52 protein-coding genes (2 of these 52 cut by a window edge) are annotated in these 57,671 nt (G+C 48.0%); 25 read left to right on the top strand and 27 right to left on the bottom strand.

Annotation, left to right across the window (positions count from 1 at the left end; genetic code table 11):
- Window positions 1-1,462, bottom strand: partial view of a serine hydrolase gene (locus tag BM359_RS07630; RefSeq protein ID WP_054488862.1) — the 5' portion only. Its footprint begins 101 nt before the window's first position; the window shows 1,462 of its 1,563 coding nt (coding positions 1-1,462); it begins with the start codon at window positions 1,460-1,462; the stop codon falls past the left edge of the window.
- Between the two features lie 156 nt (window positions 1,463-1,618).
- Between BM359_RS07630 and BM359_RS07625 the strand changes: the two genes are divergently transcribed.
- From BM359_RS07625 to BM359_RS07615, 3 genes are read left to right on the top strand one after another with little or no spacing between them, the layout of a single operon-like run.
- Window positions 1,619-3,709, top strand: coding sequence for a TonB-dependent receptor (locus tag BM359_RS07625; RefSeq protein ID WP_054488863.1), 2,091 nt, complete (start codon window positions 1,619-1,621; stop codon window positions 3,707-3,709).
- Between the two features lie 3 nt (window positions 3,710-3,712).
- A complete protein-coding gene (locus BM359_RS07620; protein ID WP_054488865.1) occupies window positions 3,713-4,756 on the top strand; it encodes a PepSY-associated TM helix domain-containing protein in 1,044 nt (347 codons plus the stop codon).
- Between the two features lie 15 nt (window positions 4,757-4,771).
- Window positions 4,772-6,307 carry a leucyl aminopeptidase family protein gene (locus BM359_RS07615; protein ID WP_054488867.1) on the top strand — a complete coding sequence of 512 codons (1,536 nt, stop codon included), beginning with the start codon at window positions 4,772-4,774 and terminating at the stop codon, window positions 6,305-6,307.
- A 54-nt stretch (window positions 6,308-6,361) separates the two neighbouring features.
- Here BM359_RS07615 and BM359_RS07610 read toward each other — a convergent pair whose 3' ends face one another.
- The 4 genes from BM359_RS07610 to alr form a co-directional block, all read right to left on the bottom strand.
- On the bottom strand, window positions 6,362-7,720 hold the full coding sequence (locus BM359_RS07610) for an amidohydrolase family protein (protein ID WP_054488870.1): 1,359 nt from the start codon (window positions 7,718-7,720) through the stop codon (window positions 6,362-6,364).
- Between the two features lie 149 nt (window positions 7,721-7,869).
- Entirely contained in the window at window positions 7,870-8,871 is a 1,002-nt protein-coding gene (gene cydB / locus BM359_RS07605) for a cytochrome d ubiquinol oxidase subunit II (RefSeq protein ID WP_054488871.1), read from the bottom strand.
- Between the two features lie 3 nt (window positions 8,872-8,874).
- The gene (locus BM359_RS07600) at window positions 8,875-10,263 is read right to left on the bottom strand and encodes a cytochrome ubiquinol oxidase subunit I (protein WP_054488873.1); all 1,389 of its coding nucleotides are present in this window, start codon (window positions 10,261-10,263) and stop codon (window positions 8,875-8,877) included.
- A gap of 139 nt (window positions 10,264-10,402) precedes the next feature.
- Entirely contained in the window at window positions 10,403-11,494 is a 1,092-nt protein-coding gene (gene alr / locus BM359_RS07595) for an alanine racemase (protein ID WP_054488875.1), read from the bottom strand.
- Window positions 11,495-11,632: 138 nt separating this feature from the next.
- On the opposite strand from alr, the gene BM359_RS07590 reads away from it, so the two are divergent.
- From BM359_RS07590 to BM359_RS07580, 3 genes are read left to right on the top strand one after another with little or no spacing between them, the layout of a single operon-like run.
- The gene (locus tag BM359_RS07590; protein WP_054488877.1) at window positions 11,633-13,672 is read left to right on the top strand and encodes a S9 family peptidase; all 2,040 of its coding nucleotides are present in this window, start codon (window positions 11,633-11,635) and stop codon (window positions 13,670-13,672) included.
- The gene (locus BM359_RS07585; protein ID WP_054488880.1) at window positions 13,669-14,490 is read left to right on the top strand and encodes a prephenate dehydratase; all 822 of its coding nucleotides are present in this window, start codon (window positions 13,669-13,671) and stop codon (window positions 14,488-14,490) included. Before BM359_RS07590 ends, BM359_RS07585 begins: the two co-directional genes overlap by 4 nt.
- Window positions 14,490-15,140 carry an alpha/beta hydrolase gene (locus BM359_RS07580; RefSeq protein WP_054488882.1) on the top strand — a complete coding sequence of 217 codons (651 nt, stop codon included), beginning with the start codon at window positions 14,490-14,492 and terminating at the stop codon, window positions 15,138-15,140. The genes BM359_RS07585 and BM359_RS07580 overlap by 1 nt, the downstream gene beginning before the upstream one ends.
- A 19-nt stretch (window positions 15,141-15,159) precedes the next feature.
- Here BM359_RS07580 and BM359_RS07575 read toward each other — a convergent pair whose 3' ends face one another.
- Together BM359_RS07575 and purE are read right to left on the bottom strand one after the other, a co-directional pair.
- Window positions 15,160-16,248: an ATP-grasp domain-containing protein gene (locus tag BM359_RS07575; protein ID WP_054488885.1), complete on the bottom strand. Its 1,089-nt coding sequence runs from the start codon at window positions 16,246-16,248 to the stop codon at window positions 15,160-15,162.
- Window positions 16,245-16,736: a 5-(carboxyamino)imidazole ribonucleotide mutase gene (gene purE, locus BM359_RS07570; protein WP_053954128.1), complete on the bottom strand. Its 492-nt coding sequence runs from the start codon at window positions 16,734-16,736 to the stop codon at window positions 16,245-16,247. Before purE ends, BM359_RS07575 begins: the two co-directional genes overlap by 4 nt.
- Before the next feature lie 187 nt (window positions 16,737-16,923).
- On the opposite strand from purE, the gene BM359_RS07565 reads away from it, so the two are divergent.
- The 3 genes from BM359_RS07565 (at window position 16,924) to BM359_RS07550 (ending at window position 19,597) form a co-directional block, all read left to right on the top strand.
- The gene (locus BM359_RS07565) at window positions 16,924-17,469 is read left to right on the top strand and encodes a hydrolase (RefSeq protein ID WP_054488887.1); all 546 of its coding nucleotides are present in this window, start codon (window positions 16,924-16,926) and stop codon (window positions 17,467-17,469) included.
- A gap of 183 nt (window positions 17,470-17,652) precedes the next feature.
- Window positions 17,653-17,859, top strand: coding sequence for a cold-shock protein (locus BM359_RS07555; RefSeq protein ID WP_011233297.1), 207 nt, complete (start codon window positions 17,653-17,655; stop codon window positions 17,857-17,859).
- A gap of 166 nt (window positions 17,860-18,025) precedes the next feature.
- A complete protein-coding gene (locus BM359_RS07550; RefSeq protein WP_054488889.1) occupies window positions 18,026-19,597 on the top strand; it encodes a methyl-accepting chemotaxis protein in 1,572 nt (523 codons plus the stop codon).
- Here the strand turns inward: BM359_RS07550 and cysE are convergent.
- From cysE to BM359_RS07530, 4 genes are all read right to left on the bottom strand, one after another.
- Complete coding sequence (cysE, locus tag BM359_RS07545; protein WP_054488891.1) at window positions 19,594-20,421, bottom strand: serine O-acetyltransferase; 828 nt, start codon at window positions 20,419-20,421, stop codon at window positions 19,594-19,596. The genes BM359_RS07550 and cysE overlap by 4 nt on opposite strands.
- Window positions 20,422-20,430: 9 nt before the next feature.
- Window positions 20,431-20,889 (bottom strand): DUF2489 domain-containing protein, encoded by a 459-nt coding sequence (locus BM359_RS07540; protein WP_054488893.1) that lies wholly within the window; start codon window positions 20,887-20,889, stop codon window positions 20,431-20,433.
- Window positions 20,889-21,302: a GTPase-activating protein gene (locus BM359_RS07535; RefSeq protein ID WP_054488895.1), complete on the bottom strand. Its 414-nt coding sequence runs from the start codon at window positions 21,300-21,302 to the stop codon at window positions 20,889-20,891. The genes BM359_RS07540 and BM359_RS07535 overlap by 1 nt, the downstream gene beginning before the upstream one ends.
- Before the next feature lie 618 nt (window positions 21,303-21,920).
- Entirely contained in the window at window positions 21,921-22,547 is a 627-nt protein-coding gene (locus BM359_RS07530) for a c-type cytochrome (protein WP_054488897.1), read from the bottom strand.
- A gap of 195 nt (window positions 22,548-22,742) precedes the next feature.
- Between BM359_RS07530 and yihA the strand changes: the two genes are divergently transcribed.
- Window positions 22,743-23,363, top strand: a complete 621-nt coding sequence (gene yihA, locus BM359_RS07525; RefSeq protein ID WP_054488899.1) for a ribosome biogenesis GTP-binding protein YihA/YsxC — start codon at window positions 22,743-22,745, stop codon at window positions 23,361-23,363.
- Complete coding sequence (locus BM359_RS07520; protein ID WP_054488901.1) at window positions 23,350-24,267, top strand: DMT family transporter; 918 nt, start codon at window positions 23,350-23,352, stop codon at window positions 24,265-24,267. The genes yihA and BM359_RS07520 overlap by 14 nt, the downstream gene beginning before the upstream one ends.
- A gap of 121 nt (window positions 24,268-24,388) precedes the next feature.
- Here the strand turns inward: BM359_RS07520 and polA are convergent, their stop codons facing one another.
- The 7 genes from polA to dprA all read right to left on the bottom strand — a co-directional run bounded on the left by polA (window position 24,389) and on the right by dprA (window position 31,911).
- Window positions 24,389-27,154: a DNA polymerase I gene (gene polA / locus BM359_RS07515; protein WP_054488903.1), complete on the bottom strand. Its 2,766-nt coding sequence runs from the start codon at window positions 27,152-27,154 to the stop codon at window positions 24,389-24,391.
- A gap of 399 nt (window positions 27,155-27,553) precedes the next feature.
- Window positions 27,554-28,393, bottom strand: a complete 840-nt coding sequence (aroE, locus tag BM359_RS07510) for a shikimate dehydrogenase (RefSeq protein ID WP_054488905.1) — start codon at window positions 28,391-28,393, stop codon at window positions 27,554-27,556.
- Window positions 28,390-29,304: an oxygen-dependent coproporphyrinogen oxidase gene (gene hemF, locus BM359_RS07505; protein WP_054488906.1), complete on the bottom strand. Its 915-nt coding sequence runs from the start codon at window positions 29,302-29,304 to the stop codon at window positions 28,390-28,392. The genes aroE and hemF overlap by 4 nt, the downstream gene beginning before the upstream one ends.
- Window positions 29,297-29,857, bottom strand: a complete 561-nt coding sequence (locus BM359_RS07500) for an L-threonylcarbamoyladenylate synthase type 1 TsaC (RefSeq protein ID WP_054488908.1) — start codon at window positions 29,855-29,857, stop codon at window positions 29,297-29,299. Before BM359_RS07500 ends, hemF begins: the two co-directional genes overlap by 8 nt.
- A gap of 27 nt (window positions 29,858-29,884) precedes the next feature.
- Window positions 29,885-30,397 (bottom strand): DNA topoisomerase family protein, encoded by a 513-nt coding sequence (locus BM359_RS07495; RefSeq protein WP_054488910.1) that lies wholly within the window; start codon window positions 30,395-30,397, stop codon window positions 29,885-29,887.
- Complete coding sequence (locus tag BM359_RS07490; protein WP_054488912.1) at window positions 30,397-30,870, bottom strand: DUF494 family protein; 474 nt, start codon at window positions 30,868-30,870, stop codon at window positions 30,397-30,399. The genes BM359_RS07495 and BM359_RS07490 overlap by 1 nt, the downstream gene beginning before the upstream one ends.
- A gap of 3 nt (window positions 30,871-30,873) precedes the next feature.
- Entirely contained in the window at window positions 30,874-31,911 is a 1,038-nt protein-coding gene (dprA, locus tag BM359_RS07485) for a DNA-processing protein DprA (protein WP_234972473.1), read from the bottom strand.
- A gap of 62 nt (window positions 31,912-31,973) precedes the next feature.
- Here dprA and def point away from each other — a divergent pair, with 62 nt between their 5' ends.
- The 4 genes from def to trkA are packed head-to-tail and all read left to right on the top strand — an operon-like array spanning window position 31,974 to window position 36,146.
- Window positions 31,974-32,498 (top strand): peptide deformylase, encoded by a 525-nt coding sequence (gene def / locus BM359_RS07480; protein ID WP_054488917.1) that lies wholly within the window; start codon window positions 31,974-31,976, stop codon window positions 32,496-32,498.
- On the top strand, window positions 32,498-33,448 hold the full coding sequence (gene fmt / locus BM359_RS07475; protein WP_054488919.1) for a methionyl-tRNA formyltransferase: 951 nt from the start codon (window positions 32,498-32,500) through the stop codon (window positions 33,446-33,448). Before def ends, fmt begins: the two co-directional genes overlap by 1 nt.
- On the top strand, window positions 33,445-34,773 hold the full coding sequence (gene rsmB / locus BM359_RS07470) for a 16S rRNA (cytosine(967)-C(5))-methyltransferase RsmB (RefSeq protein ID WP_054488921.1): 1,329 nt from the start codon (window positions 33,445-33,447) through the stop codon (window positions 34,771-34,773). The genes fmt and rsmB overlap by 4 nt, the downstream gene beginning before the upstream one ends.
- Window positions 34,770-36,146, top strand: coding sequence for a Trk system potassium transporter TrkA (trkA, locus tag BM359_RS07465; protein WP_054488924.1), 1,377 nt, complete (start codon window positions 34,770-34,772; stop codon window positions 36,144-36,146). The genes rsmB and trkA overlap by 4 nt, the downstream gene beginning before the upstream one ends.
- Here trkA and BM359_RS07460 read toward each other — a convergent pair.
- From BM359_RS07460 to BM359_RS07450, 3 genes are read right to left on the bottom strand one after another with little or no spacing between them, the layout of a single operon-like run.
- Complete coding sequence (locus BM359_RS07460; protein WP_054488926.1) at window positions 36,143-36,760, bottom strand: YigZ family protein; 618 nt, start codon at window positions 36,758-36,760, stop codon at window positions 36,143-36,145. The two genes, trkA and BM359_RS07460, sit on opposite strands and share 4 nt — an antisense overlap.
- Window positions 36,753-38,111, bottom strand: coding sequence for a Xaa-Pro dipeptidase (gene pepQ / locus BM359_RS07455; protein ID WP_054488928.1), 1,359 nt, complete (start codon window positions 38,109-38,111; stop codon window positions 36,753-36,755). Before pepQ ends, BM359_RS07460 begins: the two co-directional genes overlap by 8 nt.
- A gap of 11 nt (window positions 38,112-38,122) precedes the next feature.
- Window positions 38,123-40,072 (bottom strand): transglycosylase SLT domain-containing protein, encoded by a 1,950-nt coding sequence (locus tag BM359_RS07450; RefSeq protein ID WP_054488930.1) that lies wholly within the window; start codon window positions 40,070-40,072, stop codon window positions 38,123-38,125.
- A gap of 135 nt (window positions 40,073-40,207) precedes the next feature.
- On the opposite strand from BM359_RS07450, the gene fadB reads away from it, so the two are divergent.
- The 3 genes from fadB to tusA all read left to right on the top strand — a co-directional run bounded on the left by fadB (window position 40,208) and on the right by tusA (window position 43,924).
- Window positions 40,208-42,364, top strand: a complete 2,157-nt coding sequence (gene fadB, locus BM359_RS07445) for a fatty acid oxidation complex subunit alpha FadB (RefSeq protein ID WP_054488932.1) — start codon at window positions 40,208-40,210, stop codon at window positions 42,362-42,364.
- A gap of 20 nt (window positions 42,365-42,384) precedes the next feature.
- The gene (fadA, locus tag BM359_RS07440) at window positions 42,385-43,548 is read left to right on the top strand and encodes an acetyl-CoA C-acyltransferase FadA (protein ID WP_053954106.1); all 1,164 of its coding nucleotides are present in this window, start codon (window positions 42,385-42,387) and stop codon (window positions 43,546-43,548) included.
- 136 nt (window positions 43,549-43,684) lie between these two features.
- Window positions 43,685-43,924, top strand: a complete 240-nt coding sequence (gene tusA / locus BM359_RS07435) for a sulfurtransferase TusA (protein WP_054488934.1) — start codon at window positions 43,685-43,687, stop codon at window positions 43,922-43,924.
- Between the two features lie 18 nt (window positions 43,925-43,942).
- On the opposite strand, the gene BM359_RS07430 is transcribed toward tusA, so the two are convergent.
- On the bottom strand, window positions 43,943-44,434 hold the full coding sequence (locus tag BM359_RS07430) for a GNAT family N-acetyltransferase (RefSeq protein WP_054489074.1): 492 nt from the start codon (window positions 44,432-44,434) through the stop codon (window positions 43,943-43,945).
- 16 nt (window positions 44,435-44,450) lie between these two features.
- A complete protein-coding gene (locus BM359_RS07425; RefSeq protein ID WP_054488936.1) occupies window positions 44,451-45,050 on the bottom strand; it encodes a DNA-3-methyladenine glycosylase I in 600 nt (199 codons plus the stop codon).
- A 93-nt stretch (window positions 45,051-45,143) separates the two neighbouring features.
- On the opposite strand from BM359_RS07425, the gene glyQ reads away from it, so the two are divergent.
- On the top strand, window positions 45,144-46,064 hold the full coding sequence (gene glyQ, locus BM359_RS07420; protein WP_054489076.1) for a glycine--tRNA ligase subunit alpha: 921 nt from the start codon (window positions 45,144-45,146) through the stop codon (window positions 46,062-46,064).
- A 13-nt stretch (window positions 46,065-46,077) separates the two neighbouring features.
- On the top strand, window positions 46,078-48,144 hold the full coding sequence (glyS, locus tag BM359_RS07415; RefSeq protein ID WP_054488938.1) for a glycine--tRNA ligase subunit beta: 2,067 nt from the start codon (window positions 46,078-46,080) through the stop codon (window positions 48,142-48,144).
- A gap of 79 nt (window positions 48,145-48,223) precedes the next feature.
- Here the strand turns inward: glyS and gyrB are convergent, their stop codons facing one another.
- From gyrB to dnaA, 4 genes are read right to left on the bottom strand one after another with little or no spacing between them, the layout of a single operon-like run.
- Window positions 48,224-50,641, bottom strand: a complete 2,418-nt coding sequence (gene gyrB, locus BM359_RS07410) for a DNA topoisomerase (ATP-hydrolyzing) subunit B (RefSeq protein ID WP_054488940.1) — start codon at window positions 50,639-50,641, stop codon at window positions 48,224-48,226.
- A gap of 15 nt (window positions 50,642-50,656) precedes the next feature.
- On the bottom strand, window positions 50,657-51,721 hold the full coding sequence (recF, locus tag BM359_RS07405) for a DNA replication/repair protein RecF (protein ID WP_054488942.1): 1,065 nt from the start codon (window positions 51,719-51,721) through the stop codon (window positions 50,657-50,659).
- Window positions 51,722-51,734: 13 nt separating this feature from the next.
- Entirely contained in the window at window positions 51,735-52,838 is a 1,104-nt protein-coding gene (gene dnaN / locus BM359_RS07400) for a DNA polymerase III subunit beta (RefSeq protein WP_054488944.1), read from the bottom strand.
- Window positions 52,839-52,868: 30 nt separating this feature from the next.
- Window positions 52,869-54,233 carry a chromosomal replication initiator protein DnaA gene (gene dnaA, locus BM359_RS07395; protein WP_054488946.1) on the bottom strand — a complete coding sequence of 455 codons (1,365 nt, stop codon included), beginning with the start codon at window positions 54,231-54,233 and terminating at the stop codon, window positions 52,869-52,871.
- A gap of 404 nt (window positions 54,234-54,637) precedes the next feature.
- Between dnaA and rpmH the strand changes: the two genes are divergently transcribed.
- The 5 genes in view from rpmH to mnmE are tightly spaced (at most 56 nt apart) and all read left to right on the top strand, a layout consistent with a single transcriptional unit that may run on beyond the window.
- On the top strand, window positions 54,638-54,772 hold the full coding sequence (gene rpmH, locus BM359_RS07390; protein WP_054488948.1) for a 50S ribosomal protein L34: 135 nt from the start codon (window positions 54,638-54,640) through the stop codon (window positions 54,770-54,772).
- Window positions 54,765-55,142, top strand: coding sequence for a ribonuclease P protein component (rnpA, locus tag BM359_RS07385; protein ID WP_011235862.1), 378 nt, complete (start codon window positions 54,765-54,767; stop codon window positions 55,140-55,142). The genes rpmH and rnpA overlap by 8 nt, the downstream gene beginning before the upstream one ends.
- Complete coding sequence (gene yidD / locus BM359_RS07380; RefSeq protein WP_074930817.1) at window positions 55,094-55,405, top strand: membrane protein insertion efficiency factor YidD; 312 nt, start codon at window positions 55,094-55,096, stop codon at window positions 55,403-55,405. Before rnpA ends, yidD begins: the two co-directional genes overlap by 49 nt.
- Entirely contained in the window at window positions 55,402-57,066 is a 1,665-nt protein-coding gene (gene yidC, locus BM359_RS07375) for a membrane protein insertase YidC (RefSeq protein ID WP_074930815.1), read from the top strand. Before yidD ends, yidC begins: the two co-directional genes overlap by 4 nt.
- A gap of 56 nt (window positions 57,067-57,122) precedes the next feature.
- Window positions 57,123-57,671: the start of a tRNA uridine-5-carboxymethylaminomethyl(34) synthesis GTPase MnmE gene (gene mnmE / locus BM359_RS07370; RefSeq protein WP_054488952.1), read on the top strand. It continues 828 nt past the right edge of the window; only the first 549 of its 1,377 coding nucleotides appear in the window; its start codon is at window positions 57,123-57,125; its stop codon lies off the right edge, out of view.

Here is a 57,671-nt window from a genome sequence, read left to right as displayed (position 1 = left end):
CATCGAATTCGACAAAAGCATCGGCTTCTAACAAGGGTTCATCCCAGCGCACAATAAAGGTATTGCCGTTGTAGTGCTCCAGCGAACCTTTCAGCATATCGGTGTGGGTGAAGTCTATGTGCAGAGCGTCGCCCTTCTCAAAAATAACGACGTCGCCGTACCAGGCGTCTGTATAAGTTCCCGCATATTTCGATAACGCCAGCGACGGCTGCGGATCATCAACGGCTTCTACTTTAAAATCCGCTTTTTTCTGAATGAAATCGTGATATTTCTTACTTTCCTTCGCCACCCAGTCCTGGTCCGGCACATCCAGAACTACTTCCAGAGACTCTTGCACTATTGCGGTCAACGCGCCAAACGCCTGCTGATTACTCATAACAGTAATGGCGAATTCTTCCTCAGGAATAACGGTCGTAAAGGACAACATTCCCAGAATACCGCCACTGTGCGACACATGCTTAACGCCGTAGTAGTCCTCAACAAACCAGCCAAGACCATAGCCACGAAAGTATGTGCCCTGCTCTGCCGCATCAGCCGACACCGGCAGTGGCGTGGTCAGTTGCCACATATCGTGCAGCGACTCTTCCTTAAATAAACGTTTGTCGGTTGGTGTTTCGCCTTCATTCAAAAGAGTCAGCAACCAGCGGCTCATATCATCAACACTGGCTGCTGTTGCGCCAGCTGCGGAAAAGTCTTCTAAAAAGTCGAGCGGGAAACGATGCAGTTCACCGTCCATTTCAATGTTGCCTACCGCCACATTGTCGTAACTAGCGTCAATACGAGAAAAGCCAATGGTGCTTTCGTCCATTTGCATGGGTTCAAACAGTGTTTGCTCAACGTACTGGTGATACGGCATACCCGATACTTCGCTAATCACCTCACCTGCTGTCACAAACATTAAGTTGTTGTAGTCAAAGCGCTCCCGAAAGCCATGCTCAATGGGCACATTCGCCAACCCGGCAATGACTTCGTTGGTGGTTTTGTCGGTGTTCGGCCAAATCATCAAGTCACCGGCACCTAGCCCAAGACCAGAGCGGTGACTCAGTAAGTCTCGAATGGTCAGTTCGCGAGTAATGTACGGGTCCGCCAGTTTAAAGCTGGGTAAGTGCTCAATGACTTTATCATTCCAGTCCACTTTCCCCTGCTCAACCAGAGTTGCCATAGCCGCAGCAGTGAAAGCTTTGGTATGAGAAGCTATGCCGAACAAGGTTGTTGGAGTAACTGGCTCTTGTAACTCAATATCGCGTACGCCAAAACCTTCCGCTAAAACCACTTCTCCGTCTTTTACGGCAACAACCGCCAGGCCCGGAATGTTAAAAGCATCAAGAGACTGCTCGGCGGTTTGACGAATTTTTTGCTCCAGTGAAACGCCCTCTTTCTGCTCAACCTTTGCACTGTCAGAGCAAGCCAATAACGCACCAGCAGCTGCGCTAACACACAAAGTTTTAGATAGTGTTTTCATGATGGTATGACCTTTTTCTTGTTTTCTCTCAGACTACCACAACCTGTTTCGTTTTTACCGATATCAACTATAGCGGAAACTGAGTTAAGTTTTTATTGACACCAAAATGCGAATCGTTATCATTGGCACAAAATTATTTAAATGATAAGGATTCTCATGTTTAAGAAGTCTCTTGCCCTTGCAATCCTCGCCGCAATTTCTGGTTCTGCGCTTGCACAACAAGCAAAAGTTGATGAAACCATCGAAATTAAAGCAACCCGTACCAGTATTCCACAAAGCGCTATTCCCGCTACCGTTTCGGTTATTGAGGGTGAAGAGTTGCGCCAGCAATTAAGTGTGGCCGAGTCCTTGTCAGATATTCTTGGAAACCTGATTCCCGCCTATTCCCCGTCTCGCCAAAAGCTGACAAGCTCTGGCGAAACCTTAAGAGGCCGTCAGCCGCTTTACCTAATTGATGGCGTACCTCAATCCAACCCGCTGCGTAACGGTTCACGTGCCGCCTACACCATCGATCCTTTCATGATTGAGCGTGTAGAGGTGATTCACGGCGCCAGCGCTATCCAGGGTATGGGCGCTAGCGGTGGTATCATCAACATCGTCACAAAAAAAGCCGAAGACGGAACCAGCCACGAGGTTAACGCTGGCTTTAGCGCGCCGAATTCTGAAGTTTCAGAAGGCTTAAGCTACCAAGCCGGATACCTTCTGCGCCATGGCAGCGGCAAATGGGACGTCGTTTTTGGCGCTCAGTACCGTGACACCGGCATGTACGTTGATGGCAAAGGTCAGCTCATTGGTGTTGACGTTGCACAAGGCGACACCATGGACTCAAAAAGCTACGACTTATTCACAAAAGTCGGCTACGACATTGATAGCGAACAACGCCTTGAGTTTATGCTCAACCGCTTTGATATGGCTGGTAACGGCGACTATTACTCAGTAAACGGCGATCGCTCGGCGAATGTACCGACCTTATCACTCAAAGGTCAGTATCCTGGCGATGCCCCTGAAAACGAAGTCACCACTTCAAGTCTAACTTACAGCAACAGCGACTTTTTAATGGCCGACGTAAACTGGCAGCTGTTCTTCCAGGACTTTTCCGCACTTTACGGTGGCGGTACCTATGCAACGTTTCAGGATCCTGCATACGGCGACGAAATTTTTGACCAGTCACGCAACGACTCACGTAAATATGGTTCGCGCTTAACGCTAAACTGGAACAATGTTCAGCAGTCGCCTGTATCCGTTAGCGCAGGACTGGACTTTTTAGCTGACGAAACTTTCCAGGAACTGGCTCAAACGGGTCGCAAATGGGTACCTGAGACTGAATTTGTAAACTGGGCTCCGTATGCGCAACTGCGCTATCAGGCAAACGGCCTGACTTTAAGCGGCGGTTTACGCTATGAATACGGAAAATTAAAAGCCGATGACTTCACTACTTTGGCATCTTACGGGTCTGTCTTCGTTGAAGGCGGTGAACCAAGCTTTAACGAGTTACTGGGTAATTTGGGCGCTGTTTATGCTCTGAACGACGAATGGCGTGTCTTCGCAAGTTATTCTGAAGGCTTCAGCATGCCCGACGTTGGCCGTGTGTTGCGCGGGATTTCAACACCTGACTTAAGCGTTAGCAGCTTCCTGGATCTACAACCGGTTATCGCTGACAACGAGGAAGTGGGTGTTGAGTATCAGGGCAATGCATGGAATGCCTCACTGAGCTATTTCCGTTCAAGTTCTGATCTGGGCGCCCGCCTACAAGCCGATGCTGACGGTTTTTACAGTGTTCAGCGTGAAAAGACTGAAATTGACGGTATTGAGTTTAGTGCCGAGTATGCGCTATCCAATGACACCGCTCTAGGACTGAACTACGCTGACACCAATGGCGAGTATGACAGCAATGATGACGGCTCAGTCGACACTAAGCTAGGCGGCCGTAACATTGCACCGAAGCGCGCCAACCTGTTCTGGTCACAGCAGTGGACAGGCATGATAAGCAGCCGGGTACAGTGGAATAAGCTGTTCGATCGCGAAATTTACAGCGGCGAAGACGCCATCAACAACTTCGACGGCTACAACACCGTTGATGCCACCTTATTGGTTGAGACTCGCGATATGGGTCAGTTCTCGCTGGGTATTGAGAACTTATTCGATAAATACTACTTCACCTATTACGCGCAAACGGTCGGCGGAGATAACCGCAACTTCACGGGTCGCGGACGCACCATTAGCTTTACCTGGAATTACCAGTGGTAAGCTATGTCGCTTAAGCGCAAGCTGCCGACATTAACGCAATGGCACCGATGGCTGGGCTTAACGCTCAGCCTTTGGCTTTTATTGATGGCAATAAGCGGCTCGCTGCTGCTTTACAAAAATGACCTCCTGCAGCTTTTTTATCCACAGCTCAATTTAGCACAGCCCGTTGAAACGACAGACGCTGCCGCCGCTTTAGACCAGTTCGACAACGGCTACGCCCTCATGCCCACCGCTGACCGCCCCTGGCTTGAAGTGGTTAATGCGGACAAAACACACTTTTACTATGACGCCAGCGGCAACCTGCTGCTTGAGCGAGAATATCTAGTGGATCTCACCAGCTGGCTTGTTGAGCTGCACCATCATTTAGCACTCAACGAACTGGGTAAGGACATCATGGGAATTCTCGGCCTCTTAAGCTTAGTTCTTATCGGCACAGGCTTAATCCGCTGGTGGCCACGTAGAGGCAGTTTCCGGCGCGCTTTGTCAGTACGGTTTTTTAATCCGTTCACTAAGCGCGGTAGCCAAACCTTATGGCAGTTGCACCGGTTCATCGGTGCTGTACTTTTCCTTCCTGTCGCTATCGTACTAATCACCGGTACCGCCATCATGTACGCCGCTCCGGTAAAATCAGTACTAATTTTCTTACTCCCGTTCACTCAGTCAATTGAAACGCCTGTACAGCCTTCTATAACTGCTGATAACTGGCAACAACGGCTAGAGCTGGCAAAACAAGCTCTCCCAACGGCGGAGGCTCGTTTGCTATATCTGGAAGATCCACGAATTAGAGCTAAGCACGCAAACGAATGGCACCCGAACGGCCGCAACTATATTGAGTTCTCTGAAACCGGAGCGGTGAGTCAGGTTATTGATGAGCGAGAAACCGCTCTCGGTAATCAAGTTTCGAATATGATTTACCCGACTCACGTGGCCTCGGTTGGCGGAGCTTTTTATTTGTTCATCGTGCTTTTATCGGGTTTGGCCTTAATCGCTTTGCCTGTCAGTGGGTTATGGTTTTATATTAAACGCAGACAACTCAAGAAAACCTAATTCAAGGAAAACACTATGTCGTTAAAACAAGTCATGAGTGCTTTGGCTGTTTCTTCGGTTTTGTCGCTGCCTGCGTTGGCAAGTGACTACCTGGACACGTCCACGAGCTTTTCTGATGAAAACAAACACACCAAAACTCGCGTTATTTTTGTGCCAGAAGGTACTGAAGTTGAGCTACCAGAATGGTCAGGCTCTGACGTTAACGCCGTTAGCCGCGCTGCAGAAATTGAAGAATTTAAAGGCGAGGCGTCACAGTTAACCACGGTTATTGCCCCGGAAGGCACCAAAGCCAATCATCTGCTTCTGGCGGGCGTCGGTAACCCGGCTGAACTTTCCCGTTTTGAAGCGGAGAAGTTAGGCGCGTCTATTGCGGCTGCTTTAAAGCCTGAGCTAGAAAGCGTTGTTTTCGACACACGCCTAATCAGCAACCCGGGCATTGCCGCCGAACTGAGTTCGCACATGGCTCATGGCATCGACTTGCGCAACTATCGTTTTGACCGTTATCAGTCCGAGCCCAAAGAGCGTCCACAAACGGCTTACCATTGGTTAGTGAAAAGCCCTGACATGGCAGAGAAAAAATATCTGGCCTCGCGCGCCATTGCTGAAGGCGTGTTTGTTGCCCGCGACATTACCGCCCTGCCCGGCAGCGACGGATACCCTGAAGCCATTGTGAAGTTAGCTCAGGAAGCCATGAAAGACTTAAACATTGAGCTGACTATCGTCACGCCTGAGCAAGTTAAAGAAATGGGCATGGGCCTGCTTCACAGCGTTAGCCAGGGCAGCCAACACGGCTCTTACCTGCTGGCTGCACACTATAAAGGCAGTAACGCTGATCCAATCGCATTGGTTGGTAAAGGCAATACCTTTGACACCGGTGGCTATAACTTAAAAACCAGCTCTTCTTCTATTCTGCGTATGCAGACCGACAAAGCTGGCGCTGGAGCCGTTATTGGCGCGGTTATGGCGCTGGCAGCACAAGAAGCACCGGTCAATGTGGTTGCTGTAGCACCGCTGTCGCACAACCTTATTTCTGGTTCAGCAACGTTGCCCGGGGACGTGGTTAAAGCGGGTGACGGTACTTTGGTAGAAATTGCTAACACCGACGCAGAAGGCCGTCTGATCCTTGGCGGCGGTAACTGGTATGCCAACGACAAGTTCAAACCTCGTGCCATTGCCAATATTGCGACCTTAACCGGTTCGAAAGTTGGTGCATTGGGTACCGGCTACGCAGCTTTATTTGCATCCGAGGACGACTTACGCTCAGCCATTATCGAGGCTGGCAATGTCACTGGTGAGAAAGTCTGGGAACTGCCATTAGAAGGCTATGACGGTATTATCGACAGTCCGCTGGCCGATATTCGTAACATTGGCTCTCCGGGCACACAGGCCGGTGCAGCGTTTCTTAAGCACTTTGCCGGTGACACGCCCTGGATCCATATCGATATGGCCGCTGACGCGATGGTCAGTTCAGATACCGGTATTCATCCGGCAGGGCCAACCGGCTTTGGTGTGCGCTTGTTAACTGAGTGGGTTCATCAGTTAGAACAATAAGCAACGCCAGGTTTCTCATTAAAAGGCACCCGCCAATGGGTGCCTTTTTTCTGGCTACTGCGCATAAGCAGCGCGAATTTCCTCAACTTTCTTATCAATAGCTCCACGGCTAAGCCATTGCCCACGCACCATGACCCCCTGGTTCTCACGCAAGGTGTCTGGATTCTCCAAAGGGTTATCCTTTAACAGAATAAAGTCAGCACGATGCCCGGCAGCAACTCGCCCAAAGGTGTCCTGCTCAGAAAAGTAGTCTCCTGCCACTACCGTGGCGGAACGCAGAATATCAGCCATAGGTATACCCGCTTCTGACATCAGACGTATTTCGTGGTGTACCGAATAACCCGGAACACTGAACAACTGTGGCGCGTCGGTTCCAAAAATAATTTCCGCGCCGCCTTCGTGCAGAGCGTGTAATAGCTTTTGACGATTTTCCTGCTGCACTTGTGCTTGTTCCTGATTGAAGTAGCTGCTGGGGTTATTGTAGTAGTTTAGCCAGCCTTCCCGAACAGCCGTTGGTACCAACTGAATTTCCGGGTAGTCTTTCAGTTTGTTGGGATTAGCCGCACCGATCAGGGTTTTCCATAAGGCCTGGGTGGGGACTACCGCAACGTCGTGCTCCAGTGTCATAGCCACCAGCAAATCAAGTTCGTCCTGCGTTATTTCTCTGTTCATGGCATCAACGTAAGCCAGGTAACCATCCAGGTGATCAATGGTTCTCTGGCCTGCTTCCATGGCTCGTTTTAATCCGACCTCTGCCGGCACATGTCCGGCAAAGTCCATGTCCGCCTGTCGAGCCGTGCTTGCCATGGCCTCATATTCTTCAAGGGTTAACCCCGGATGCACTTTGAGTAAATCCCACCCTTCATCGCGTTGTGCAATAACCCGCTCCGTAACCTGTTCAACCGACTCTATGGTATTGCCACTGAAGCTGGGCCCGGCCAAATATAACGTTGGACCCAGGCGCTTACCCGATTCAATGTCTGATTTCAGCTGCAGCTGGTGCGGATAACCCAACATGCCACGCACTGTTGTTACGCCATTGGCAATGTACAAAAACAACATGTCGTCAGCGTAGCGTTTAGGGAAGTCACCAAAGTCTGTTGCCGGCGGCACATGGCCGTGCATTTCTGCCATGCCCGGTAAAACGTATTGCCCCTCAGCATCAATGATTTGCGTGTTGTCATCAAAAGCCGGAGCTTCAGCATTGGAGAACACACCGCTAATATAGCCGTTATTCACCACCAGTGTTTGTTGGTCGATGACATTGGGCTCGCCTTTAAGCCAGTCAACAAGGGTGACGTTCTTAATGACGTAGTCTGCGCTGCGAGTCTCATTACTCTGAGGTTCGGCGTTGTTACAAGCCGATAAAAATAAGGCCGCAACCGCTGCGGCCAGAAGGTGAGTCAATTTCATGTTGGTTGCCTCCGGCGTAAAATCTGCCTTTAGCCTAGCGCAAGCTTACAATAAAGCCCAGCGGATAAGGCCGCCAACTAAAGTGACAGCCAGCACACCCAGACACCACAGTCCGACAAACCACAACCATTTTTTAAATACAGGCTTCATCAGTCGTGATATCCACTGTCTGAATCCACCTTGCCGCGAAACACCCAGTAGGTATAACCTGTGTAAGCGAAGATAATAGGCAGAAGTACCACAGCGCCAATAAGTAAAAACTTCAGGCTATTATCCGGCGCGGCTGCCTGCCACAAGGTAATGCTGCGCGGAACCAGGTAAGGGAAAATACTGACTGCAAACCCGGCAAAAGACAAAAGAAACAGTCCCAGGCCCCACAAATAGGGTCTGCCTTCCTGCTTTTTATGCAGCGAGCGCAGTAATCCAAGCGTAATGCCTACCAGCAGAATTGGTAGCACCCATAAGCCAACCGAGGCCGGATAAGTAAACCAACGTTCCGCAATAAATGGGTCTACATAGGGCAAATAAAGACTCACAAAAGCAATGCAAGCGACCAATAAAAGAGCACTGTACCAGCCCGCCCTATAGCTTTGGCGTTGCAGGTCACCTTTCGTCTTCATTACCAGCCAGGTCGATCCCAGCATCATATAACCAATAACCACAGCTACACCGCAGAAAAAGCTAAACGGGGTTAACCAGTCAAACCAGCCGCCGGAATAGGCTCGGTCTGTTACCTGGATACCCTGTAGCATTGCGCCCAGCATAATGCCCTGACTCAAAGCCGCTATCAGCGAACCAATAATAAAGGATAAGTCCCAGATACCTTTTGCGCGTTTGGTTTTAAAGCGATACTCAAAAGCCACACCGCGGAAAATCAGCCCCAGAAGCATGGCAATAACCGGCATATAAAGAGCCGGCATTAACACCGAATAAGCCAGCGGAAACACCGCCAGTAAGCCACCACCGCCCAGTACCAGCCAGGTCTCATTTCCGTCCCAGACTGGCGCAACGGTGTTCATCATTACGTCGCGGTCTTCTTCCTTTTTAAACCAGGGGAAAAGCAGTGCAATTCCCAGGTCAAAGCCGTCCAGCGCAACATAAGCAAATACGGCGACCGAAATTAATATTGCCCAAATCAGTGCGTAATCCATAGCTTAGGCCTCCTCATCGTAAATGCGCTCAGCCGCCATTGTCGGCTTATGTTTGGCATAGTCGGGAATCGTCACTTTTGCAGGATCCGCTGCCATTTTACGCAGAATATAGAACGTACCGGCACCAAAAACGAGGAAGTAAACCACAATAAAGGCTATCAGACTGCCCGCGACACCGGCTTTATCAATAGGAGACGCCGCATCGGCGGTTCGTAGCAAGCCCTGAATAACCCAGGGCTGACGCCCCACTTCGGTGACTATCCAGCCGGCAATTACAGCGACAAAACCCATGGGGCCCATAAACAAACTAAAGCGCAGTAGCAGGCTGTTGTCATAAAGCTTGCCTCGTAACCGTTGTAAACCTGACCATAACCCCGCCAGTACCATCAATAGCCCTATTCCGACCATGACTCTGAATGACCAAAATACGGTTGCCACTGGAGGCCAGTCTTCGCGCGGAAACTGATCCAGCCCGGTCACTTCGGCATTAATGTCATGCTTCAGAATAAGACTGGCAAGCCCCGGCACCTTCAAAGCGTAGTCCACTTCCGCCGTTTCTTCGTTGGGTAATCCGAATAAATACAGTGGCGCCCGGGCTTCGGTGTCAAAGTGCCCTTCCATTGCAGCTACTTTTGCAGGTTGATATTCCTGAGTATTCAGCCCATGGAAGTCGCCGACCAGAACCTGCAATGGCGCAACAATTAACGCCATCCACATGGCCATGGAGAACATTTTGCGTGCGGCGGCGTTGGTTTTGTCCTTTAGCAAATGCCAGGCACCGACTGCACCCACCACAAAGGCCACTGTCAGGTAAGCCGCTAACAACATATGCGCCAGCCGATATGGAAAAGAAGGGTTAAATACCACTTCAAACCAATCGGTCACCACAAACTGACCAACGTCATTCATGGCGTAGCCTGCCGGGGTCTGCATCCAGCTGTTTACCGATAGTATCCAGAAAGCGGAAATGGCTGTACCCACTGCAACCATCAAGGTAGCAAAGAAATGCAGCTTTTCACCCACTTTGTTCATACCAAACAGCATGACACCAAGGAACCCGGCCTCAAGGAAGAAGGCAGTCAGTACTTCGTAACCCATTAACGGTCCGATAACCGGCCCTGCTTTGTCCGAGAATACCGACCAGTTAGTACCAAATTGGTAACTCATAACAATGCCTGAGACCACGCCCATACCAAAGGCAACGGCGAAGATTTTGACCCAGTAACGGAATAATTTCTGATAAACCGGATTTCTTGTTTTTAAGTAAAGGCCTTCCAGTACCGCCAGATAGCTGGCCACACCGATGGTGAACGCAGGAAAAATAATGTGGAACGCTATCGTAAAAGCGAACTGAAAGCGCGCCAGAAACAATGCATCGAAACTTTCGAACATAGCAAACACCCTTAACTGAGGTTTGTCTTAAGTATACGCCTTTGTTGACAAAGATCAGGGTCAAAGATGTAAAGCTTGTAGGATAAATACTAATAATTGCCATACTTTTTGTATGGCTAATACTCAGAAGTTGAGTCTGTTAAACAACGACCCGCGGAACACGTCCGCTCACACCTGTCAGTAAATGCCAGGAAATAGTATCTGCGCAGGCCGCAACCTGTCGTACATCAACGTTCGGCCCCCACAGCTCAACATCATCACCCAACTGCACACCCTCAATGCCAGTGACATCTATCGTCAACATGTCCATAGAGACTCGCCCGGCTAAAGTGACACGTTTGCCTCGGATCATTGCTGGTGTGCCATTTTTCGCCTGTCGCGGATAACCGTCCGCATAACCCATAGCCACCGTTGCAATGACCGTTGGTCGTTCAGCACTCCAGGCGCTGCCATAGCCGACCGACTCGCCCTTTTCCAGCTGATGCAATGCAATGACCGGGGCGACCAGCCGCATCGAGGGTTGAAGCTCCTGCTGTACTTCGGTCACACTCGAGGGGTTTACACCGTAAAGCAATAAACCTGCACGGGCCCAGTCATTTTCCTGAAGTGGCCATCGGGTATCAGGGTTCAGTAAGCCGGCCGAATTGTGGAGACTACGGGCTTGAAAGCCTTTAAGTGTATCCGATAACTGACAGAACTGTTGTTTTTGCTCTGCATTCAGTCGATGGTTCGCATCGGCGTTAGCCAAGTGTGACATTAGCGTTACCCCAGACACATTACTACTGGCGTTTAATCGCTTCAATGCTTGTTGAGCTTGTTCTTCCGACCAGCCCAAGCGGTGCATGCCGGTATCGACCTTTAACCACACCCACAATGGTTTACTTAAAGCTTCCGCCTCTATGTCTTGTAATTGCTGCTCGCAATGCACCACCGGGCTTAAGTTGTTTTCTGCACAAACCCTGAGCTCAGACGAGGAGAAGCAGCCTTCTAAAATAACTAGCGGACCTGTGTATCCGCATTCCCGAACGGCCAGCGCTTCTTCCATGAAGCCAGCGGCCATGCCGTCCACATGCGGTTCTAACGCCTGCACTGCTGGCTCAACACCATTCCCGTAACCATCGGCTTTAACAACTCCCAGCAATTTCCCCCCAGCCATCGTCTTACGCACCCACTTAGCGTTATGCGCTATTGCAGCGGGCGATATTTCTGCGCGAGTTTGGCGGTAGTGCATGGGCTTTCCTTCTAAATTTTTTGACAACATTCGGAAAAGGTTTTCAGTTTACCGTATTTTCTGCCAACTTGAACGGAACTCTTTGCATCACCTCGTCAGCTTCAGTAACGTAAAGTTATACTTAAAAGGAGAACAACAATGTGGTTAAAACAATCCGTCATTGCCGGTAGCTTAATGCTACTTTTTACTTCCGCTCCAGCGTTATCAGACGATACATTTAAGGCTGAAGACATTTTCCAGCTCGAGTACGCCAACCAAGTCAGTATCTCTCCTGACGGTAAATACATTGCGTACATACGCAACAGCTTCGATGATATGAAAGACAATACTCGTCGCTCATTATGGCTGATTGATACCGAAACCGGTCAACATTTACCGATTTTTGATGATAAATACAACTACGGCAGTCTGGCCTGGTCAAACGACGGCACTCGTCTTGCCTTTGCGTCTAATCGCTCGGAAAAGAACCAAATTCATGTGCACTGGATTAAAGAACAGCGCACCGCTAAAGTCACTCATGTAAGCGAAAGCCCGGGCAGCATTAGTTGGTCTAACGACGATACTCAACTGGCATTTACCATGTCGGTTAAATCTGAACCTACGCCCTTTGCTAAAAGCGTAAAAAAGCCAGCTAAACCCAAAGGCGCGAAGTGGTCCAAATCGCCGATTATTGTGGAAGAAGCTTATTACCAGCGCGACGGGAAAGGCGTTCTGGAACCGGCGCACACACAACTCTTCGTGGTTCCGGCTGAGGGTGGCAGTGCACGCCAGCTGACCGATGGTCCTTATCGACATGGCGGCCCACTGGCCTGGACCGAGGACGACAGCCATATCGTATTTTCCGGCAACCGCTCGGAAGACTGGGCGTATCAGGTGAATGAAAGCGACCTTTACAGCGTCAGCCTGAGCTCAAAGGAAGTGACGCAGGTCACTGACAAGCCAGGCCGCGAGTCGTCGCCGCAGTTCTCTCCTGACGGCGAGCGTCTGGCTTACTTACACAGTTCGAACGAGCCAGTGCCTTACCATAAGTCACAGTTGTGGATCATGGACTGGAGCGAACGCTCAGAGACAGAACTTCAAGCTGACTTTGACCGTTCTTTCAGCTCGCCACAGTGGACGGGCAATGAATCACTGGCGGTTTCATACGCCGACCGGGGCAAAACCGTTGTTGCAGATGTCACATTGAGCAATGAACTGACAAACCGAGTGGATGACGTTTCCGGTGTTTATGTCAGCCGTCCTTATACCATGGGCTCGTTTACGGCCTCAAAAACTGGCGCCATTGCCTACCCCAAGGGGTCCGAATATCGCCCCGCCGATGTCGGTTATCAGCCACAAGATGGCGAAGCGGTTCAGTTTACTCAGCTTAATGAAGACCTGCTTGGTCACCGTGAGTTGGGTGAAGTTCACGAAATTCGCTATGAGTCGCGCTATGACGGCGAAGAGATTCATGGCTGGTACATTACTCCGCCAAACTACGATGAAAACAAAGAGTACCCGTTACTGTTAGAAATACATGGCGGTCCTCATCTGTCTTACGGTCCGCATTTTGCTGCAGAACACCAGCGCTATGCCGCCGAGGGCTATGTGGTGCTTTATGTAAACCATCGCGGCAGTACTTCATACGGTAAAGACTTTGCCATGCTGCTGGACGGCAACTACTCGTCACCTTATGACTTTGCTGATCACATGACTGGCATTGATTTACTCATTGATAAAGGCATTGCCGACTCAGACAACCTGTTTATTGCCGGCGGTTCTGCAGGTGGCATCGCCACAGCCTATGCGGTAGGACTAACCAATCGCTTCAACGCTGCTGCCGCCACTAACCCGGTTATTAACTGGGTCAGTAAAGTACTGACGGCTGACAGCTCAATTGGCCAAATCACCAACCAGTTCCCGGGTATGCCATGGGAAGAGCTTGAGCACTATTGGCAGCGCTCGCCACTGTCTATGGTCGGTGACGTCGAAACACCGGTCATGCTGTTCACCGGCGAGAAGGATCGTCGCACACCGATATCGGAAACCGAGCAGTTCTACCAGGCATTGAAGCTGCAAAAAGTAGATACAGCTATGGTTCGTGTTCCGGGCGCTTTTCACGGAGTTACGGCTCGGCCTTCCAACATGATTGCCAAAATTGAGCATGCACTGGCCTGGTTCGAGCAATATAAGAAATGAAGCTAGCCACTTTAGGCCCTGCCGGTACCTTTTCGGAGGTTGCCGCGGAGCTTGTCCAGCCTGAACAAAATCACGACATTCAGTTACTGGATAACCTGGTCAGCTGCCTGGCGTCGGTTGGACGAGAATGCGACGCTGCGGTTGTTCCTATTGAAAATTTGACAGAAGGCTTCGTCTCTCCGGTCGTCGACTATTTGGTGCAAAGGCCCTTGCGCATTCAGGCGGAAATCCGTATTCCTGTTGGCTTCCAATGTCTCAGTAATAGTGCGAAGCCTAACCAGATATGGGCACAGTTTGTCGCAGCCGGACAATGTAATTCGTACTTACACAAGCTCGGGCTGCCCATTATTCATACGGCCAGCAACGCCGCGTCGCTTCAAGCTCTGCTGGCGGCTGAAGAGGCGTCTGCAGCCATAGTTCCCCAACACATTAGTTGCCCGGAGACGTTGCAGATATTGAGTAACAATATCGCTGACAACCCACGCAACGAAACACGCTTCGTGGTATTATCCGCAGCGTCTGAAGAGCCGGAATACAGAAAGGATGAGCACTGGAAAAGCAGCTTGCTGCTCATTGATGACAACGACCATCCCGGCTTGCTGGTTGACAGCTTGCAGGTGTTTGCAAAGCAGCAAATTAACTTAACCTCCATAGTGTCGCGGCCGGCGGGTAGTCAGTTTGGTGACTATCATTTCTTTATCGACTTTGATGGCCACCGCAGCGAACCCGGTGTCGCTTCGGCTCTTGAAGAATTGGCCGCTATGAACAACATTCACTGGCTGGGTTCTTACCCTGCCGCAGAAATAGGAAAGCAGTAATGTCTCTGGAAGTCATAAAACACGAGCCGGCAGGCACAGCCGACGCCGTTATCATTTGGTTGCATGGCCTGGGAGCCTCGGGCAATGACTTTGTCCCTATGACCGAACACTTAAAATTTGCCAACGCGCAGGTTCGCTTTTTGTTTCCTCACGCACCACAAATGCCGGTCACTATAAACCAGGGTATGGTCATGCCTGCCTGGTACGACATTACCGACATGAGCATCGACCGCCAGATAGACAGCGAACAATTGCGCGAGTCAGCGGCCAAAGTGCATGCCATGATAGACGAGCAAATTGCTCAGGGCATCAACAGTAAACGCATTATTATTGCCGGGTTCTCACAAGGCGGTGCCGTAGGTTATGAAGCTGCTTTGACCTACCCGAAACCGCTGGCGGGTTTAATGGCGCATTCTACGTACTTTGCCACCGCCGGTGATATTCAGGTTAATGAAGCCAATGCACAACTGCCCATTTTGGTTCAACATGGCACTCAGGACCCTGTGGTTCCGGAAGTTCTTGGCCAGAAAGCCTGTGCAATTTTGAAAGAGAAAGGGTTTTCAGTGACGTATCAAACCTACCCAATGCCGCACTCGCTGTGCTTAGAGCAGGTTCAGGATATGCAGAAATGGCTGGATGAGCGGTTTTAACCGCTCATCTAAGCAGGTATTAACTCGCTAACAGTTGCAGTTTATCCGCCCAGGTAGAGGCTAAATTCTCGCCCCGCTCAAACGAATCAATCATAATATTCACGTGGCCGACTTTACGACCGGGTCGCGCATCCTTGCCATACCAATGACATTCAGCGGCCGCCGCTTCCCATAAAGCTTCCGGAATACCCGCAACGCCAATCACGTTCACCATTAAGGTGGGGGCTATCAGTAAGTCGGGCAGCGGTAAACCGGTAATGGCGCGAATGTGCAGGTTGAACTGGTCACAATTAGCGCCACTCATCGTCCAGTGCCCTGAGTTGTGAACCCGCGGAGCCACTTCGTTCACCAGCAAATGTTGGTTTTCGCCTTCACCAACGACAAAGAACTCAATAGCTAATACGCCCACGTAATCCAGCGCGTCGGTCAGCTTCTTATGATGCTCTTTGGCTAAAGCTTCAAGCGCTTTAGAAAAATGCTCTGCGCCAGCCAGACTGTAAGACAGAATACCCTGAGTATGGACGTTTAATGTCAGCGGGAAACAGCGCTGCTCTCCCTTGTGTGAGCGAGCTCCCACAACAGAAACCTCGTCGGTAAAGTTAATCATGTCTTCGACAATGCCCGGGCGTTGTCCTGCATCTTCTGCAACGGCCGCAATGTCGTCCCCCGGACGCCAGCGCCACTGACCTTTGCCATCGTAACCACCTTTTGCCGACTTGATGACCACGGCATGGTCACAGCTTTCTAAAATGGCCGTCAGCTCAGCCACATTCTCATAGGCTTTCCAGGCGGAAGTGGGAATATCGAGTTCATCACAAAGCGATTTTTGCGTACGACGATCAACTAAGCCGTTGAAACGCTCTGCTTTTAATAAGAACTTATCGGCGGTTTTAGCAACCAGCTCTTCGCCTAAATGCTCGTGCTCCCAGGTGGTTACATCTGCCCAGTCATTCGCCTCGGCTAACGTCATTGCCAAAGGTTGTTGGCTACCTAAAGCCATCACCTTATCCAGTCGGTCACTGTATAAGACACATTCATGCCCCTGCTGAATAACGGCTTTACCCAGCATTTGACCTAACTGCCCGTTGCCAAGGATCAAAATTTTCATTTTGGCAGCTCCAAATCTGAGTTCGCCATCACTTTCTCTTTCTGCGCTTTGCGGAATTCATGTACGCGTTTACGCACTTCGCTGTCAAAACTGCCAATAACCTGAGCAGCCAACAAGCCCGCATTGGCCGCACCGGCATCACCAATAGCCAGAGTACCAACAGCCACACCTTTAGGCATTTGCACAATAGACAATAAACTGTCTAAACCTTTTAATTGCTTGCTTGGAACCGGCACACCAAACACAGGAATGGCCGTATAAGCCGCCAGCATACCAGGCAAGTGAGCAGCGCCACCAGCGCCGGCAATAACCACAGGCACTCCGTCTTGCTCGGCTTGTTCCATAGTCGACTTAAGTAAGTCCGGCGTACGATGCGCAGAAACGACTTTCGCCTGCCACTTTACGTTCAGCGATTCCAGCATTTCTGCTGCTTTTTGCATTACCGGCCAATCGGACTGGGAACCCATTAGAATCAATACCGGAGCCATGGTGTCACCTTTTATTTACTGTTTTGGATGTGCATCTGCATTTGGAAAGGCGAGGATTGTAGCCATTGGCCGCCCTAACTGCAAATTTCATGGGTGATTATTGACCAAATTAAGACTTTTTGCTGATAGATAGATTAATGGGCTAAGGTTAGTATGTGAACCGACTTTCTACCAACAGGAATGAACAATGCTGCTTAGCGCCAAAGATTCTCTATTACTTATTGTCGATGCTCAGGAGCGACTGTTGCCTGCAATTCATCAACGAGACGTTGTCACCTCGCGCATGCGTTGGCTGGGTGAAATTGCTATGCAGTTGGACTTGCCTATTCTTATTACCGAACAATACCCCAAAGGTTTAGGTTACACCGTTGATAGTTTGCAAGAGATCATAGAAGCGGCCCGCGTTGTTGAAAAAACACATTTCAGCGCTTTGCGTGACGATACCTTCCGCGATGTTCTCTCCGAGTACAATAAGAAACATGTGGTTATTATGGGCATGGAAACTCATGTGTGTGTCCTGCAAACCGCCATTGAACTTCAGGAATCCGGTTATCAAGTGTTTTTGCCTGCTGACACGGTCGGTTCTCGTCGTCCAACCGACAAAGAGAGCGCGATAGAACGTATGCGAAGCGCTGGAGTGGAAATTATCACTTCTGAAATGGCCGCTTTTGAGTGGCTTGAAAAAGCGGGCGGCGATACCTTCCGTCATATAAGCCGCAATTGGTTAAAATAACGCAACCTGTTGTTGACTCGGGCTATATTAAGCGTATACTCGAAACCGCTGAGAAAATTTCGGCTATTGATTTGAGATTTTTTACGAAGTCCTTTTTGCTGTACCTCGTTTTGTAAGTCCAAGTAATACCAAGTTTTTTTTAGCAATACATTGATTTCAACATGCACTACGAGGAATATCAGCATGTCTACTACTACTGGTAAAGTAAAATTCTTTAACGAAGCTAAAGGCTTCGGTTTCATCGAACAAGAAAACGGCGCAGACGTTTTCGTACATTTCAGCGCTATTCAGTCTGACGGTTTCAAAACTCTGGCAGAAGGCCAGCAAGTTTCTTTCACCGTAGCTCAAGGCCCTAAAGGTCCACAAGCTGAAAACGTAGTTCCTATGTAAGGAACCTTCAGTGCCCTTACGGGTGCCGAACGTTTACACAAAGAATTTCAAAAACGTCGCTCTTAGCGGCGTTTTTTTATGGCTAAAACCTAAATCACTAAACTTTTCCTGCCGAAATACGATAACCTTACTATATTGATGTAAATCAAACTTCCCAAAGGCGCTTATGAAAAATAATGGTCCGGTTACAGGAAAGGAAAACCGCTTTCCAGACCACTATCGACTGATCTCTTCGACTGACCTTAAAGGGGTCATAAAGCACTGCAACGAAGATTTCGTTAATGTCAGTGGTTACGCACGTGATGAGTTAATTGACTCACCGCACAACCTTTTGCGTCATCCTGACATGCCTGCCAGCGTTTTCGAGAATATGTGGAAAACCATCAAGCGCGGTAAGCCCTGGATGGGTCTGGTTAAAAACCGCTGTAAAAACGGCGACCATTACTGGGTGAGCGCTTACGTTACGCCAATTATGGAAAACGGTAAGCCGGTTGGCTTTGAGTCCGTCCGTGTTGCCGCATCAGACCAGCGTAAAAAGCGTGCACAGCGCATCTATGAGCGGTTAAATTCAGGAAAGCATGCCATTCCCCTGGGAAAACGACTCTGGCTGGGCTGTAAAGATTTAATGCCCGTCGTTATCCCCGGCGTAATTGCCAGTGCCGCCATAGCACTCCTCGGTGAACCTACCTCTGCGTTAATCGCTTTGGCTGCTACCGCTATTACCACGTTCGCTTACGCCACCTATATTGGCCGTATGCTGCAAGGGTTACTTGAGTTACGCCCAGAGGCTTTTGATTCCGAACTGGTTGGCATGACCTACTTTGATAAACAGGGACGCGAAGCCAGGCTCGCTATGCAGCTTATCAGCGAGGGCGCCCGTAACCGTACCGCACTTAGCCGCATGAAGGACGCGGTTGGAAGCCTGTTAAAAGTGACCAACGATACTTACGATCAAGCTCAGCTTAGTAAACAATATGTCGATAAACAAACGGCTGCGACTGAACAGACGGCAACGGCTATGAATGAGATGGCGTCCGCCATTCAGGAAGTGGCAGATACGGTTGAACGTAATGCGCAGCAGGCTGAGTCAGCCAAAACCAATGTGGATGAAAGCGTTGGGCTGGCAAGAGAAGCAAGCGAGGTTATCGTCCATCTTCACGATGCCGTTCGGCAAATAGCCGCAACCGTTAAAGAGCTGGATGAGTCGACCGGGGCTATTGGCGAGGCTGCCGATTTAATATCCTCCATTGCCGACCAAACCAACCTGTTAGCCCTGAATGCTGCCATTGAAGCGGCCCGTGCCGGCGAGCATGGCCGTGGTTTCTCAGTGGTCGCAGATGAGGTTCGCTCACTGGCTTCAAGAACAACCCAGTCTACTGAGGGTATTCACAAAGTCATTCAACAGTTACGCGAGCGCGCACGTAATGCCGTCGAGGTTTCAAAACAAGGTGAAGAGGCGGCATCAGAGGGTGTTGAGAAAGTTCGTCTGGCAGACACTGCTCTGGGTGAGATATCAGTGGCTATTCAGGAAATTTCAGATATGTCGACGCAAATGGCGTCCGCTGTTGAAGAGCAAAGCGGCGTTGCGGAGCATATCAGCGAGCAAATTACTGAAATTGCGGACACTGCACGTCATACCCAACAAACAGCAGAGCAAACTCAACGCTCAAGCAACGAGCTGCAAAACACCAGTCAGCAGCTTTACTCACTGATTGAGCGCTTTAACTTAAAAAGTTAAGAGTCTTGTTTACCCGAGGCTGAAGTATCATCTTTATCGGCGCGTCGTTTTGCGGCGCGCTCACTTTCTTCGAGAAACTCGACATCGTCCATATCGACTTCCGGGATCTCACCACAGACATCGCCACCCAACTTATTAACAGCCTGACAAAGGTCAGAGACTTTATTATCTAAAACCTGTACATGATCGAGCATACGCCCAATTGCTGTTGCAACCGGATCTGGGTTATCGGCTGAGATAGCATAGGCATCGAAGCCATACTCCTTTGCCATTTTTTTACGACGTTCCGCTGTTTCCGCATCGACCGCCGACTGAGCTACCCTGGCCGGAATGCCGACCACAGTGGTTAGCTCCGGTACATCTCGCACCACCACGGCGTTAGAGCCAATGCGTGCAGATTTTCCGACAGTAATTGGACCCAGTACCTTTGCTCCTGCACCAATCACCACACCGTCTTTCAAGGTCGGGTGCCGTTTACCTTTGTTCCAGCTAGTACCGCCAAGAGTCACGCCATGATACAAAGTAACGTCATCGCCAATTTCTGCGGTTTCACCAATGACCACACCCATGCCGTGATCAATAAAAAAGCGACGACCTATTTTAGCACCCGGATGAATTTCTATGCCCGTTAGCCAGCGTGAAACATTAGAAACAAAACGAGCAAGCCAATATAACTTCCAGCCCCAAAGCTTATGGCTTATACGATGGAACCAGGTGGCATGCAGTCCAGGATAGTGAAACAACACTTCCATTGTGTTCCGCGCAGCCGGATCTCTGTCGAAAACGCTGGCGATATCTTCTTTTATACCTTTAAAAAACGGCATGCCGCCTCCTCAGGCCGCTGGGAATTGCTTCAATAACTTATCAACGTCTGCAAGAATAATGTCCCGCATCGACTTTTCATAGCCCTCACGCTCGTCATCCATTTCCCGCACTTTCTTTTTCGGAAATTTCTTACGTGACTCGTGCGTTGGCATATGTTTTATCTTTTCATACATTTCATGCATTGCCGGGTAATCTTTAGAATAGTCATACTCTACAGCTTCCGGGCGATGATCAAGCAATACCACAATACGTAAGCATCCTTCAGACAAAGGACACTGCTCTTGCTGCATGGCTTTTGCAATAGTAATAATACTCTCATCAATGCGATCGACACGCTTCTGTACGGCTGCGTCCCGAATTCTGGTCTGCCAACGCAGGCGTAGCAGTAAGTTCGTGGCGTACCACCCCAGAGCGACAATAATTAAGACGCCAACAATGGCGATAATCCAATAGAGTTCGCTGGACATTAGTACTCCTCATCATCCCATTCTTCATCGAGTTCATAACCCAGTTTGGCAACCAGCTGTTCATAACGCTCAGATTTTTCATCGAGGTAGCGCTGCTCTTCTGCTGTCAGAGACTCATCATTTTCGAAACGTTCAACCAGTAACTGAAGCTTTGTGTCTTCCTGTAACTGTTTTAGTTCCTGCTCAGGTGTCATCACTAAAGCTACTTTACGGCGACTGCCGTGTCGGGGATCTTTTTCATCGCCTTTTGTTCTACTTTGCTGCAGAACCTTAGTGGATGAATGTCGTTGGCCTGACGGTTGACCCTTACCCTTCTTTTTACCTTTTGAAGCAGCATCTGATGCTTGTCTTTCTTTTGGCGCTTTAGATGGCGCCAACGGCCCTGCCTTACGTGTTTTCTTGCGGCGAGTCATGGTCGCTCCTAAATAAAAACTAATATGACCTATTGTAACTCATTAACGGGGATGACGTCAGTGGAGGGTAAAGGAAAAGCTTGTACGTTTAAGAAAGGCTGAGCCCAAATAAGAAAAAAGGCGATGCTTTTACACATCGCCTGCTTCTCTCATATTATCGGCAGCGCACTGCAACTATGAGAATGGTTGTCACTGCTTCCGACTTGTTATTGCGGTTTTCCGTAACCTGTCTTTTATTATTGTTATTATAAAATGGAGCAACCACTAGCCTATTGGCTTTACTCCCTGGATTATCGAGAAATAAGATGGAATCTGACTTTTCGATAATCTCTCGACCTCTTGTTATTTTTTTGTGTCGAGTTAGCTGTATTTTTACAGTCTTTTTATTATTTCCTCAAGGGCTTTTAACATCTTTTTTTTGTTTTTTTCTGTCCGTACAGCCCCGGAGCGTTGTTAAGACTACTTGAACCAAATATTAATTCAATGATTTTATTGATCTAAAAAACAACTTTCTTATTACTTTTCGTTAACAACACCCGAAAATAGGTTTTTACTATCTCATTTATTATAGACATAAAAAAAGCGGCCTAAGCCGCTTTCTATTTGATTAAGCTCTGTTTAATACAAACCGCTCAGGAACTTAGACAGCAACTCGATTTCGTCGTCTGTCATTTTCTCTGTAACGCCCTGCATCATGCCGTTTGGATCGTTAGCGCGGTCGCCACTACGAAACATTTCTAGCTGAGACTTAGTGTAAGCCGCGTGCTGACCAGAAATATCCGGAAACGCCGCTAGCCCCAGACCATTTCCCCGAGGGCCATGGCAGCCGGCACAAGACGGCATATTGGTTTCAGGGTTGCCGCGACGGTAAAGGTCACGCCCTTGTGCAATAATATCTTCGGGCGTTTCGCCTTTAGGCTCTTCCTGTGATGCAAAGAAAGCCGCTAAATCAGCCATATCTTGCTCAGATAATGACGCAACCTGGCCCATCATAATGGGGTTATTACGCCCTTCTTCACCACCGGTTTCTGACGCCCGTTTGTAATCTTTCAGCTGTTTAAGCAGGTATTTTTCGTGCTGACCGGCCAAATGCGGATACATATCGGACGGAGATTCACCATTGGGTCCATGGCAAGCCGCACAAACTTGCGATTTCTCTTTTCCGGCTTCAGCGTCGCCGCTTTGTGCTACTGCGATACCGGCGGTACCGAAGAAAAGTCCCAAAAAGATTGCGAATTTTTTCATGTTTGCTTCTCTTCTGTTCTGGATGGCGCCACGCGCCCCAATAAATCACCTTAAGCAGGTTGCTATTTTACACAAAACTTGTGTGGATTAAACGATTAAAACCGAATCAATTGCTAAATGATCATTGGAGATACTGTCCGGATACTTCATAATGCACGTAGACGTTCCGTTTTATCAATAAAAGTGACCTTAATAGTGGCAGATCAGCAATTAGATTACGCATCGGCAAAATTTGTGACCAGTGCACCGGATATCAGCAAACTGCCTCCGGACACAGGCATCGAGATTGCGTTCGCCGGCCGTTCTAATGCCGGTAAATCCAGTGCTCTGAATACACTAACGCGGCAGAAATCACTGGCTCGTACCAGTAAAACTCCGGGGCGCACACAGCTAATTAATGTGTTCGAACTCGACAGCGGTCAACGCCTTATCGACTTACCCGGGTATGGCTTTGCTAAAGTGCCGCTGGCCGTCAAAGAAAAATGGCAGCGCTCTTTAAGCGAGTACCTGCAGCAGAGAGACAGCCTCAAAGGTATTGTCGTACTAATGGACATCCGCCACCCTTTCCGCGAAACCGACCAGGAACTCATTTACTGGGCTGTTGATTGCGAGCTACCGGTACTGGTATTGCTCACCAAAGCCGACAAGCTTAAACAAGGCGCTCGTAAGTCAACGGTGTTAAAAGCAAGACAAGCTGCAATTGCCTTTAATGGTGACGTTCAGGTCGAAGCATTTTCCTCACTAAAACGCTTCGGCGTCGAGCAAGTCGAAGAAAAACTCAACCAGTGGTATAGCAAAGAGTATGACGACGAATAACACACCACCGCTCAGCGCTTGGTTATTATTAGGGTTACTCGCATTAATCTGGGGTAGCTCTTTTTTATTGATCAAAAAAGGGTTAATTGCTTTTGGGCCTATGGAGGTTGGTGCACTGAGAATAAGCTCAGCCGGTATCGTGCTAGCCCCTTTTATTGCGCGTCGCCTGAATAAAATCACCCGTAAGCATTGGCTAAAATTAGCAAGTGTTGGCCTGGTGGGAAGTCTAATCCCTGCCTTTATGTTCGCCATAGCACAGACTCAATTAGCCAGTGGCGTCACCGGGGTTCTGAATGCCTTAACACCCATTGCCACTTTGGTTATCGGCTCTTTATTCTTCCATCAAAAGGCGCGGGTAGCACAGGTTATCGGTGTCGGTATAGGCCTCTTTGGTACCCTGCTTTTGGTAACCGCTTCGGCGAATGGCAGTTGGGACTTCAACCTTTATGCGTTGTTAGTCATGGCAGCAACGGTTTGTTACGGCCTCAACCTGAACCTGATTAAACATAAAATCAGTGACTTATCACCGTTAACCATCACCGGTATCTCGCTACTTATGGCCGCAGTTCCTGCCACTGTCTATTTGTTCGCTGGCACAGAATTTATAGCCCAGGTTCAACAACCCGGCGCTATGCTATCGTTGTTCTCTGTTTTGGCGTTAGGTATAGCAGGAACGGCTGGTGCTTTGGTTATTTTTAACCACGTGGTCCAGTTAACCAATACGGTTTTCACCAGTTCAGTCACATATCTTATTCCGGTGGTTGCCGTTTTGCTTGGAGTACTTGACGGGGAAGCATTCTGGCTGCAACAGGGTGTTGGTATGTTAGCGATTCTTGTTGGTGTATGGTTTGCCAACCGCAAGGGTCGCCCCGGCCTGGCTGGTATTCCGCAGAAAGAGCAATAAAAAAGCCCGACTAAAAAGCCGGGCCAAAAGTAATCCAGGGAGAACAATTTTGTGAGGGAGGATTAATCCCCTCACTTATTGTGACTAGACCCTTTTTATAAAGTTCACAAAAATCGCAAAATTAATGCGCTTCATCCCAATTATTGCCTTTACCCGCCTCTGCAATTAGCGGCACATCAAGGCTTGCGGCTTTTTCCATGACATCGGTTAATTGTGCAATATAATCATCCAGCTTGGCCTCTTTTATCTCAAAGACCAACTCATCGTGAACCTGCATTAACATACGTACGTCATCCTGACATTTATTGGTATCAATCCAGTCGGCGACTTTCAGCATTGCTTTTTTAATGATATCCGCAGCGGTTCCCTGCATCGGCGCATTAATGGCAGCCCGTTCCGCACCTTTCCTGCGAGCTCCGTTGCTGGCTTTAATATCCGGCAAAGGCAAGCGGCGACCGAACAGGGTTTTCACGTATCCCTGCTCTTTTGCCTGTTTACGGGTATCTTCCATGTAGCGCAGCACACCGGGGAAGCGTTCAAAGTACTTATCCATATAGTGTTGAGCTTCATGGCGGGCAATACCCAACTGACGCGCAAGACCAAACGCAGACATACCGTAAATTAAGCCAAAGTTGACCGCTTTAGCCTGACGGCGTTGGTCATCCGTTACCTCCTCGGCTTTGCAGCCGAACACTTCCCCGGCTGTTGCCCGGTGAATGTCCAAGCCTTCAGCAAAAGCCTTTAGCAACGACGCGTCCTGAGATAAATGCGCCATAATGCGCAGTTCAATCTGGCTATAGTCAATAGCGACAATCTTATAACCTTGCTCAGGAACAAAGGCCTGACGCACCCGACGCCCCTCAGCTGTACGAATAGGAATATTCTGCAAATTCGGATCAGTGGAAGACAAACGTCCGGTTGCTGTGACCGCCTGCTGATAAGAGGTGTGTACCCGGCCGGTGTCCGGATTGATCATCTTCGGCAGCTTATCGGTATAAGTGGATTTTAGCTTCGACAAGCTTCGGTGCTGTAAAATAACATCTGGTAAAGGGTAGTCATGCGCCAGCTCATGCAAAACTTCCTCCGCCGTTGACGGAGCCCCCTTCGGGGTCTTTTTCACAACCGGAAGTTCCAGCTTCTCGAAGAAAATGCGTTGCAACTGCTTGGTCGAACCTAAGTTGAACTCCTCACCGGCAATCTCAAACGCTTTTTTCTCTAAAGCGTCAAGCTTCTCGGTAATTTCCTGACTTTGTTTACCCAGTAAATTAGCATCTATACGTACACCATATTGTTCCATATCGCACAATACGGGAACTAAAGGTACTTCAATATCAGTCAGTACACTGTGCAGTTCGCTGCCAACATCTTTTACCTTGTTCCACAATACATCATGCAATCGGAACGTAATGTCTGCATCTTCAGCCGCGTATGGGCCCGCCTGTTCAAGATCGATTTGATTAAAGGTCAGCTGCTTAGCACCTTTACCGGCTATCTCTTCGAAACTGATCGTCTTGTGGTTCAGGTAATGCAGGCTCAAGGTGTCCATGTCATGACGGGAGCCGACACTATTAAATACGTAAGATGCCAGCATGGTGTCATTTAAAATACCGCCTAAACGAATTTTATAACGGCGCAAAATATGGGCATCGTACTTCAGGTTTTGCCCAACCTTCTGCGGCTTGTCCGCTTCGAGTAGAGGCTTCAACTGCTCCAGCAGCCAGTCGCGACCGACTTGCTCAGGGGCTTCCATATAATCATGGCCAACCGGAATATAGACCGCTTCACCCGGAGCGGCAGCTAACGACACGCCGACAAGCTCGGCCTGCATATAATTCAGGCTCGTCGTTTCGGTATCAAAAGCAAAGTAGTCACATTTCTTAAGTGAGGTTAAATAATCACTCACTTCCTCTTCCGTCATTAAAACACGGTAAGCGTCCCGGTTAATGTCGCTGACGGGCTTTTCAACTTCAGCTTTACCCAAAGCCTGGTCAGTTGCTGCCCCACTTTCCATAAGCTCACCAAGCCAACGGCGAAATTCACACCGGCTATATAACTCAGCCAGTTTTTCGCTGTCTGCCGTTTGTATGGTCAACTCTTCCGGCTGCAACTCCATAGCCACATCAAGCTTAATGGTTGCCAACTCCCGGGACATAAGCAACTGATCTTTATACTCGTTCAGTTTCGCCGGCATGGTTTTCGCGCCACGAAAGGACAGTTCGCTTACCGCATCGACATTTTCATAAATGGCATCAATGCTTGGAATTTGTTGCAACATTGCCTGTGCCGTCTTTTCGCCAACTTTTGGCAGCCCCGGAATATTATCGGAGCTATCGCCCATTAGCGCTAAATAATCAATGATCTGCTCCGGCTTCACGCCGAATTTTTTCTCTACGCCTTCAGGATCCAGCAAGGTGTCAGTCATTGTGTTAATTAGCATGACATGTTCGTTAACCAGCTGTGCCATGTCCTTGTCACCGGTACTAATTAACGTAAACCGCCCTTTCTCTCCGGCCTGTCGGGCCAAAGTGCCAATAACATCATCCGCTTCAACATCGTCAATGCATAACAGCGGCAGCCCCATTGCTTTCACAATTTCATGCAGAGGTTCAATTTGTGTGCGTAAGTCATCGGGCATTGGCGGACGGTTTGCTTTGTACTCCTGGTAAATATCGCTACGGAAGGTTTTACCTTTCGCATCGAAAACCACCGCCATATGGCTGGGTTTATAGCGTTTCAATAAGCTTCTCAGCATATTAACAACGCCATAAACAGCGCCGGTTGGCTCGCCTTTGGAATTGGTTAAGTGCGGTGGCGCATGAAAGGCGCGAAACAAATAAGAGGAACCATCGACGAGAATAAACGGATTTTCGGGAACAGATGTGGCCATAGTTAAAAACCTAAATTAAGCGTTACCTATAGGATGCCACAGAACGGTAATTCAGGCCACTGAGCAGAGTGTGTATAACCTGTTAATAAGTCTGTTAACAACGACCGATTCCACAGCCGGAAATTAAAATTTCCCCGTGTCTAAAGTTCACTTAAGTTATTGATAGTGTGGGATTTAAAACGGCAGGCATCCCTAAATGCCTAGTACTTTTTATTATTATGCTTCACTGTGGAAACTATTCTGTTTACGCCCTGAAATGGAAGGAAGTACATCGCAAACAGGTCAAACAGATTACCACAAAATCAGTAATGATCTACTGCCAAATTCCGTTTTTTTATAACCTTTTGTTCCTCATTTCTCTTTACTTATAAAAAGCAAAGAAAAACCTTTTTTAATCAACTAACTACGAGCTCGCAAATGCGCCATAACAAATGCGGTATCGGGGCGTTCTCCCCCCATCCAGAGTTGATAAGATGAGGCGGCTTGCTCAACTAACATACCAAGCCCATCGCTAACATTTTCACAGCCAGCCTGACTCAGCTGCTGCATAAATAACGTCGGCTCATCAGAGTACATTAAGTCATAACCTGAGGCTCCCTCAGCGAGTTGGGGAGGCAAAGCTAAACGCTGTCCCATTAAACTGCTGCTGGTGGCATTAATCATCAGGTCAATTGGCTCATTAATTTCCAAAGCCGATGCAAGCACCTGAATACGGTCAGCGGCTAACACACCCAGGTTTTCCAGCTGAGACTTCAGCATCAGTGCTTTATCGACAGTCCGGTTCACTAAATAGATACGGCGAGGCTGTTGCTGCAACAGCAAAGGCAATACTCCCCGGGCTGAGCCCCCCGAACCGAAAACAACAAGTGAGCGCTCACTTACTTTGAAACCTTTTTCTTTCAAGTCTTTAATTAGGCCTTCACCGTCGGTATTGTCACCCAGTAATTGACCATTTCCCGTTGCAACCAGAGTGTTGACCGCGCCAGCCTCTTGCGCTCGCTTCGTTAATTCAGTTGCGAATTCCGCGGCTTGCTGTTTAAAAGGTAGCGTGACATTTAACCCTTTCCCGCCACTGCGAAAAAATTGAGCTATGTTTCGGGAAAATCGCCCGGGAGTCGACAAGTAACGACGGTACTCAACCGGATGCTGTTGCGCTTTCGCGAACAACGAATTGATACGCGGAGACAAACTGTGCTCAATTGGGTTTCCAAAAACCCCAAGATGAATAAGAGGCTTCATAGGGCTAACCAGTCCCGTGGTTTCAGATAGTAACTGGTCAGTTTTTCCTCGGCCGAGTCCGGTTCCGGATGCCAGTCATATTCCCAACGAGCCAGCGGTGGCATCGACATCAAAATAGACTCGGTTCTGCCACCCGTTTGTAGCCCGAACAAGGTTCCGCGGTCCCAGACAAGATTAAACTCAACATAACGTCCACGGCGATAGAGCTGGAAATCGCGCTGCTGCTGTGTGTACGTCAGGGCTTTGCGACGCTCAACAATCGGTAAGTATGCTTTGGTAAATGCATCGCCCACCGCTTTTATTACAGCAAAGCACTCGTCAAAAGAGCGGTCATTAAGGTCGTCAAAGAAAATACCGCCCACGCCACGAGCTTCATCGCGATGTTTAAGATAGAAGTAATCGTCACACCAGGCTTTATATTCCGGATAAAGCTTTTCATCAATGCAGTCCAGAGCGTCTTTTGCCTGTTGGTGCCATTCGACGATGTCTTCTTCAAATGGATAAAAGGGTGTTAAATCAAAGCCACCGCCAAACCACCAGACCGGCTCTTCGCCTTCTTTTTGCGCAATGAAAAACCGCACATTCATATGTACCGTAGGTACCATGGGGTTTTTGGGGTGCATTACCAGAGAAACACCACAGGCATTGAAGTCTCGACCTTCCAGCTCAGGACGGTGAGCTGTTGCCGATGCAGGCATTTTCTCACCGTAAACGTGCGAAAAACCGACGCCGCCCTGCTCAAAAACCTCGCCGTTTTTTATGATTCTGGAACGGCCGCCTCCGCCGCCGGGTCGATCCCAGCTGTCTTCCTGAAAGTCTTGCTGACCATCGGCTTGCGCTAACTGTTCACAAATAGCGTCCTGCAACGACATCAGGTAGCTTTTTACCTGCTTTAAATAGTCACTATGCATCGTCTCTGACAACCTGATTATTAAATGGATTAATGATACGAGTTGGATTAGCAGCTCCACCAGTCGCTTCATCCATGATCCAGTCCACGCTGTCACCAAATTGCAGACGCACTTCGGCTGCCGTTCTTGCCGGCTCCTGGCCTGTTAAGTTGGCACTGGTAGATACCAAAGCATGACCAAGTGCACGGCAAAGCTCTCTGACAGGCTCATGCGCACTAACCCGCACGGCTATGGTGTCTCTGCCGCCAGTTAATAATGGCGATACACTTTTTCTTACCGGAAGAATTAAGGTGACGGGGCCCGGCCAATGAGACAAAACACTGAAACGCTTGTCCTGCGGAATAGCCGAGTCTTCAACAAAAGGAAGTAATTGGCTGTAGTCAGCAGCTATTAAAATGAGCCCCTTTTCAGCAGGTCGCTGTTTCAGGCTTAGCAATTTTTGAATAGCAACTTCATTGGTTGGATCACAGCCCAGTCCGAATACTGCTTCTGTCGGGTAGGCAATAACGCCTGTTTTTACTGAGTTATGCGCTGCTTCCCACTTATCTGCCATAATATACCCTCCTCTTAAGGAGTCAGATTATAGCGCGTCCGACTTATAGTCGCATTGCTTTTGCGGACAGACTTTTCGAATTCCTGCAGCGGACTTCTTTTTAACCAGCAGTGGGTATTGGCATTTAGGGCAGGTTTCATCAACCGGTGGTTGATTCACTGTAAACTGGCATTTGGGATACTGATCGCAGGCGTAGAATACGGTGCCGCGTCGTGATGTTTTTTGATGCAGCTGACCACTGCCGCATTCCGGACAGGTAATAGCGTTCTCTTCGTCAGCATTGGGTTCGGTCACAAACTCACAGTCGGGAAACCCGCTACAACCAACAAATAAACCATAACGGCCACTTTTTAATTGCAGCTCTTTACCACACTCCGGACAAGCAACACCAAGGTCCTCGGGTTCAATTTCAGATTGTTCGCGAAGACCTCGTTTATAGTCGCAGTCAGGGTACCCTGTGCAGCCAAGAAAGCTGTTATGTCCAACATGTTTAATGACCAGCGGTCGCTCACAACGCGGGCAGCGCTCATCTGATGACATTAATGCAAGGGCCCTTCAGCTTCCTCAAACAACAAACCTTCCATTTGGTCGTAGGCGGCTTCCTGACCGGGAACATTAAACAGAACCATCAGCACAACCCATTTCAGGTCATCCAGAGTAAAGTTCGCAGTTTCAAGTTCCATTACACGATCAATAACCACTTCGCGGGTCGCGAAATCTAACACACCCAGATTTTCTAAATACATTAAGAAACCACGACTCTGACTATCTAACCGAGACATCTCCGCCGTTGTATAAATACGGGTAGACTGCTGCGGGGCAACATCCAGGTAAGACTTGGTTTCCATTTCTTGTAAGTCGGCCAGGCGCTCTAACCACGCCAAAGCCTTCTGGATTTCCTGGTGACGAAAACCAGCCCGTGTAAGTTCATTGGTTAACTCATCGTGATCAACCACAACTTCCATTTCGGAATGAATGTAGTTTTCAAACAAGTACATGAGGATATCAAACATACTTTAGCGCCTCCCCACTTTGATATAACCGCCTGGTACGGCTGCCACTAGCCCTTCTAATTCGAGTAACACTACTTTCTCCATGACTTCAGCAACCTCGAGTCCGGACAATTGTACCATGTCATCAATTGTTCGTGGCTCTGAACTCAGACTAGCGAACAATCGATTGTTTGCCAAGCTTTCATCAAGATATTGTCGCTCTTCTGAAACCGGTGCTTGAGCTGGGTTAATCGAAAACCACTCTAGAACATCCTGTGGTGTGTTGATTAACTTTGCCCCCTGCTGTATCAGCCAATGACACCCCTGATGCTCCGGCAACAAAACCGACCCGGGAACAGCACCGACTTCACGCCCTTCATTCAACGCGTGTATTGCCGTTGAGAGCGAACCACTTTTACGGGCGGCTTCAACCACAACAACCGCCTGACTAATACCACTAATAATACGGTTACGCCGGGGAAAATGATCTGTCCGGGCGGTTTGTCCGGGCGGAAACTCAGAAATTAACAAGCCCTGATGGGCAATGAAATCCTGCAAGGCTTTGTTTCGTCGAGGGTAGTATTGATCAATTCCGGTACCCAAAACGGCAATGGTTTTGCCTTTGTCTGCGGCAGTTTTGTGCGCCTGGGCATCAATGCCCATTGCCAGGCCGCTCACCACAACAATACCCGACGCGACCAGTTTTTCACTGATCCAGTCAGCAACCTGCAGCCCGCTATGGCTCGCTTTGCGGCTGCCTACAACCGCCACACAGACCCCTTTAAGCAACTCTTTCCGACCTCTGTAGTAGAGTAACCAGGGCGGATTGCTGATTGCTTTTAACGATGCCGGGTAATCGTCGCTGAAGTAAGATATAACGCCCTGATAATCACTTAGACACCAGTTCTCAGCCGCTTTCAGCCAGCGCGAGTCTACCGGTTTTAGCGATTGCCCCCATCGCTCAAACAGCGTTTGCCAGCTGTCACACTCCCGTGCCGCTTTCTGTACCTTGTTTGATGCGCGTGTCATCCCCATTAATACACATAATTCCTGTGTGTTCACAGACTGTCCTTGACCTACCGATTTAAGGTAAACTAAGGGTAGATGAAGATTTGGAGGTTCTAATGGCAAAAATGACGGTTCTGAAATATCCAGACGAACGGTTACGCAAAGTCGCACAGCCGATTGACAAAGTGGATGACAGCATCCGCTCGGTTATCGATGATATGTTCGAAACTATGTATGAAGAGCAAGGCGTTGGCCTTGCCGCAACTCAGGTCGATGTTCACAAGCGTTTGTTTGTTGCTGACTGCAGCGAAGATCAGAACGAACCGCTGGTGTTTATTAACCCGGAGATAACCGAAGCCGAAGGTCATTTCAAGAATGACGAAGGTTGCCTGTCGTTTCCCGGCGTTTATGCAAAAGTAGAACGTGCGGAAAAAATTACGGTTACGGCTTTAGATAAAAACGGTGAACGTTTCAGTCGTTCGGCAGAAGGCCTTTTAGCTATTTGTATTCAGCACGAAATTGATCACTTAGAGGGTAAACTCTTTGTCGATTATTTATCGCCACTGAAACGCGAGCGTATTCGTAAGAAATTAGAGAAAGAACAGCGTTTGGCTGAAAAGTATGCGGCGGAAGCACAGTAATGCGGATAGTCTTTGCAGGCACGCCCGATTTTGCCGCACAACACTTACAGCAATTGCTTGATGAATCTCATCAGATAGTCGGTGTTTACACCCAACCCGACCGCCCTGCTGGACGCGGCAAAAAGCCGCAACCGAGCGCCGTTAAGAAACTGGCAGTTGAACACCAACTACCCGTTTACCAGCCAGAGTCGTTAAAATCGGAAGAAGCTCAGTCGGCTTTAGCAGAGCTAAAACCTGACGTAATGGTCGTTGTTGCTTATGGTTTATTGCTGCCGCAAGCCGTGTTGGATATCCCGGCCAAAGGTTGTCTGAATGTCCATGGCTCTTTATTGCCTAGATGGCGAGGTGCAGCTCCTATTCAACGCGCCATATGGGCAGGAGATTCAGAGTCAGGCGTTTGCATTATGCAGATGGAAGCAGGCCTGGATACTGGTCCGGTACTGCATGAAGAACGATGCGCTATTAGCCCGCAGGAGACCTCCGCTTCGCTTTACCATAAACTTGAAAGCCTTGGTCCAAAAGCGTTAATCACAGTATTAGCAGACCTTGAAAGTTATCAACGCCAGGCCAAACCGCAAAGTGACAGCGAAGCCACCTATGCAAAAAAGCTGACTAAGCAGGAAGGCAAAATAGACTGGACGCAGCCGGCCGCATTTATTGAACGCTGCGTAAGGGCATTTAACCCCTGGCCCATGAGCTGGTGTCAGTCAGACAATTTAAAGGCTCAACAGAATACGATTAAAATTCATGCTGCTGAATTAGTTCAGGGCGCCAGTAACAAAAGGCCCGGAACTATTATTAGCAGCACGCACCAAGGTATAGACATTGTCACTGGCGATGGTCTTTTGCGTATTACCCAGGCACAAATGTCGGGCAAAAAGGTGCAGCCGGCCAGTACGCTGGTTAACGGCTACAGCAACGTATTTAGCCCCGGACTGGAATTACAATGAGTCAGCAGAAGAAATCCGAAGGCAGCGGTCACGGTGCACAAAGCCGGGCGGCGGCTGCGAGTGCCCTGTTTCAGGTTTTAGAGAAAGGCGAGTCGCTTTCGGCGGCCCTGCCTTATGCAACCAGCAAATTACCCGATGCGGATAAACGTCTTGCCAGTGCGATTAGTTACGGTGTTTTGCGCGTTCTGCCCAGCCTTAATCGCTTGGTTGGCGCAAAATTGGATAAGCCCCTCAAAGGTAAGTTAAAAGTATTGCATTACCTGTTACTGGTTGGTGCCTATCAATTGTATTGCCAACGAATTAAAGATCACGCTGCCGTAAGTGCAACCGTAGAAGCCGCTCGTATACTGGGTAAAAGAAACCATAAAGGCTTAGTGAACGGTATACTGCGTCAGTTATTGCGCGAAGCTCCTTCAGCCGATGACTCACACCAACGTGAGTTACCCGGTGATTCAATGCAGAATCATCCTCGCTGGTTATTTGATGCCATTAACAATGACCACCCCGAGCATGCCGATAACATTCTGGCGGAAAACAACACTCACCCGCCTATGTGGTTACGTGTGAATGAGCGATTTTCCACTCGCGATGACTACTTACGGCAGCTTGAGGATAGCGGCATTGCAGCAACGGCTGATGCCAGCGCAATCAATGCAATTCAATTGCATGCGCCCTGTCCGGTAGAGAAACTCCCCGGCTTTGCCCGTGGCCATGTGTCTGTACAGGACAGATCCGCTCAGCTGGCAGCAGACTTTCTAAATGTAGATGCTGCGCATCGTGTACTCGACTGCTGCGCCGCTCCCGGCGGTAAGTTACTCCATTTATTGGAACGGCACAGCTTTGAACAACCGGTTCAGGCTATTGATATCGACCCCAAGCGCCTTGAGCGAGTGGATGAAAACCTGGAGCGTGCTGGTTTAAGCGCTGTTATTCACTGCGCAGATGTCGCCACGACCAATGACTGGTGGGACGGCGAGCAATTCGACCGCATACTGCTGGATGCCCCCTGCTCCGCAACCGGTGTGATACGCCGACACCCGGATATTAAATGGTTACGCCGCGCTGAAGACATCAGCGAACTGGCAAAGTTACAGAAGCAGATACTCAGCTCACTTTGGCCACTACTTAAGCCAGGCGGAGAACTGCTGTATGCAACCTGCTCTATTCTGCGTCAGGAAAACCAAACTCAAATTGAGTCTTTTCTACAGCAGCAATCTGGTGCTAGTCTGATACCTATAACAGCAGAGCATGACACACTGCAATTGCTTCCCGGACAATATGGCGGGGATGGTTTCTTTTACGCGAGACTGAAGAAAGCCCAATGAAAATAATCATACTCGGTGTTGGCCAGGTCGGCGGCACATTGGCAGAAAACCTGGTTGGTGAGCGCAACGACATCACCATAGTTGATACCAATAACGACTTACTGGACGACTTGCAGGACAAATATGACTTGCGTGTTGTCGTCGGTAACGGCGCTCATCCGGACGTATTGCGTAAAGCTGGTGCAGACGACGCAGATTTGCTGATTGCCGTAACCAGTAGCGACGAAACCAATATGATTGCCTGTCAGGTTGCTTATTCCATTTTTAATACACCGAAAAAGATAGCCCGAATCCGCTCCGAAGAGTATATCCGTTATAAAGATCAGCTATTTCATAACCAGGACGCGCCGGTCGATCACATCATTTCTCCGGAACAGTTAGTTACTAACTACATCAGACGGTTAATTGACTACCCCGGCGCTTTGCAGGTTATGGAGTTTGCTAACGGTCGTGCCAGTTTGGTTGCGGTCCGGGCTTACTATGGCGGCAAGCTCGTCGGGCACGCAATTTCTACTCTGCGGGAGCACATCCCCAATATCGACACTCGAGTCGCGGCCATTTATCGTCAGGGCAAGCCTATCCGCCCGACAGGAACCACTATTATTGAAGCCGATGACGAAGTCTTCTTTATTGCAGATACTCGTCATATCAGCACGGTAATGCAGGAACTGCAGAAACTTGAAGACAAATACCGACGCATCATGATTGTCGGTGGTGGCAATATTGGCGCAGGTCTGGCTAAGCAGCTGGAAGTTGACCACAGGGTCAAACTGATAGAGCGCTCTGAAGCGCGCGCCGAAGAATTGTCACAAAGCCTTGAGCATACATTAATCTTCCGCGGTGACGCCTCCGATCAAAAACTTCTGGAAGAAGAGCACGTTGAGGATATTGATGTTTTCATTGCGGTAACCAACGACGACGAAGCAAATATCATGTCGGCTATGTTGGCTAAGCGCATGGGTGCCCGCAAAACCATGGTACTGATTCAGCGCAGTGCTTACGTTGACCTGGTTCAGGGCGGTGAAATTGATATTGCTATATCGCCACAACGCGCCACCGTTTCAGCGTTACTCACCCACGTACGCCGTGGGGATATTGTGAATGTGTACTCGCTGCGTAAAGGCGCGGCTGAAGCCATTGAAGCCATTGCACATGGTGATGAAGACACCTCTAAGGTCGTCGGAAAGGCCATTAAAGACATTAAACTTCCGCCGGGTACCACTATTGGCGCCGTTGTTCGGGGACATGAAGTACTCATGGCGCACAGCGAAACCATTATTCACTCGGACGACCACGTTATTCTGTTCTTGCTGGATAAAAAGTACATTGATCAGGTTGAGAAAGTCTTCCAGCCCAGCGCAATGTTCTTCTAATTGAGAGGCTTTAGCTGAACCCGGCCTCGGGTAGCGGCCTGTAGTTTTTTCTGCAGCGTCTCTACCTCTATGGGTCTTAATAACACAGTCAGCAACACACTCTCTCCGTATTCCGACGAGGCTGTTTCAACACCGGCTTCAAATAAAATAGGCTCTACATCGCCCTGGTCGGTATAGGCAAAGTGCAACTGAAACCCCTGTTTGAAAACCCGACGTTCTTTTTCAAGCTCCGCTAACGCAGTGACGGTCGCTTCCGTATAGGCTCGTTGAAGGCCTCCAGTCCCTAACTTTACGCCGCCAAAGTAGCGCACCACTATTGCCGTAACCTCCCCTACACCACTGCTTTGCAGTGCCATAAGCATGGGCCTTCCTGCCGTTCCGGAAGGCTCTCCGTCATCACTGGAGGCTAAACGTTGGCTATTATTCGGAGCAGAAAACACGGAGGCTGAACAGTAGTGCGAAGCTTTTGGCCACCTTCTTTGTACTTCAGTTAAAAATTCAGCGGCGCTGACTTCATTGTCGGTATGCGCAAGGCAGGCGATAAAACGACTGCCTTTTATCTCTATTTCAACTTCAGCTTCAGAGACCGGAATATCGTAATCTTGATCATGCAAGACGGGTAACCTTTTTCACGTAAGCATCCAAAGACGTTTGTCGCGTAAGGTTATCATTTCGTTCCCGATAGATAACAATGTTATCTTCAATCCGTACACCGCCAAATGGCCGAAACTCATCCACCCTCTTCCAATTAATAACGTGCTTATCGCGAGAACTCGCCAGCTTTTGCAGTAAAGGCTCAATAAAGTAAATACCGGGTTCAATGGTATACACCTGCCGCGGCTCGACAGTACGGGTTGTTTTTAATGTAAGGTGGCCTGTTGGCGACGGTATGGGGGTTCCCCGCTCGTCAGCCTGAGCAGCGCCAACGTCGTGCACTTGCAGTCCTAGAGGGTGGCCCAGGCCATGCGGGAAAAACACGCTCGTTATGCCGTCTTCAATCATTTGCTCGGGACTGCAACTGACAAAACCAAAGGCAAAAAGCACGTTAGCAATTTGCTCGTGAGCCAACTGATGTAATACAGGAAACTCCATACCTGGCTTCATTTTATCAATAAGCGCTAACGTAATTTGGTCAAGAGCCGCTATCAGCTCTTCATACTCATTATGCTCTGCCGACCAAGTCCGGCTAATATCGGCAGCGTAACCGCAAACCTCAGCGCCGGCATCAACCAACATCGACTTTAACGACACTTGTGATTTTTTATCCGGTAACCAATGGTGTAAAACACTCGCGTTCTTATTTTGTCCAATAATATGATTGTACGGTACTTCATTCTGCCCTTGCCGTGTCGCCGCCATATAATTCAACAGGCAATCAAACTCGGAGTCGCCTTTAAAAAAGGCCTCTGCCGCGGCAATATGTCCTTCTGCGGCAATATGGTTGGCTTGCGCTAAGCAGGCTATTTCATAGTCTGTTTTGAACAAACGATGATAATGAAAGAAGTGAAGAACCGGGTCTGGGTTGATGTTCTCAAAGCCTAGCGCTTTTGCTACTTCAATATGTTCACCCAGGTAGGCGGCGTTTTTCTTATCATAAGGTAAGAGCTTTTCTATAGCCTCAGGCGAACTGATGTGTTCCACGTGGAACTCTTCTAGCCAGGGCTCACTTTCTAAATTTGCTGTTGTATGCCAAAAGTCCGGAGCATTAAGCAAAACAAGCGTCGGACGAGTGTCTGGTTTTATAATGACCCAGGCATTAGGAAGCTGCGTTTCCGGACACCAAGCCTTGAAATGAGGATTCGCACGAAAAGGATAATTCATGTCGTCCAGAAACCAGCGTTTTTGCTGGCCTGAATGTATTGCGAGTAAATCTAAATTTTCTCGTTTGCAGAGTCGCTCCGCACGGGTTTGAAGCTGCTTTATATGGTCAGGAAATAACGGCCACAAATCTGCTGTCGCAGTCATATTGAATCGCCTTATTCAGTCTCAACAATGGTCATATCAACAACTTGCTCAAACAAATTATCCTCGTTACCACCTAACATCCTATAAATTTGTTGGTAACTCAATACCGCTTTTACATAATCTCGGGTTTCATGGTAAGGGATGGTTTCAACCCACTCATCGGCATAAACAGGCTCTTCCGGTAGCCACTCTCTCACACGGTAGTATCCTGCATTATAGCTTGCCGTAGCTAATAGCCAGTTATTCTCAAACCGATGTTTCAGGCGACTCAAGTAATGAGTTCCTAATCGCACATTGACCGACGGGTCATTTAAACGACGCCAACTGTTGTTTTTGGTATCCAGTTGTTTGGCGGTGCCGGGCAGTATTTGCATTAAGCCTCTGGCGCCCGCGCTGGAATAAGCATCATGCCGGAAGTTGCTTTCTCGCCGGGTAATGGCTAAAGCCCAGTTTTCATCTATTCCTGCGGCCTGTGATGCCCTTCCTAATATGTCTTTATAAGCTAATGGGAAACGAATGCCCACGGCGTCAAAATGACCAATTTGCGCTAATGTCCATATGGCTTGATCGTGCCACCCCCACTCGCTGGCAAGATACGCTGCGACCTTTTGCTCTTCACCATCAAGTTGAGTTAATAAGTGATTCCACTCTCTCCTTGCGTCCACCCAGCGCTCAAGCTGAATAAGCTCGTATGCACGCTGGACACTCGGATGGTTTCGAATCTGTTCAAGCTGAACCACACTCACCTCAAGCTTTTCGTGCTCAAGACTAACCGGTTTCTGTAACCTTGCAGAGGCTAGAAAGCCGTAATAATGGCGTTCGTCGGATAAATCTTCGTAGAGTTGCTGAGCAACTAACGCATTCCCTGTAATTTCCTGCGTACGCGCAAGCCAGTAACGCCACTGATTCCCTTGCCGAATAGCAACGGGGAGACTTTGGATAGCATCACGCAGGCCTTCGTAATCTTTGTCTTTAAGGTAAATAGCTAAACGCCACTGAAGAACTCGCTCATTTAGGGCATTAACGGGAACACGGTCATGCCAGACGCGCGCTTCCGGATGAGACTTCAAACTTAGCGCAACCGCAAACTCTTCTGCTATGCGTTCTTCCTGCGCCTCTGAAAAGGGTAGCTCGGGCTTCAGTTTTTTATAACTGCGCAGAGCAATATCTTCATCTCGCCAAATAAGCTTTGTCAGTGCAAAAGCAGTTATTTGGGCTTCTTTTTCAGGGTAACGTCCCTTAAACCAGGAACCGTCTTCAATGGCCGCCGGTGAATACCGAACTTTATGATAAAACTCTCCCAGATATTGCTGTAACTCGGGTAGTAATCCTGTGAGGTAAGGCAGTAACGTTGGGTTACCATGCTCAGCGGCCAACTCCACCCTGTTCCAAATTTTTTCGTCGGTTCGCCCGTTGAGATTTTCCCATTCCTTCAAAATGGGATCGCAGGCCGAAGGAAGCGAAAAACCGTGTTCCCAAATAGCATCAACCTGTCGGCGGAAGGGTCCGTCTTCCAAACCTTTTTCTCGTTGCGCTTCAATAAACTGGCAACGGTGAGTCAAAGTGCCCGGATGCCGAAAGTCGCGAATAAAGCGTGCATGCTCTTCTTGCCCTGCCAGGTAAGTAAGCCAGGGCTGCCTTAGCTGCCAGTCGAGAGGTGTATTGTCGTACTTTTCCAGAAAAGCCAAAACCCGGTCTTCATTAGCCAGGTAGCCCACCTGTTCTAGTCTCGCCAACTCCAGATATGGAACTAATGGATACCCTTCCAGCTCCTGCAGTAACTGACGATATTCATTCAGACGACCACGCTTAGCGGCGTATTCTGCTTTTTTGAATAGCTCACGCTGCTGCTCCCGTTGTTCATTATCAACAGGCTCAGACTGGGCTGCACCACTACTAAACAGCGATAGCGCGAATAATAATGGCGCACTGTAACGTATGATAAACGACTGCTTTTTCATTAATTCAAACGCATGTTTAAATAACCGTTGAAAAATTGGCGTATTCGCGCCAAACTCTCTCTACCTTAACCCAAAGCTATAGCAGAATCAGTTTCTTTATAGCAACAAATTAATGGAAGTCGTGGGAGACCCAAGATGATCTATCAAGGTGAAAGCATTCGGGTCGATTTTATCGAACCTGGTTTCGCAGAATTACAATTTGATGCGAAAGGCTCGGTTAATAAATTCGACCAGGCAACATTAGAAGAATTCAGTGAAGCACTGACAAAATTACAAAACACTGACGATTTACGTGGCGTCATTGTCACCAGCAGCAAGTCGACCTTTATTGTAGGCGCTGACATTACTGAGTTCCTGACACTATTCTCTGATCAGGAAAAAACCCGCAGCTGGGTCGCAAAAGCATCACGCGTATTTGACCAACTGGAAGACCTGCCGGTACCCACCGTTGGTGCGGTTAAAGGCTTCGCGTTAGGCGGCGGCTGTGAGGCACTATTAGCCTGTGACTACCGTGTAGCGGATACCACAGCAACTATCGGCCTACCAGAAGTTAAGCTGGGCCTTATCCCGGGCTTCGGCGGTACCATGCGTTTACCACGCGTTATTGGTCCGGACAACGCTTTAGAGTGGATCACCACAGGTAAGAACAATAAAGCACTTGATGCATTGAGCGTTGGCGCTGTTGATGCCGTTGTTGAGCCAGAGAACCTGACAAAAGCAGCGTTGAATTTAGCGAAAGCTGCCGCTGCCGGCGAGCAAGACTGGAAAGCCAAGCGTCAGCCTAAGTTAGAGCCGTTAAAAGCCAACGACACCGAGTTGATGATGACTCTGGTTACCGCTAAAGGTTTAATTGCAGCCAAAGCCGGTAAACACTACCCGGCACCGCACAAGGCGTTAGAAGCAATTGAAAACGGCGCACGCGAACACCGTGAAGGCGCATTAAAAGCTGAAAACAACGCATTTTTCGATCTGACCCAAACTGAAGCGTGTCAGGCACAGGTTGGTATCTTCCTGGCGGACCAGGCGGTTAAAAGTAAGTCTAAGAAGTACGCCAAAGCAGCAACCAAAGAAATCAAAACAGCGGGTGTTTTAGGCGCAGGTATTATGGGCGGCGGTATCGCTTACCAGTCTGCCCTTAAAGGCGTACCGGCTGTAATGAAAGACATTAAGCAAGACGCTTTAGATTTGGGCATGAAAGAAGCTGGCAAGATCCTGAAAAAAGGTGTTGAGCGCGGTAAGGTGAACAACGAGAAGATGATTAAAATCTTATCTTCTATTACACCTACGCTGCTGAACGATGCCGTTAAAGACGTCGATATTGTTGTTGAAGCCGTTGTTGAGAACCCGAAAGTTAAAGGTTCGGTGCTGGCTGAAATTGAAGGCGTTATCAGTGATGATGCTATTTTAACGTCAAACACCTCGACCATTTCTATTACAGAGCTCGCTAAAAACCTGAAGCGTCCTGAAAAATTCTGCGGGATGCACTTCTTTAACCCGGTACATAAAATGCCGCTGGTTGAGATTATTCGTGGCGAGAAAACTTCAGATGACACTGTTAATGCCGTAGTAGCCTATGCATTGAAACTGGGCAAAACCCCTATCGTTGTTAACGACTGCCCGGGCTTCTTAGTGAACCGCGTATTGTTCCCTTACCTGGCAGGCTTTGCCGGTATGGTTGATGAAGGCGTTGATTTCGTCGGCATCGACAAGGTTATGGAGAAGCAGTTCGGCTGGCCTATGGGTCCTGCGTACTTGAGCGACGTTGTCGGCATCGACACGGCGGATCATTGTACCGTTGTTATGGAAGCAGGCTTCCCGACCCGCATGAAACGCGACGAGTCCAGCGCCATTGCTAAGCTGGCAGCCGCTGAGCGTTACGGTCAGAAAAACGGTAAAGGCTTCTATGTTTACGGCACCGACAAAAAAGGTAAGCCAACCAAAGAAGCTGATCCGGCGACTTATGAGTTACTAGGCTGTGAACAAGGCAAAAAGCTGGACGCAGATGAAGTCATTGCTCGCTGCATGATCCCAATGGTGAACGAAGTGGTTCGCTGTCTGGAAGAAGACATTGTGGGCTCTGCTGCCGAAGCAGACATGGCGTTGCTTTATGGCTTAGGCTTCCCTCCATTCCGAGGCGGCCCTTTCCGTTATTTGGAAACGCTTGGCATGGACAACTTTATTCAACTGGCAGACAAGTACGCGCACCTGGGTGAAATTTATCAGGTTACCGACGGCATGCGCGAAATGGCTAAAGCCGGTAAATCTTACTTTGACACAACCAGCGCGAAGTAAGGCTTGAGGAGGTTATTAAAATGAAAGACATCGTCATTGTAGATTGTATTCGTACGCCAATGGGGCGTTCAAAAAATGGTGTTTTCCGCCATACTCGTGCCGAAGACCTCTCAGCTGCGCTGATGAAGGGCTTACTTGAGCGTAACCCGGAAGTTGACCCGGAAGAACTGGAAGACATTTACTGGGGTTGTGTACAGCAAACCTTAGAACAAGGCTTCAACATTGCGCGTAACTCAGCGTTAATTGCCGGCATTCCACACAAAGTAGCCGGTGTTACCGTTAACCGTTTGTGTGGCTCATCCATGCAGGCGTTGCACGACGCTACCCGCGCTATTATGAACGGCGACGGCGAAATCTTTATGGCCGGTGGTGTTGAGCACATGGGTCACGTACCAATGACTCACGGCATCGACTTTCACCCCGGCATGAATAAGTCTGTCGCAAAAGCGTCGGGCAGCATGGGTATGACTGCTGAATTGTTGTCTCGCAAATTCGGTATTACCCGTGAACAACAAGACGAATTCGGCGCGCGCTCTCATAAGAAAGCGCACGAAGCGACAGTTGAAGGTCGCTTTGCTAAAGAGATTTACCCAATTAACGGCCACAATGCTGACGGCGAACTGGTACGCGTGACTGAAGACGAAGTTATTCGTCCGGAAACTACCGCAGAAGGCCTGTCACAGCTTCGTCCGGTGTTTGACCCTGCCAACGGTACGGTAACCGCAGGTACCTCATCAGCCTTGTCTGACGGCGCAGCTGCCATGTTGGTTATGTCTGCTGATAAAGCCAAAGAACTGGGTCTGACGCCACGCGTTAAGATTCGCTCAATGGCCGTTGCAGGCTGCGATCCTTCCATTATGGGTTACGGACCGGTTCCGGCAACAGAAAAAGCGCTGAAGCGTGCTGGTGTGTCTATTGACGACATCGACGTTGTTGAACTGAACGAAGCCTTTGCCGCACAGTCACTGCCTGTACTTAAAGGTTTAAAACTGTTCGACAAGATGGAAGAGAAAGTGAACCTGAACGGCGGTGCTATCGCTTTAGGTCACCCATTAGGCTGTTCAGGCGCACGTATCTCAACGACGCTAATCAACTTAATGGAAGAGAAAAACGCGAAGCTTGGCTTAGCCACCATGTGCATTGGCCTTGGCCAAGGTATTGCGACGGTATTTGAACGCGTTTAAAAGAAACAGCAAAACTAGAGCGGTTTAACACTTTAACTGCTCTGAGGAAGGGGGGAGCGAAGGCTCGCCCCTCACCTCTTAGTCGCGAAAGTGTTAAACTACTCGCCAATTTCACCTAACGTCTTTTAAAGAAGTCATGACCCAGATTAACTGCGACAAAGAACTCGATACCCTTGGCCTTAAATGCCCGGAGCCCGTAATGTTAGTTCGTGCGGCTATTCGTAAAATGAAGGTTGGTGAGGTATTGCTGATTATTGCGGATGATCCCGCAACAACCCGGGATATTCCGGGCTTTTGCGAATTTATGGAACATGAATTAGTGAGCTCTGAAACCGAAGAGATGCCTTACCGCTACTGGGTTAGAAAGGCCCACTAAAAGCCTGACATTCAAGTATCAGGCTTTATCTTTATTTAAATACATTTCCCAGAACTCAGCCTGACCCACTTCACCTAATTCGTAAGGTTCAAAACCAAAGTTTTTATAGGCTTGCTTAGCTCGGTCATTGTTTTCCAGAACTTCTAGAGTCAGCTTCACGCAACCACGGAATTCTGCCAGTGTTTTCACTTCTTCCAGCAGTTTACGCGCAACGCCTTTACCGCGGTATTCAGGAATAACGGCTATGTCGTGAATATTCATTAATGGTTTTGCAGCGAAGGTTGAGAAGCCTTCTACACAGTTTGCAACGCCAACCGGGGTGTCACCATCGTAGGCCAGCAAAGAAAAGACATGGTCTCTTTTTGCCATTTCATCTATCAGACTCTCTTTAACTTCATCTGATATGCCTTCACCACCACCCATTGGGTCTTTAGCGTAAGCATCCAACATAGCTATAACGGCATTACGGTGTTTGGGGTTACTATAATCCGCAAGTGTAATTTCTATCATTCGTCCTTCGCTCATTTTACAACGTAAACTGTTTCATTTGCTCAGCAACAGGCTGGTAGCAATGACAGCTGGTAACATGGTCGTTCACCATACCAACTGCTTCCATAAAAGCATAGCAAATGGTCGGCCCGACAAACTTAAAGCCTTCCTTTTTTAACGCTTTTGCCATGCTTTGGGAAGCCTCAGTTTCGGTTGGAATCTCACTTTGCGTCCGATACGCATTAATAATCGGTGAGCCGCCAACAAACGCCCATAGCCATTGCTCAAATCTAACACCTTTCTCTTCTAACTTTAAAAAGGCTTCGGCGTTGGTGAAAATAGCGTCAATTTTCGCCTTGCTACGAATAATATCACGGTTGCTGTACAACCGTTCGCGATCGGCATCACTCATTGCCACAATAGCTTTCGGATCAAAACCCAAAAAGGCTTTCTCGTAGCCCGCTTGTTTGCGCAATATGGTTAACCAGCTAAGACCCGCCTGCTGCCCGTCCAGACAGAGTTTGGCGAAGAGTTCTATCGGGTCACGTACCGGCCTTCCCCAGACATTGTCGTGATACGCACGGTAATCGTCAGCAGATTCACACCAGGAACAACGTTCTGGTTCATTATTTGTCATGCCTTCCCCTATAACCAAGGCGCGTCAGAGGGTATAATCTACGCATATTTTTCGACCATTGGTCAACCACAAATAAAAAAGCAGAGAATGCGTATGTCGAAATACGATGTGAAAACCTTTCAGGGGCTTATTCTTGCTCTTCAGGACTACTGGGCTCAGCAAGGCTGTGCCGTGGTTCAGCCATTAGATATGGAAGTGGGTGCAGGCACTTTTCACCCAATGACGTTTTTACGCTCATTAGGCCCCGAGCCAGCCAGTTTTGCTTATGTTCAGCCCTGCCGCCGTCCTACTGATGGTCGTTATGGCGAAAACCCAAACCGATTACAGCACTACTATCAGTTTCAGGTCATTATGAAGCCTTCACCTAAAGACATTCAGGAACTTTACCTGGGCTCTTTAGAAATGCTTGGCTTTGACACACTGACTCACGACATACGCTTTGTAGAAGACAACTGGGAATCGCCTACTCTGGGCGCCTGGGGCTTGGGCTGGGAAGTTTGGCTCAATGGTATGGAAGTCACTCAGTTTACTTACTTCCAGCAAGTCGGTGGTTTAGAGTGCCGTCCCGTGGCCGGAGAAATTACCTACGGCCTGGAGCGTTTGGCCATGTACATTCAGGGTGTGGACAGCATCTACGATCTGGTCTGGACCGACGGCCCTCGCGGTAAGATCTTGTATCGCGACGTTTTTCATCAGAATGAAGTTGAGCAATCGACTTACAACTTTGAATACGCTGACGTTGATGTGCTTTTCCGTCGCTTCGACGACTGTGAAAAAGAGTGCGAACTGCTCATAGAAAAATCTTTGGCTTTGCCTGCGTATGAGCAAGTGATGCGAGCGTCTCACGCGTTTAACCTGCTGGATGCCCGGCATGCTATCTCTGTGACCGAAAGGCAGCGCTACATACTTCGTGTCAGAACCATGGCAAAAGCCGTTGCCGAAGTTTATTACCAGGCGCGCGAAGCTCTGGGCTTCCCTTTAGCCGACAATAAAAACAACCCAGCAGCGAACTAAGGAGAGCCAAGCCGTGCAAAAAGAAAACTTATTAATTGAGCTAGGTACCGAAGAGCTTCCTCCAAAAGCCTTAAAGTCACTGCGCGACAGCTTAAAGTCGGGTATTGAGTCTGGTTTAAAAAGCGCTGAGCTGAATTTTGATAGTATTGAAGCTTATGCCACTCCTCGTCGGTTAGCTGTCCTGGTTAAACAGGTTGAGACCGAGCAGCAGGATAAAGAAGTAGAGAAACGCGGTCCCGCTGTTAATGTGGCTTTTGATGATTCAGGTAATCCGACAAAAGCCGCCGAAGGCTGGGCTCGTTCTAATGGTATTACCGTTGAGCAGGCTGACCGTCTAAAGACAGACAAGGGCGAATGGCTGCTGCATAAGGCAACAGTAAAAGGCCAGGCGCTCGCTGAATTAGTTCAGGGTATGCTGGAAGCCGCCATTAAAACACTACCTATTCCTAAGCCTATGCGCTGGGGTGACAGCACCGCACAGTTCATTCGCCCGGTTCATACACTGACGGTTATGCTGGGTAGCGAGCTCATCGAAGCTGAAATTCTGGAAACTAAGAGCGCTCGTTTTATTCAGGGTCATCGTTTTCATTCTCCTGAAGGTTTTGAGCTTGATCATGTCGACAACTACCTTGAAAAGCTGCGTCAAGCGAAAGTAACCGCTAACTTCGAAGAGCGTATTGAGACAATTCAATCGGAGATCTCACGTCTTGCTTTGGAACTCGGCGGCCAGGTTATTCAGGATGACGAGTTAGTTGAGGAAGTTGCTGCACTGGTGGAATGGCCCGTAGCTTTAACCGCAAATTTCGATCAGGGTTTTCTGGCTGTGCCAAAGGAACCTCTCATTGTCACCATGAAAGACGACCAGCGTTACTTCCCGGTTGAAGATGGCAAAGGTAATTTATTATCTCAATTCATTTTCATCACCAATATTGAAAGTCGCGACCCGCAACAAATTGTTAAAGGTAATGAAAAGGTTGTTCGCCCTCGCCTGGCGGATGCACAGTTTTTCTTTGAGTCCGATAAGAAAAAGACACTGGAGTCTCGCCTTTCAGCACTGGATTCTGTACTTTTCCAGAAGCAACTCGGAAGTATTGGTGACAAAGCACGTCGCATTTCCGTGTTAGCCGGTAAAATTGCCAACCAGTTAAACGCTGACGTAAAAGCTTCACAAAGAGCCGGCCTGCTGTGCAAAGCTGACCTGGTATCCGATATGGTTTCAGAGTTTCCTGAAACTCAAGGTGTTATGGGTAAGCACTATGCACTTAACGACGGTGAAAGTGAAACTATCGCACAGGCAATTGAGCAACACTACTGGCCTCGCTTTTCCGGTGATGAATTACCTCAAACCAAAGAGGCCTGTGCCGTCGCATTAGCCGACAAACTGGATACGCTGGTCGGAATATTTGGTATTGGCCAGGTACCCAAAGGGGATCGTGACCCCTTTGCTCTTCGCCGCGCAGCTTTAGGTTTATTACGTACACTGGTGGAGCGCGATCTCGCACTCGATTTAAACGAGTTACTGACAGCCTCAGTAGAAGGCTTTGGTGACAAGCTATCCAATAAAACAGTAGCTGCCGACGTATTTGAATTCCTGCTTGGCCGCTTCCGCCCTTGGTATCAGGATCAAGGTATTTCGGTTGATGTTATTCAGTCAGTACTGGCACGATCGCCGTCAAAGCCAACCGACTTCGACCAACGCGTTAAGGCTGTTCAGTCATTTAAATCTCTGGACTCTGCCGAAAGTTTAGCAGCCGCCAATAAGCGCGTTGGGAATATTCTCGCAAAGTCTAAAGAAGAAATATCAGGAAAAGTTGATGAGTCTGTTTTACAAGAAGAGTCCGAAACAGCCCTTTATCGTTTAGTAACGCAAACTGAAAGCGCTATTAAGCCGCTTATTGCTAACGGTGATTATAGTGACGCCCTTACACAATTATCAGAGCTTAAAGAGCCTGTCGATGCGTTTTTCGAACATGTAATGGTTAATGCGGAAGACGATACAGTTCGTGTGAACCGACTTAACTTACTGTTCAGATTACGTCAGTTGTTCCTGGAAATAGCAGACATATCTCTTCTTCAGTAAGCATTTGATTTAAAAATAAAAAGCCGGTTCATTTTGCATGAACCGGCTTTTTTTATGCCGACATTCTTATGTCTATTAACTAGACGTCGAGGTTAGCAACCTTAAGCGCGTTAGACTCTATAAATGCTCTACGAGGCTCGACCTCATCACCCATTAAGGTGGTGAATAACTGATCCGCGCCAATAGCATCTTCAATAGTAACCTGAAGCATACGACGGGTTTCAGGGTCCATGGTCGTTTCCCACAGTTGGTCAGGGTTCATTTCTCCCAAACCTTTATAGCGTTGAACATAAAGTCCACGCTTAGACTCGTTAATAAGCCATTCAACAGCGTCAACAAAGTGGTTAATTGGTTGCTTTTTCTCACCACGGAGAACGTAGCCACCTTCTTCTACCAGCGAGTCGATTTTTTCGCCAAGCGTCACTATCTGTTCATAGTCTTTCGACATTAAGAACTCGTAGTTAAGTGGGTAATCGGTATCAACCCCATGCTGACGAATGGTTGTTGTCGGCAACCACATTCTGCGTTCAGTATCTTCATGCAAAGAGACAGTATAGGTTGCTGAATCGACTTCTCTGGCTGTTAGGTCATCGTTTAGTGTCTTGACCCACTTGGCCATATAATCTTTGTCTTTCAACCGTTCATCAGTTAGACGAGGCGCGTAGAACAGGCGCTGCAGAAAACGTTCCGGCATACGACGGCTCAGGCGTTTTATATTTTCCTGCGCCATTTGGTAGCCGTTAACCAGCTCTTCCAGCTTTTCACCCGCAATACCCGGAGCGGTTTCGTTAACGTGTAACGACGCGTTGTCCAACGCCAAACTGGTCAGGTAACGAATCAATGACGGATCGTCTTTAATATAGACTTCTTGCTTACCTTTTTTCACCTTATACAAAGGAGGCTGAGCAATGTAGATGTAACCACGCTCAATAATCTCCGGCATTTGGCGATAGAAGAAGGTCAGCAACAAGGTACGAATGTGAGAACCGTCAACGTCAGCATCCGTCATTATAATAATACGGTGATAACGTGTTTTATCCGGGTTGTACTCATCACGACCAATACCACAGCCCATTGCTGTGATTAAAGTTCCGACTTCAACCGATGACAGCATTTTATCAAAACGTGCTTTTTCAACGTTAAGGATTTTACCTTTTAGGGGCAGTATTGCTTGGTTTTTACGATTACGGCCCTGCTTCGCTGAACCACCTGCAGAATCACCCTCCACAATGTAAAGTTCAGACAGTGCAGGATCTTTTTCCTGACAATCGGCCAGCTTACCCGGAAGCCCCGCTATATCTAAAGCACCTTTACGACGAGTCATTTCACGAGCTTTACGAGCCGCTTCACGCGCCCGAGCCGCATCAATAATTTTATTGATGATAAGCTTGGCTTCACCTGGGTTTTCTAACAGATAATCGGCTAACTGTTCATTCATTGACTGCTCTACAGCCGACTTCACTTCAGAAGAAACGAGTTTATCTTTTGTCTGAGAAGAAAACTTAGGGTCTGGTACTTTAACGGAAATAATTGCAGTTAAACCTTCACGGGCATCATCACCGGTTGCTGAGGTTTTTGCTTTTTTAGTAAAACCTTCTTTTTCCATATAGGTGTTTAACGTACGAGTTAATGCCGCACGAAAACCTGCCAGGTGAGTACCACCGTCACGCTGTGGAATATTGTTAGTAAAGCAGTAAATATTTTCCTGGAAGGAATCGTTCCACTGCATGCTTACCTCTACACCAATACCGTCTTCTCTTTGAAGCGTAAAGTAGAAAGCTTTTTGATGAATGGGGGTTTTGTTCTGGTTTAAGTAGTTAACAAACGCGGCAATACCACCTTCGTATTTAAAAACATCTTCACGGTCGTCACGTTCGTCTCGCAACCGTATGCCAACACCCGAATTCAAAAATGAAAGTTCTCTGAGGCGTTTCGCCAAAATATCGTAGTGAAATTCAGTATTCGTGAAGGTTTCGTGACTCGGCCAAAAACGAAGCTCAGTCCCTGTTGTATCAGTTTCACCTACAGGTTTTACATCACTGTCAGGCTCACCCATATGATAAGTTTGCTCGTAAACCTGGCCTTGTCGACGAATGGTCAACTGCAGCTTTTCAGACAGCGCGTTTACAACAGAGATACCAACACCGTGCAAACCACCAGACACTTTATAAGAGTTGTCGTCAAACTTACCACCAGCGTGCAATACGGTCATGATAACCTGAGCAGCTGAAACGCCCTCTTCTTCGTGTATATCAACGGGAATTCCGCGACCATCATCTTTCACACTGACTGAACCATCAGAATGAATGGTAACCATAATTTCTGAACAATGGCCCGCTAAGGCTTCGTCAATAGAGTTATCGACAACTTCAAAAACCATGTGGTGCAGACCCGTTCCATCATCTGTGTCACCAATGTACATACCTGGGCGTTTACGAACCGCATCCAACCCTTTGAGAACCTTGATACTCGATGAACCGTAATTATTTTCTTCCATAGTATTATCTCGATATCATTCGTTTATTACCCCATGTTCCACGTGGAACATTCGAGGTGATTTTTGAAATTTATCCGACAACTGCTTTCCAGTAATTGCGGTGATAAACACTTGTGCGTCTAGATTTTCTAACTCACGACAAAGTAACGCCTGGTTTCTTGAATCAAGCTCTGACGTTAAATCATCGACCAAATAGATGCAGGGTTTCTTTTTAATTTTTTGATAATGCTTCCCTTGCGCTAATTTCAAAGCGGTTATCGCGGTTTTTAGCTGCCCGCGAGATAAGCGATGCTTTACTTCCACACCATCTGCTATCACTTTGATATCTGCCTTATGTGCCCCAACTGAGGTGAAGCCGTATTTCTTATCTTTCTCTGTATGGCTTTCTAAGGCGTCAAATAAACTTTGGCTAGTATCCCAGCCCGATTTTAATCGAACCTCCATTGTAACATCGGAGAGAAAAGATTTCGCTAGTTCTTGTATATAATCATTAAGTTCTTCTAGGTATTTTTCGCGACTTTTACTAATGCGTTCACCATAATAGGCCAACTGTTCTTTCCAGTATTTGTCTTCCCGCACGGGAAGCGAGCGTTGTTTGAGTAAACTGTTTCTTTGTTTAAGCAATTGGGTGTAAGCAACCCAGTCCGAATAAAAAGAATGTTCCACGTGGAACACTCCCCAATCAATAAACTGTCTTCTCTGACCAGGACCCTCTAAAAGAATATCTACAGACTCAGGGGTTAACAACTGTACCGGCACTAAACGGGCAACATCTGACATCCGCTGAACATTCGCACCATTCAATCTTAACGACTGCTCGCCATCACCGCTGCGTCGAACGCCAATAGAGTAATCTTTAGAGCGACAAAATACGGTAAAGCCGCTATTACCCTCTTTAATTAACTGACGAAAACCACCTGGACGAAAAGAACGACCGAAACCGAGTAAATAAATAGCTTCAAGCAGGCTGGTTTTACCGGAACCGTTGTCTCCGGTAATTAGGTTAATTTGAGGACTGGGGGACAAAGCCACTTCCGAAAAATTTCTGAAGTGGCTTAAATTCAATGTCTCAATGAACATTTATAAGGCAGGGTTACAAACGCATAGGCATAATAACGTAACAGCAAGACTCGTCATGCTGAGGTTCAATTAGTGCACTGCTGTTTGAGTCAGACAGAGTAAAAGAAACCTGTTCGTCATCAATGTTATTTAAGACATCTAGCAAATAGCTAACGTTGAAGCCTATCTCAAGATCATCGCCTTGGTAATCGACTTCAATAACTTCTTCCGCTTGTTCTTGTTCAGGGTTTGTCGCAGTAATACAAAGCTCACCACTGCTTAAATTCAAGCGCACACCGCGAAATTTTTCATTTGATAAAATTGAAGCACGGCCAAAAGACTGACGTAAAGCATCACGATGCGCGACCACAACTTTATCACCGCCACTTGGTAAAACACGACGATAGTCAGGGAAACGGCCGTCTACCAATTTACTGGTAAACACCAGCTCTGGTGTTTCAACGCGAATATGGTTGTTTCCGATAGAAACCGACACTTCTTGATCGTCGTCGCCTAACAGACGAAGTAACTCAACCACCCCTTTACGAGGAACAATAACCTGTCGTTGTACAAGGCCTGGTTGGTCTATAGCACAAGTGCTCATCGCCAAACGGTGACCGTCGGTTGCAACAGAGCGCAACATGCCATTATCCGTTTCAAACAACATACCATTTAAATAATAACGGACGTCCTGGTTCGCCATTGAGAAATGGGTTTTCTCCATTAAGTCCTTCAATATAGCCTGCTCAGTCACCAAATGGATGTCACTTTTCCAGTCATCGATATTTGGGAAGTCGTCCGACGACAGAGTACTGAGCTTAAACTTACTGCGACCCGATTTAACGGTTGCGCTGTCTTCCTGTGAAGTGAACTCAATTGTTGAACCTTCCGGTAAGCTCCGAACAATATCCAGAAGTTTCTTAGCTGGTACAGTAACTGCTGCATCCATATCTGCAGATTCCAGCGGTACCGAGGAGACCAGTTCAACTTCCAGGTCTGTTCCGGTCAATTTAAGCTGGCCGTTATCTACCTGTAATAACAAATTCGACAAAATTGGTAACGTATGCCGCCTTTCAACAGCACCACTCACAACCTGCAGTGGCTTGAGAAAAGCATCGCGGTTAATTGAAAATTTCATGACTGAGTCCCCTGTTTATAACGACATACCTTATGACGACAACGTTCGAATAAGATTTCTATAGTCTTCTTTTATGTCGTTCTGCGCATCTTTTAATTCTTGTATTTTTCGACAAGCATGTAAAACCGTCGTGTGGTCACGCCCGCCAAAAGCGTCACCAATTTCCGGTAAACTGTGGTTGGTTAATTCTTTCGCCAACGCCATGGCCAACTGTCGTGGACGCGCTACGGAACGACTCCGGCGCTTAGACAAAATGTCAGCTAACTTAATATTATAATATTCTGCGACTGTCTTTTGGATGTTATCAATAGTGACCAACTTTTCCTGAGCGGCAATTAGGTCACGCAGTGCTTCGCGCACAAAATCGATAGTAATGGGTCGGCCGGTAAGTTGAACATTCGCGACAACCCGGTTCAGTGCACCTTCAAGTTCACGTACGTTTGAGCGTAATCTTTTGGCAATGAAAAAGGCGACTTCGTGTGGCATATGTAACCCACGTTCGTCGGCTTTCCGCATTAAAATAGCAACTCGCGTTTCTAATTCCGGCGGCTCTATAGCAATGGTTAAACCCCAGCCAAAACGGGATTTCAAGCGATCTTCTACTCCATCTATTTCTTTCGGATAAAGATCGCTGGTCATAATAATTTGCTGATTACCTTCCAACAGTGCGTTGAAAGTATGAAAGAATTCTTCCTGAGAGCCCTTTTTATTTGCAAAGAAATGGATGTCATCTATTAGCAAAGCATCAACTGAACGGTAGTAACGTTTAAATTCATTGGTCGAACTGTTGCGAATTGAGTTAACCATGTCCTGAACAAAACGCTCTGCCCGAATATAAAACACCTTGGCGTCCTTCTTGTGCGCCATAATGCCATTGCCAACTGCGTGCAATAAGTGTGTTTTACCTAAACCCGTACCACCATAGACAAAAAGTGGGTTGTAAACACCGCCTGGATTCTCAGCTACCTGAATAGCCGCCGCGCGGGCTAGTTGGTTTGACTTACCTTCAACAAAATTATCAAAAGTGTATTCAGGATGAATATTGCTCTCAAACGGTACTTCAGTATCGGCATTACTTGAGGAAAAGTTCGGCGTCTTTCTGCGCGTTGCAGCAGCGCGTTGTTGCGAACTGTTATCTTTTTGTGTTGGCGACGCTTCCCCAACCTTTAGAACAACATTCGGTACTTTGTCATCGCACATGGATTCCAAATACGCATTAATGGTTTTCAGGTATTTATCGCGCACCCAATCGACCGAATAGATATTCGGCGCAAATAAGGTCAAAGTCTCGCCATTAAGTTTGGCTTGAAGAGGTCTGATCCACGTGTTGAACTGCTGTAACGGTAACTCCGATTGCAGTCGCTCTGCACATTGTTGCCAAAGCGAATTATTCACACTCTTCTCCTGGATCGTTTTTTATTATCATAACCAAAGATTGTACTTCACTCAGTTAATCTTCGCTAGTATAAACTGCCTGAAAACGGCATGAATAAAGGAGATAAAAAATAGTCACTGATGGCAGAACTGGCGCATAACTTGCTTGTAACCAGCCACTTTACCAAAACAGGAAAATCATCTAAAAAGTGAATAACTGTTATTTTATCCACATTATTAATGTTATAATTGCTACAGATTGTGGATGAGATTAATTTAGGTTTTATTGCCTAAAACCGCCTCTTATCATTGACTCAATGCGAAAAGATCGGTAAGATCCGCGCTCTAAAAAATTCCGTTCACGTTTGGTTTCAACTTTTTCGGCCAGCGTGGGAAATAGCAAACTGACCGATGGAATATTAGTTATGAAAAGAACATTTCAACCAAGCGTATTAAAACGCAAACGTGCTCACGGCTTCCGTGCTCGCATGGCAAGTAAAAACGGCCGTAAAGTATTGGCTCGTCGCCGTGCTCGTGGTCGCAAAGTACTGAGTGCATAAAAGTATCTCATATGGAAGGGAGTTACGTCTGTTAACTCCCTCTCATTTCCAGACTGTATTCTCAAACCCTCCTGTAAAAGCCGTTACTGCTCATGTCACTATGTTGGCAACCCCCAATGAGTTAGGGCATCCACGTATAGGTGTTACTGTCAGTAAAAAGCGAGCGAAGCGCGCTGTTGACCGAAACCGTATAAAACGCCAGATACGTGAAACATTCCGTTTAAGACAGCACAAAATCCCCGCTTTTGACATTGTAATTATTGCCAAGCAGGGTATTGTCGAGCAGGATAACGCCGCATTACGGGATACGTTGAATTATTTATGGCGAAAATTAGCAAAGCGTTGCGAACAATACCAATCGCGTTCATAAAGGTTTATCAATGGTTTATTAGCCCATTGTTAGGCCCGCGTTGTCGATTTTATCCATCTTGCTCGCATTATGCCTGTGAGGCTATACAAAAACACGGTACAATCCGTGGTATTGGCCTTGCTGCCGTAAGAATTGGTAAATGTCATCCCGCTCACAAAGGCGGTTATGACCCCGTTCCGCCCAGTAAGCAAGAAACTAAGCCAGAAAATAGCAACGAATCCGAATCTTTACTAAAACAGCCAACAGAGACGAAATCACTATGAATTCGCCACGCACGATATTATTTATTGCCTTTTTAGTGGTGTCATTCTTCCTATACCAAAATTGGATGGTGGAGACCGCACCCGGAACAAAAGCAAACGAAACCGCGACAGTAACGCAATCGAGCAATAACACTGAAAACAGCGATGTGCCTTCAAGTGGTTCAGCTGCGGCAGATGTACCGGAAGGTGATCAGCCCGTTGTTAGCCAACAATCAGAAACAACCATTCGCGTTCGCACCGACGTGCTTGATGTCGAAATTGATACTCGCGGTGGTGACGTTGTTTCAACAGAGTTACTTAAGTTCGCCAAAGACTTAGGAACCGAAGAGCGTTTCCAGCTGTTACAGAATAGCTCAAATAACGTCTACGTCGCACAGTCTGGTTTAATTGGTCCGGATGGTATCGATGCAAGCGGTGACGGTCGTCCGTCTTATAACTACGAAAAAGAAAGCTATCAGTCCGAAACTGACGTTATCGAAGTTCCGTTAACCTACACCACGGAAAGCGGCGCAATCTATCGTAAAGTCTTTACTTTCACCCCTGGCAAATACAACGTCGACGTTCGTTTTGAAGTTGAAAATAATACATCAAACGCGCTGAATACTCAGTTTTACGGGCAACTTAAACGCTCCATGGGTACCGGCGAAAGTGGCAGCATGATTATGCCAACCTACTTCGGTGCAGCGTACTCGCATGACGATGACAAGTTTGAAAAGTATGACTTTGACGACATGCTGGATAAAAAGCTGAACGTCACCTCGCAGACCGGTTGGGTCAGTATGCTTGAGCACTACTTTGTTTCGGCATGGATACCTGAACAGGGCCAGCCTAACCGCTTGTTCTCACGTGTTGCGAACGGCAGCCAGGCAATTATTGGTGTCATTTACCCGATGACCGAAATTCAGGCCGGCAGCTCAAAAGTCATTGAGTCACAGCTTTATCTAGGTCCTAAAGATCAGGACGCTATGGCACAAATAGTTGAGCACCTGGACTTAACCGTCGACTACGGTTTCCTTTGGTGGTTAGCTCAGCCAATATTTAAGCTGCTTCAATTTTTACAAAGCCTTGTCATTAACTGGGGTCTGGCCATTATTCTGACCACCGTTATTGTCAAAGCATTGCTGTTCCCATTGACCAAAGCGCAATACGTATCAATGGCTAAAATGCGTATGCTGCAGCCTAAAATGACCGCCCTTCGCGAACGCTATGGCGACGACCGACAGAAAATGTCGAGCGCCATGATGAAGCTTTATAAAGAAGAAAAAGTAAATCCTCTGGGCGGTTGTCTGCCAATGCTGTTGCAGCTTCCAATCTTCCTGGCGCTTTACTGGGTGCTGTTGGAAAGTGTCGAACTGCGTCATTCAGAATTTGTATTCTGGATTCAGGACTTATCGACCAAGGACCCATACTACATCCTGCCAATATTAATGGGTGCCAGTATGTTTCTGATGCAGAGACTGCAGCCAACACCAACGGCTGACCCAATGCAGCAGAAGCTGTTCCAGTATATGCCGGTTATCTTTACCGTCTTCTTCCTGTGGTTCCCATCAGGTCTGGTACTGTACTGGCTGGTCAGTAACTTGATTACCATTGCACAAATGCTGATCATATACCGTGGGTTAGAGAAGAAAGGAATTGACGTTAGGAACAAGAAGAAGTAATCCAGCATTAAGGCCCGGCTTATGCCGGGCTTTAGTCCTTTTGGGAGCAGTGAAAAATGACAACTGAAACAGACTTTGACGACACCATTGTTGCTCAGGCCACGCCACCCGGACGCGGTGGTGTTGGTATTGTTCGCGTTAGTGGCAAAGCCTGTAAAGATGTTGCTGAAAAACTGTTAGGCCATTGCCCCAAAGCTCGTAAAGCCGAATACTTGCCTTTTTACGATTTACAGAAACAACTGCTGGACGAAGGCATTGCGCTTTTTTTCCCTGGTCCTAACTCCTTTACCGGCGAAGATGTCTTAGAACTGCAAGGTCACGGCGGACCCGTTCTTATCGACATGATCATTAAGGCCATTCTGGAAATTCCCGGTATTCGTCCTGCACGACCTGGTGAATTTAGTGAACGAGCGTTTTTGAACGACAAGCTTGACCTCACCCAGGCAGAAGCTATTGCCGACTTAATTGATACCAATTCGGAGCAAGCCGCTAAAGCCGCATTACAAAGCTTAAAAGGTGAGTTCTCTCATAAAATTGACCAGTTGGTGGATGCCGTTATTCATCTACGCATGTACGTTGAGGCAGCCATCGACTTTCCGGATGAA

Origin of the sequence: Idiomarina abyssalis, from assembly GCF_900116625.1 — a bacterium.
In the GTDB taxonomy this organism is placed as follows: domain Bacteria; phylum Pseudomonadota; class Gammaproteobacteria; order Enterobacterales; family Alteromonadaceae; genus Idiomarina; species Idiomarina abyssalis.
The sequence above is the reverse complement of the archived record's forward strand: the minus strand, read 5'-3'. Positions and strand labels throughout refer to the sequence as shown.

What these genes read in the sequence shown, in the direction of transcription:
- BM359_RS07575 (WP_054488885.1), bottom strand. Translation starts at nt 16,248, where the DNA reads ATGAAAATTTTGATCCTTGGCAACGGGCAGTTAGGTCAAATGCTGGGT.
- aroE (WP_054488905.1), bottom strand. Translation starts at nt 28,393, where the DNA reads ATGAAGCCTCTTATTCATCTTGGGGTTTTTGGAAACCCAATTGAGCAC.
- cydB (WP_054488871.1), bottom strand. Translation starts at nt 8,871, where the DNA reads ATGGATTACGCACTGATTTGGGCAATATTAATTTCGGTCGCCGTATTT.
- rsmB (WP_054488921.1), top strand. Translation starts at nt 33,445, where the DNA reads ATGAGTCAGCAGAAGAAATCCGAAGGCAGCGGTCACGGTGCACAAAGC.
- BM359_RS07430 (WP_054489074.1), bottom strand. Translation starts at nt 44,434, where the DNA reads ATGATAGAAATTACACTTGCGGATTATAGTAACCCCAAACACCGTAAT.
- BM359_RS07500 (WP_054488908.1), bottom strand. Translation starts at nt 29,857, where the DNA reads ATGGCAGATAAGTGGGAAGCAGCGCATAACTCAGTAAAAACAGGCGTT.
- yidD (WP_074930817.1), top strand. Translation starts at nt 55,094, where the DNA reads ATGGCGAAAATTAGCAAAGCGTTGCGAACAATACCAATCGCGTTCATA.
- BM359_RS07555 (WP_011233297.1), top strand. Translation starts at nt 17,653, where the DNA reads ATGTCTACTACTACTGGTAAAGTAAAATTCTTTAACGAAGCTAAAGGC.
- recF (WP_054488942.1), bottom strand. Translation starts at nt 51,721, where the DNA reads ATGTTCATTGAGACATTGAATTTAAGCCACTTCAGAAATTTTTCGGAA.
- yidC (WP_074930815.1), top strand. Translation starts at nt 55,402, where the DNA reads ATGAATTCGCCACGCACGATATTATTTATTGCCTTTTTAGTGGTGTCA.
- BM359_RS07600 (WP_054488873.1), bottom strand. Translation starts at nt 10,263, where the DNA reads ATGTTCGAAAGTTTCGATGCATTGTTTCTGGCGCGCTTTCAGTTCGCT.
- trkA (WP_054488924.1), top strand. Translation starts at nt 34,770, where the DNA reads ATGAAAATAATCATACTCGGTGTTGGCCAGGTCGGCGGCACATTGGCA.
- BM359_RS07540 (WP_054488893.1), bottom strand. Translation starts at nt 20,889, where the DNA reads ATGTCCAGCGAACTCTATTGGATTATCGCCATTGTTGGCGTCTTAATT.
- BM359_RS07495 (WP_054488910.1), bottom strand. Translation starts at nt 30,397, where the DNA reads ATGTCATCAGATGAGCGCTGCCCGCGTTGTGAGCGACCGCTGGTCATT.
- BM359_RS07580 (WP_054488882.1), top strand. Translation starts at nt 14,490, where the DNA reads ATGTCTCTGGAAGTCATAAAACACGAGCCGGCAGGCACAGCCGACGCC.
- purE (WP_053954128.1), bottom strand. Translation starts at nt 16,736, where the DNA reads ATGGCTCCGGTATTGATTCTAATGGGTTCCCAGTCCGATTGGCCGGTA.
- BM359_RS07625 (WP_054488863.1), top strand. Translation starts at nt 1,619, where the DNA reads ATGTTTAAGAAGTCTCTTGCCCTTGCAATCCTCGCCGCAATTTCTGGT.
- gyrB (WP_054488940.1), bottom strand. Translation starts at nt 50,641, where the DNA reads ATGGAAGAAAATAATTACGGTTCATCGAGTATCAAGGTTCTCAAAGGG.
- BM359_RS07450 (WP_054488930.1), bottom strand. Translation starts at nt 40,072, where the DNA reads ATGAAAAAGCAGTCGTTTATCATACGTTACAGTGCGCCATTATTATTC.
- BM359_RS07610 (WP_054488870.1), bottom strand. Translation starts at nt 7,720, where the DNA reads ATGAAATTGACTCACCTTCTGGCCGCAGCGGTTGCGGCCTTATTTTTA.
- BM359_RS07535 (WP_054488895.1), bottom strand. Translation starts at nt 21,302, where the DNA reads ATGACTCGCCGCAAGAAAACACGTAAGGCAGGGCCGTTGGCGCCATCT.
- BM359_RS07550 (WP_054488889.1), top strand. Translation starts at nt 18,026, where the DNA reads ATGAAAAATAATGGTCCGGTTACAGGAAAGGAAAACCGCTTTCCAGAC.
- cysE (WP_054488891.1), bottom strand. Translation starts at nt 20,421, where the DNA reads ATGCCGTTTTTTAAAGGTATAAAAGAAGATATCGCCAGCGTTTTCGAC.
- BM359_RS07590 (WP_054488877.1), top strand. Translation starts at nt 11,633, where the DNA reads ATGTGGTTAAAACAATCCGTCATTGCCGGTAGCTTAATGCTACTTTTT.
- fadB (WP_054488932.1), top strand. Translation starts at nt 40,208, where the DNA reads ATGATCTATCAAGGTGAAAGCATTCGGGTCGATTTTATCGAACCTGGT.
- BM359_RS07620 (WP_054488865.1), top strand. Translation starts at nt 3,713, where the DNA reads ATGTCGCTTAAGCGCAAGCTGCCGACATTAACGCAATGGCACCGATGG.
- BM359_RS07565 (WP_054488887.1), top strand. Translation starts at nt 16,924, where the DNA reads ATGCTGCTTAGCGCCAAAGATTCTCTATTACTTATTGTCGATGCTCAG.
- hemF (WP_054488906.1), bottom strand. Translation starts at nt 29,304, where the DNA reads ATGCATAGTGACTATTTAAAGCAGGTAAAAAGCTACCTGATGTCGTTG.
- def (WP_054488917.1), top strand. Translation starts at nt 31,974, where the DNA reads ATGGCAAAAATGACGGTTCTGAAATATCCAGACGAACGGTTACGCAAA.
- alr (WP_054488875.1), bottom strand. Translation starts at nt 11,494, where the DNA reads ATGCACTACCGCCAAACTCGCGCAGAAATATCGCCCGCTGCAATAGCG.
- dnaN (WP_054488944.1), bottom strand. Translation starts at nt 52,838, where the DNA reads ATGAAATTTTCAATTAACCGCGATGCTTTTCTCAAGCCACTGCAGGTT.
- rpmH (WP_054488948.1), top strand. Translation starts at nt 54,638, where the DNA reads ATGAAAAGAACATTTCAACCAAGCGTATTAAAACGCAAACGTGCTCAC.
- tusA (WP_054488934.1), top strand. Translation starts at nt 43,685, where the DNA reads ATGACCCAGATTAACTGCGACAAAGAACTCGATACCCTTGGCCTTAAA.
- polA (WP_054488903.1), bottom strand. Translation starts at nt 27,154, where the DNA reads ATGGCCACATCTGTTCCCGAAAATCCGTTTATTCTCGTCGATGGTTCC.
- BM359_RS07490 (WP_054488912.1), bottom strand. Translation starts at nt 30,870, where the DNA reads ATGTTTGATATCCTCATGTACTTGTTTGAAAACTACATTCATTCCGAA.
- BM359_RS07425 (WP_054488936.1), bottom strand. Translation starts at nt 45,050, where the DNA reads ATGACAAATAATGAACCAGAACGTTGTTCCTGGTGTGAATCTGCTGAC.
- glyQ (WP_054489076.1), top strand. Translation starts at nt 45,144, where the DNA reads ATGTCGAAATACGATGTGAAAACCTTTCAGGGGCTTATTCTTGCTCTT.
- BM359_RS07585 (WP_054488880.1), top strand. Translation starts at nt 13,669, where the DNA reads ATGAAGCTAGCCACTTTAGGCCCTGCCGGTACCTTTTCGGAGGTTGCC.
- fadA (WP_053954106.1), top strand. Translation starts at nt 42,385, where the DNA reads ATGAAAGACATCGTCATTGTAGATTGTATTCGTACGCCAATGGGGCGT.
- BM359_RS07530 (WP_054488897.1), bottom strand. Translation starts at nt 22,547, where the DNA reads ATGAAAAAATTCGCAATCTTTTTGGGACTTTTCTTCGGTACCGCCGGT.
- BM359_RS07615 (WP_054488867.1), top strand. Translation starts at nt 4,772, where the DNA reads ATGTCGTTAAAACAAGTCATGAGTGCTTTGGCTGTTTCTTCGGTTTTG.
- BM359_RS07520 (WP_054488901.1), top strand. Translation starts at nt 23,350, where the DNA reads ATGACGACGAATAACACACCACCGCTCAGCGCTTGGTTATTATTAGGG.
- fmt (WP_054488919.1), top strand. Translation starts at nt 32,498, where the DNA reads ATGCGGATAGTCTTTGCAGGCACGCCCGATTTTGCCGCACAACACTTA.
- pepQ (WP_054488928.1), bottom strand. Translation starts at nt 38,111, where the DNA reads ATGACTGCGACAGCAGATTTGTGGCCGTTATTTCCTGACCATATAAAG.